Source organism: Flavobacterium sp. CECT 9288 (assembly GCF_918731615.1).
GTDB lineage: Bacteria > Bacteroidota > Bacteroidia > Flavobacteriales > Flavobacteriaceae > Flavobacterium.
This window is the reverse complement of record NZ_OU957226.1, coordinates 576,715-634,385: the sequence shown is the minus strand read 5'-3', so window position 1 is coordinate 634,385 and position 57,671 is coordinate 576,715. Positions and strand designations below refer to the sequence as shown.

The following is a 57,671-nucleotide window of genomic DNA, read 5'->3' as shown; positions in this document are numbered from 1 at the left end:
GCTTCTTCTTCTGTTTTCCCTTCTTGCATTAGTTGATTAATTTCCTCTTTGTAGGCCTTATCAAATGCCACATAAAAGTTACCAACTAACTTATCTCCTTTTAAGCCTGAAGTTTCAGGAGTTTGATTGGCACCAAATTTTTGCCAAGCCAACATGGACTTACAAATATGAATACCTCTATCATTAATGATTTGAGTTTTATATACTTTTTTACCCGAAGCTTTGATGATTTCAGCTACTGAATATCCTAGCAAATTATTACGAACGTGTCCTAAATGCAAAGGTTTATTGGTATTTGGAGAGGAATACTCAACCATAACGGCTTTTTCATCTGCCGAAGGCGTCACAAAACCGTAGGTGGCATTGTCTTTTATTCCTGCAAATTGGTTTAGGTAATATTGATCGGCAATTACAATATTCAAGAAACCCGAAACTACATTGAAACGGCTTACTTCAGCTACGTTTTCTACTAAATAATTTCCAATTTTATTTCCTAATTCTACAGGATTACTCTTTACTAGTTTCAACAATGGAAAAATAACCATGGTAATATCTCCCTCAAACTCTTTACGAGTGGTTTGAAACTCCACCTTTTCAATGGTCACGTCAAACAAGGTTTTTATTGCGTTTTCTATTGCGGGTGTAAGAACTTGTGGTAAAGTCATTTTATATTTTTTTTGAGATAGCAAATATAGTCATAATCAAGGAAATTGAAAATGGGATACTCACATAATTTACAACTCACAATCAGACCTATACACTAAAAATACAAAACAAATCAAAATTACTTAGAAATTAATGTAACAATTATACTTCAAAACAGTCTATTATTAAGGTTACTGTGTTCCAAATATTAATTAAATGTTAAATAATACATAAAACAGTATTATGTTTAACATAGTATTATTTAAAAGAATACATTTGCCTCATCAATCAAATCAATCAAATCAAATTAATTATGAAATTGAAACTATCAATTATCTGCTTTATGGTAACGCTGTTTACTGTACAAGCACAAACTTCAAGTAAAACCTCGCCACTTGAAAACTCTGGACTAATCACCGGAAAAATAATCGACAAGCAAACTAATGATCCGCTTGGATATGTAAATGTAGTTGTAAAAGAAGACGGCAAAGTGCTAACCGGCGAAATTACCTCAGAGAAAGGACTTTTTAGCATTAAAAATTTACCTCTAAAAAAGTATACCGTTGAAATTCAATTTATGGGATATAAAACTGTTTATAAACCAGTTGTACTTTCTATAGATCAAAAATCGGCCAATCTCAATACCATAATTCTAGAAGAAGACGCTATACAACTAAAAGGAGTCGAAATTATAGCAGAACGCTCAACCATTGAACAAAAAATAGATCGAAAAGTGATTAATGTGGGTAAAGACTTGACTACCGCAGGAGCCACCGCATCTGAGATTATGAGTAATATCCCCTCTGTAAATGTAGATCAAGATGGTAAAATTTCCTTGAGAGGAAATGAAAATGTGCGTGTTTTAGTTGACGGAAGACCCAGTAACATTGAGGCTTCGCAATTATTAAAACAAATCCCATCAGCCTCTATCAAAAAAATTGAACTGATTACAAACCCAAGTGCAAAATACAATCCTGAGGGAATGTCTGGGATTATCAATATTGTTTTACATAAAAATGCAAATGACGGCTTGAATGCCAGCATCAATTCTGGATTAACATTTGCCCAAACTCCAAAGATTTCCAACACCCTAAACATGAACTACAGATCAGGAAAAGTGAATTTTTTCTCTACTTATGGAAATAATTTTGGTATCCGATTTAACGAGGGTATGATATCCAGATTAGATGATAATTCCAATCAAATTTTTGATGTGGAGAATGATAACAAGTCCCACCTTGTAAAATTTGGAATGGATTATTACATCAACGATAAAAACACCTTGTCTGGCTATACAAACCAAAATATTTTTAAAAGTGACGGAATAATTGATATTAGTATCACTAATCCCAATGCTTTACAAAATATACTTCTAAATTCTAATTACCTAACTGACAACACCGATGGAACGTATAACGTAGCGTTAAAACACTTAACAAGCAAAGAAGGAGAAACACTTGACTTAGAAGTAAATCACAGTATTTTCTCTGAAGATCAAATAGCACGTTTTCGCAACACCTATACCAATCCTAGCATACCAAGTAGCGCTTATGATGATTCCCTTGGCGAAAAAAGAATTAACACCATCGTAAATCTTGATTACACGAATCCTCTTGACGAAAAAACAAATTTAGAGCTTGGTGCAGAAAGCAGAAATTTACGCACCGATAACGATTATGCTACAAACAACGCTGCTTTGACAAATTCAAAATACACGTATGATTTAGACATTTATTCGGCTTATGCAACCTATGGACAAAAATTCAAAAAAATTGGTTACCAATTGGGTGCACGTTTTGAAAGCTATCATGTAAAAGCAATGCTAAACGGCACCGTTGCTTACAAAGATGATTATTTTACGGTGTATCCATCAGCGTCTATGACGTACTCCCCATCTGAAAAAAACCAACTCCAAATTAGTTTTAGCAGACGTGTAGACAGACCTGGAATAGATCAAACAAAACCCCTGAGAGAATTTAGTTCGCCTAGATTAACCTCTATCGGAAATCCGGAATTGGACCCGCAATTTACAAACTCAATAGAATTTAATTACACGAAGACACTTTCAAAGGGATCTTTAACCACCGGATTGTTTGTAAGAAGCATTCAAAATGAAATCAACCGAATCATTTATCCAGATCCTCAAAATCAAGACCAACAAATTTTAAGTTTTGACAACTTTGACAACAACACTGCCTATGGATTTGAAGTTTCTATGAATTATAAAATTAATAGTTGGTGGGATATTCAACCTGCAATAGATTACTCAAACATCAACCAGAAAGGACTTGTATCTCAAATAAACACTGCTACAAACTCATTCGATTTGGTTACCAAAGAAGTTGCCGCAGCAGCATTTAATGCTCGTTTTAATAGTAATTTCAAAGCTAGTAAAAGTCTACGTTTTCTATTATTTGGTTTTTATAGATCTGGAGTTGATGGTGTTCAATTTAACAACAAAGAAATGTACAAAATTGACGCTGGTGGACGCTACTCTTTCTTGAAAGACAAGGCTACATTAAGCATCCGTTTCAATGATATTTTCAACACCATGAAAGCAGGTTTTGAAGGTGAAAATCCGTATCCACAAAGAGGTCAATTTAGATGGGAAAGTCAATCCGTATTTGTAGGTTTCAATTATGCTTTTGGCGGAGGTAAAACTAAAAACCTGCAGCGCAAACAAAGAGAAGACAACACCAAACAAGGAGGAGGTCTGTTCTAGAAAAAAATAGTGTTACAAAATTTTCATTTTTGATAGCATATAAAGAACATGATGAGTCAGTTGCCTATTTTATCAACTCAATTGTCTAATTTGTTTTTGAATTCAAAAATGCTTTTCAAATACTAAAAAGTTAGTTTTAATAGTTTGTTACCCAAAAATTCGGAGTATGCCACTCCGAATTTTTTATTTTCATTAAGGTTTATTATTTCAAAAAATGAGAAGCATCAATTAGGCGATTTCCTGTTGCATCATGTACCGCATAATTAAAACCACCTTGAATACAATACGATCCGTACTCCCCTTTTTTGTTCAAGGCTATAAAACCAACTTGAATGTCTTTTAGATTTTTATTTCTTTTTTGGGTCAAATTTACAATGCGCATAACTGCCTCTTCACATGCTTTTTGTGGAGATTTCCCTTGTCGCATTAGTTCTACCACTAAGTGACAACCTGTAATACGTATTACTTCTTCCCCATGACCTGTAGCAGTGGCAGCACCTATTTCGTTATCTACGTAGAGACCTGCGCCTATGATGGGCGAATCTCCTAAACGGCCATGCATTTTAAACGCCATGCCACTTGTGGTACATGCACCAGATAAATCTCCATTGGCGTCAAGCGCAATCATACCAATGGTATCGTGATTTTCAATATTAGCAATAGGTTTGTAATCACTCGTTTTAAGCCATTCTTTCCACTCCCGTTCTGAGTCAGCTACTAATAAATTTTCTTTGACAAACCCTTGCGAAACAGCAAATTGAAGAGCTCCATCTCCAACGAGCATTACGTGAGGTGTTTTTTCCATTACTGCACGTGCCACAGAAATAGGATGCTTTATAAACTCTAAACACGCCACAGATCCAATATTAGCATTTTCATCCATGATACAAGCATCCAGAGTAACTCGGCCATCGCGATCTGGTCTTCCGCCATAACCTACACTTCGCTCTTTTGGATCAGCTTCGGGAATTTTCACGCCAGCCTCAACAGCATCCAGCGCTTTCCCATTATTTTTTAAAACATCCCAAGCAGCCACATTCGCTTGCATACCGAAATTCCAAGTTGAAAGCACAATTGGTTTGTTGATTTTCTTGGGTTCTGCTGGATCTTCTGTTTCCGCTTTACCTTTGAAGGCTTGCAACGCAAAAGCTGCTGAGGCAAGAGCTGTTGTTTTTAAAAAATTTCTGCGGTTTGCCATAATTAAATAGGTTTAGTAGTTGACATAACTGGTGTATAAAAATAGCTTTTATTTTCCAAAAAAAAAGTCTGTACAAACTGCACAGACTTCTTTATCTTATTTTTGACTACCCTCATTAATCTGGGGTTTCGTTTACCATTTGATAATGGCACTAGCCCAAGTAAAACCACTACCAAAAGCAGCTAAAACTACTGTATCACCTGATTTTATTTTTCCTTTTTCCCAAGCTTCAGTTAAAGCAATTGGAATAGAAGCTGCGGTTGTATTACCGTATTTTTGAATGTTGTTGTACACTTGGTCATCCGATAGATCAAATTTCTTTTGAATGAATTGAGAGATTCTCAAATTTGCTTGATGAGGAATCAACATATCAATATCAGAAACTTGCAAGTTATTCGCTTGCAGTCCCTCATTAATCACTTCGCTAAAACGAACTACAGCATTTTTAAACACAAACTGTCCGTTCATGTAAGGGAAATAACTTTCATCATCTGGATCATTATCTGCCAAAATATCAGTCACCCAGCGGCCACCCATTCCTGGAGCTTTTACAACTAATTCCTCAGCATGTTGCCCTTCTGAATGTAAGTGTGTAGACAAAATACCTTTGGTTTCATCCTCTTCTCTACTTAATACAGCGGCACCAGCTCCGTCTCCAAAAATTACCGAAACGCCACGACCACGCGTAGTCATGTCTAATCCTGTTGAATGTACCTCTGAACCAATTACCAAAATGTTTTTATACATTCCCGTTTTAATATATTGATCTGCAACAGATAAAGCATATATAAAACCCGAACATTGATTACGAACATCCAGAGCACCAACTGTTTTTAATCCTAAATCACGCTGTACAAGAACACCTGGGCCAGGAAAATAATAATCAGGACTTAATGTTGCAAAAACTACAAAGTCAATATCATCCTTAGCAACACCAGCACGTTCAATTGCTATTTCAGCTGCTTTAACCCCCATTGATGTGGTTGTGTCCTCACCTTTTATAATGTGGCGTCTCTCTTCAATACCGGTACGCTCTTGAATCCATTCATCGTTGGTATCCATGATTTTGGATAAATCGTCATTTGTAACCACGTTTTCAGGCACATAATAACCCAATCCTGCTATTTTTGAATGATACATATTATTGTTGTTTTATTAAAATCAGATTGCAAATTTAGAACTAACTCTAAAATTCAGGGTGCTAAAATACCACTTTTTTAGCAAATTACAAGTTTTAAGCATTTTGAACCATTGCAAAATACCAACTCCCTTGATGTACGTTGAACTTAGAAAACCTTTTTTTACAATAAAATAAGAGATAGTAAAGTTTAACAAAAACAAATGTAACAACAAAGCGAGCATGCAGACTAAAAATAGATACTATTCAAGCTAATTTAAAATCATTAAAATTATGAAATTAAGAATGTCCTTACTTCTTTTCCTTGGTATGAGTTTACAGACTTTTGCACAGGAAAATTTAACCTACCAAAAACCTTCTCCATCTATCTTGACTCTTGCTGATTATGAAAGAGCTCCATCTGTGTCAATGGATACTAAAAAAGAATACCTTTTATTATCTTATCGAAACACCTACAAGTCGCTTGACGATTTGAATCAAGACGAACTTAGACTAGGAGGTTTGCGCATCAATCCTACTACAAACATTTCAAGTACGGTTACCTATGTGAACAACTTAAAAATTAGAAAAGTAAAGGATCAAAATGAAGTACAAGTTGCTGGTCTTCCTCAAAACCCACGTATCAGTAATATTTCTTGGTCACCTAATGATTCAAAAATTGCATTTACGCATACTGCCGCAACCGGTGTTGAGTTATGGACTATCGACGTGGCATTGGCTACAGCCAAAAAAGTAACCGAGGCAAACTTAAACGCTAATATTGGAAGTCCGTTTGTATGGATGAAAGATAACAATACACTTCTTGTAAAAATGCTCCCTAAAAATAGAGCAGCCTTACTAGATTCTAAAAAAGATTTACCTACAGGACCCATTATTTCTAATGCTGATGGATCTAAATCTCAAAACAGAACCTATCCTGACATGTTGAAAAACGCCAATGATGAGATCAATTTTGAGAACATCATGACCTCTGAGTTGTACAAAGTTAGTTTAGATGGAACGGCAACTTTGTTCAAAAAAGCAGCTATGTACGCCGGAGAAAGCTTTTCGCCTGATGGCAATTACTTGATGCTTACTACCATTCAAAAACCATTTTCATATATTGTTCCGTTAAGTCGTTTTCCAAGTAAATCAGTGGTGTTTGACAAGGACGGAAATGAGGTAAAAACAGTAAACGAAGTTCCGTTGACTGAAATTATCCCGAAAGGTTTTATGGCCGTACGCAAAGGAAAACGAAACATGAGCTGGAGAGCAGATAAACCTGCTACATTAGTTTATGTAGAAGCACTTGATGGTGGTGACCCAGCGAACAAAGTTGATTTTAGAGATGAAGTCCTGCTGTGGAACGCACCTTTTACCACTCCTGCAAATACGCTTGTAAAAACACCGCAACGTTTTAGCGGCATCATGTGGGGTACTGAAAATGTTGCGGTACTGATGGATGAATGGTATGATACGAGAAACACAAAAACGTACCTCATCAATCCTGCAGCTCCTGAACAAGCACCTAAAGTAATTTTTGACCGAAATTCGCAAGATGTGTATTCAGATCCTGGAAATTTTGAAACGCGCAAAAACGAATTCAACAGATATGTACTGGCTATAGAAAACAACAAAACTTTTTTAATAGGTGCTGGTTTTACAAAAAATGGACAATTCCCTTTTATTAGTGAAATGGATTTAAAAACATTGCAAACTAAGAGACTATACACCTCATCGTACACGGACAAAAAAGAAGATATTCTTGAAATTGAAAACTTAAAAGAAGGTACGGTTTTGGTCCAAATTCAGTCTAAAAACGAATATCCAAACTATTACTTGAGAAACATCAAGCAAAAAAATAAACTAACACCTATCACTACTTTCCAAAATCCTTTTGAAAGTATTAAAAACGTTAATAAAGAAGTGATTAAATACACTCGTAAAGATGGAGTTCAATTATCTGGAACCTTATATTTACCTGTAGGATATGACAAAGTTAAAAAAGAAAAAATGCCATTGTTAATTTGGGCGTATCCAGCAGAGTACAAAGACAAAAATTCAGCGGGACAAAGTACGCAAAACCCAAATGAATTCACATTTCCAAATTACGGTTCGTTTGTATACTGGGTAACCAAAGGTTATGTGGTGCTGGATGATGCTGCTTTCCCAATCATTGGTGAAGGAACTACGGAGCCAAATGATAATTTTATCACACAACTTGTTGATAATGCTGAGGCTGCTATTAATGCAGTTGATGCTTTAGGATACATTAACCGCAAAAAAGTAGCTGTGGGCGGACACTCTTACGGCGCCTTTATGACAGCTAATTTACTAACACATTCTAATCTTTTTGCATGTGGAATTGCACGTAGTGGCGCTTACAATAGAACATTAACTCCTTTTGGTTTTCAAAGTGAGCAACGCAATTACTGGGAAAGTCCAGAAGTATACACAGCGATGTCGCCTTTTATGAATGCTGGCAAAATGAAAACACCTATGTTATTGGTGCACGGTGAAGCTGATAACAATCCGGGAACGTTTACCTTGCAAACAGAACGCTACTTTCAAGCACTGAAGGGACTTGGAGCTCCAGCACGAATGGTGATTTTACCAAAAGAAAGTCATGGTTATGCAGCCAAAGAAAATATTTTGCACTTGTTGTGGGAACAAGATCAGTTTTTAGAAAAACATTTGAAAAACTAAACGCAGCTTGATGAAGCGAAGTTTTTAAACACAAAAATCCCCGAAATCAAATCTGGTTTCGGGGATTGTTTTTTTATATCAAAAGGAAAAAAATTTAGCTTTACGCTAACATCAAGTTGACTTCTTGATTAAAGTTTAATTCCGTGTCATGCTCAAAGAAAATAGCTCTTCTATCAAAAGCAGCTTTAACTAAAAAATGACCGCCTCTAAAATAACATTGCTTTACAACCGCTGTCATTTTTGCATTGTCTACTACTTTTAATTGGTGCGGATACAACAATAAATATTCGTCATCAGCCGGGTCAATATCTATAATTTGTGAAAGCATAAACTCATTGACTTCACCAAATAGAGACGCTACATATTTATTTGCTGGAAGTTCATACAAAGCTCTTGAAGCACCTTTGATCACTACTTGTCCTTGCTGCAACACAATAGTTTCATCTGCAAAAGATAAGGAATCCACACTATCATGTGTGGCTATGATGCAAGTAATTCCTTTTTTCTTTAAATAGGCAAACAAGTTGCGTCTTAAAGCATTTTTTCTAAAATTATCAATATGGCTGAAGGGCTCGTCTAGCAATAAAATTTCTGGCTCTAATGCCAAAGCTTTGGCTAAGGCTACCCTTTGTTGCTGTCCACCACTTAAATCTTTGGCTTTTACTTTGGCAAACTCCGTCATCTCCACCATTTCGAGTAACTCTTGAATTCGGAGTTTTTTTAAAGGTAAAAAAGCGCTCGACAAAAACTTACCCACATTTTCCTCAACGGTGGTATACGGCATTAAATCAAAATCTTGAGCCAGGTATTTAATATAATCAACGCCCGGAATCAAGTTGTATTTGGGACCCAGTATTGGTTTTTCGTTGTAACTAATTGACCCACTATTGAGATCCAGTAAACCATAAATCAGTTTGAGTAAGGTACTTTTTCCGCAACCACTTTCCCCAATAATAGCAATGTTTTGCCCTTTCTCAATCGTAAAGTTAATGTCAGTTATTACAGGCTTGTCACTATAAGAAAAGTGTATATTTTTTATTTCTAGCATCATCAAAAATTAAAGTGCAAATTTACAATCTTTAAATCAATTTTAAGCACAAAAAAAGCTGCTTCTAAAAAGAAACAGCTCTAGTTTTTAACGTATTTTAAGCTTATTTTTTCACTTCAGCTTCAGCATCTTTGATCATTTTTTCGTTAGCCGTAATAGCAAACTCTACACGACGGTTTTGGCTTCTACCTTCATTAGTTTCATTAGAAGCAATAGGATCAGCAATACCCATACCTGTTACTTTAAATCTAGCTGCAGAAACTCCTTTGCTTGACAAGTAATTACGCACAGATGCAGCTCTATCGCCTGAAAGTTTCAAGTTGTAATCCGCTGGACCTGTACTATCAGTGTATCCGTAGATAGTAATATTAGTATCTGGATATTCTCCAAAAACAGGAACTAATTTATCTAGATTAGCTTTTGCAGCAGCAGTCAATGTAGATTTGTTCGTATCAAAACGCACTGCATTTTCATTCAAAACCAATTTAATTCCTTCTCCTACACGTACTACTTCAGCACCTGGAAGAACAGCATCAATTTGACGTGCTTGCTTGTCCATTTTATTACCAATAGCGCCACCTGCAACACCACCAATAACTCCTCCTAGTACAGCACCCATAGCACCATTACCACCTTTTCCTAAATTGTTACCTAGAACTCCACCTAGAACAGCACCTGCAACAGCACCTATTCCTGCTCCTCTTTGAGTTTTGTTTGTGTTTTTTACAGCCTCACAGCTTGTAAAAATAGAACCTAAAACCATTATTGTTGCTATAGCAACTACTGAAATCTTTTTCATGTTATCTTATTTTTTAGTTAGTTTTTTGAAACTGATATATTACATCAGTCATTTTTCCTGCTACATCTATTTTATCTACTAGTTGAAACGAAGTTTCCGTTTGATTAGCAAGACCTAAAATATAACCATCTCTCACTTTTCTTGCTTTTTCCCCAGCGTCTAAAACTTTTAAAACAAACTGACCTTGATCGTTTACAAACCAAGTAATTGGTGAACTAAATGCAACGCAATTTGCTTTTGTCAAAGCCATAGTTCCTTTGTTATTGTTTGACACAAATTTCCAAGTACTTCCTACAAAACACTCTGAGTCTGCTAATTGAAAACTATTTACTTTCACATATTGAGATCCTGGATATGTTACTGCACTAATAACCCAGTCTCCTTTTATGGCTACTTGAGATTTTCTATCTGTTTTGGTACTCGTAGCTGATGTTGACTTACAAGCAAACATCAAAACGGCTAAGGCGCACACTAAAATAATTTTTTTCATTTTGATACATTTAATGAATTAATACTTACACAAAGGTACTACGCATTTTTGAAATTATGTTTCACAATTTTAACATTTTGTATCATAATTAACGCTTACGCCATTTTGTCACCCTTTTTACAATTGGTATTCTATTTGAAAGCTTGATTGGTAACCAATTTAATTTTAAAATTTAAAAAATATGACAACAGGTAAAATTAATGTTTCAGTAGAAAACATCTTTCCCTTAATCAAGAAATTTTTATACAGCGACCACGAAATTTTCTTGAGAGAATTGATTTCGAACGGTACCGATGCCACTTTAAAATTAAAGCATCTGATCAGCATTGGCGAAGCCAAAGTAGAATATGGCAACCCAATGATCGAGGTAAAAATTGACAAAGAAGGAAAGAAAATCCACATCATCGATCAAGGTTTAGGAATGACTGCTGATGAGGTTGAAAAATACATCAATCAAGTTGCTTTCTCAGGAGCCGAAGAGTTCTTAGACAAGTACAAAGACTCCGCTAAAGATTCTGGAATTATCGGACATTTTGGTCTTGGTTTTTACTCTGCTTTTATGGTAGCCGAGAAAGTAGAAATCATTACTAAATCATTCAAAGATGAGCCTGCTGCACACTGGACTTGTGATGGTAGCCCAGAATTCACATTAGAACCAGCTGATAAAACTACACGCGGTACTGAAATTATTTTGCACGTTGCTGAAGATTCTGTAGAATTTTTAGAAGACGCCAAAATCAAAGATTTGTTGAACAAGTACAACAAATTCATGCCTATTCCAATTAAATTTGGAACCAAAACACAAACATTGCCGAAGGCAGAAGACGCTCCAGAAGATGCCGTTGCCGAAACCATCACTGTAGACAACATCATCAACAACCCAAATCCAGCTTGGACTAAACAACCAACAGAATTGGCTGCTGAAGATTACAAAACCTTCTACCACGAGTTGTACCCAATGCAGTTTGACGAACCGTTATTCCACATTCATTTAAATGTAGATTATCCGTTCAACTTAACTGGTATTTTGTATTTCCCAAAACTAGGATCTGATTTGCAAATCCAAAAAGACAAAATTCAGTTGTACCAAAACCAAGTTTATGTTACCGATAACGTAGAAGGAATTGTACCTGAATTTTTAATGATGTTAAAAGGTGTGGTAGACTCGCCAGACATTCCGTTGAACGTATCTCGTTCAGGATTGCAAGCTGATGCTGCCGTTAAAAAAATCTCTAATTACATCACGCGCAAAGTTGCCGATAAATTAAAATCATTGTTCACAGAAAACCGTGAAGATTTTGAGCAAAAATGGAACGACATTAAAATTGTTTTGGAATACGGAATGTTATCCGAAGACAAGTTTTACGAAAAAGCAGGAGCCTTTGTACTTTACCCAACCGTAGATGGCAAATTCCACACGCTAGAAGAATTAAAAGAAAAACTAGCTGCCACACAAACCGATAAAGATGGCAAACTAGTGATCTTGTACGCAGGAAACAAAGATGCGCAGCACTCTTACATTGCTACAGCCAAAGACAAAGGATACGAAGTATTGTTGCTAGACTCTCCAATTATCTCGCACTTAATCCAGAAAATTGAAGGCGACAACAGCAACCTGACTTTTGTACGTGTAGACTCGGACCATATTGACAACTTGATCAAGAAAGACGAAACTACCATTTCAAAACTTTCAGATGAAGAACAAACCAGCCTAAAAACCGTTCTAGAAACTATTGTACCAAAACAAACGTACAGCGTACAACTAGAGGCACTAGACAGCAACTCAGCACCATTTATCATCACACAGCCAGAATTCATGCGCCGTATGAAAGAAATGAGCCAAACCGGTGGCGGCGGAATGTTCGGGATGGGCAACATGCCAGAAATGTACAATTTAGTAGTAAACACAAACTCTGAATTGGCCAGCAGCATCCTAAACAACAAAGACAAAGACGCTCAAGAAAGCCTAGTAAAACAAGCGCTAGACTTAGCCAAACTATCTCAAAACTTGCTAAAAGGCGAAGCCTTAACCGCATTTGTAAAAAGAAGTTTCGAGCTGATTAAATAAATATTATATTTTTAGATCGTAAGATTTTTAGAGTAAACCTGCAAGCGACCCCGAAGTATCGGGACTTGCAGGTTTTTTTTTGGGAGCAGATTAGCCATTTTCAGCAGGCGTATACTCCCGCTATACGCTATAATCTTTGCTTTTGGCTGCCGCCACCGCAAAGGATTTTCGCTGCTATCGGGGCTATTTGAGACAGATAATATTTACAAAGTCGTTTTTTTAAAACACAATTTGTAAGATTATTTTAATATATTTGAGAAATGAATATGGTGAGATGGGACTTCAAATTTCAGCGTGCGAAGTCACAGACATTCTCTCAGCAACTAGTTATAATAACATTTTGTGCTAAAAAGTAAGAATTCAAGGAGCCGGAAAGGAAGTTTGGATATTTTGCAGTAAAATTACCATTCACAAGAAAATACTAACCGTTCACAAATTTTAATTTTTAATTGATCCTTTAAAGTATGATTTTTGAAATGAATTTAAAATAATATCAATATGAAATCATTTCAAAAATTTTTACTTCTTGGTTTGTTGCCAGTACTAATCATTTCTATATTTGTTATATCTAGGGGCTCACTATCGGATTTATCCAATATGAGAATCAATTATTTTGTAGCTACTTTCTTTTTAAATATATCATTTAGCAGTGTTTATGTTTTTGAAAAAATTAAAGGTAGTTTCTTCAAAAAAGTCACTTCTGCAATAATTTGTTTAACTGTTTTTACTACCATTTCGGAACTATATTTTGACTATTTTTATCTCTCTAATGTAACAATAAAATTTAATTTTCTTTATCATATATTTCGTTTGTCTTTATCTATTTCGATTTTGTTATTTTATATTTTCATTCTTGAAGTCAATAAAAAAATGCTTAAAAGAAACGATTTGATTTTTGAAGAAAGTAAGACTTTTTACGTAAAATTAATTTCGGGTTTAACTTTATTTCTGACCTTTTTTCTGATATTCTTCTACATTTTTGATTATTCAAATTTGTATTCCATAACAGAGGCCTTTGGAATATTATTCTTCAAAATGTTTGGATTTTCATTATCTGTTACCACAATTTCTCATTTCTCTATTTATTTATTAAATAAAATGAAGGTTGTAAAAGGTAATTTTCTCTTAATAATATTCTTAACTTCTATAATTTCATTGCCCTCAATTGCTTTTTTGGGTTTTCCAAATTCAATGAACTTCTACTCTGGATTTATTGGCTCATTTTATGCTATACAATTATTTGTTCCTGCTTTTATTATTTTTGTACTATTTTTCAGATTGGATAAAAAAAATAAAAACAGACAAATTTGGAACCTACAAAAATTAAATTCAAAGCGAGAAGCTGAATATCTCGAACTAAAAAATCAAATAAATCCACATTTTTTATTTAACAATATGAATGTGATGATTTCATTAATAGAATTAGATCCTAAAAAAGCAGTTGCTTTTGGTCATAATTTATCAAATGTTTACAGGTATTATCTAAAAAATCAAACAGAAGATTTTGTTTCTTTAAAAGAAGAAATGGATTTCATTAACGAATATTTGGAAATTTATAAATCGAAATTTGAATCAGGATTTGAGTTTAACTTGAATTTTAGTACAGATACTGATTTCAATATTTTATCCTCTTGCTTACAAGAAATTATTGATAACTTTTTTAAACACAATATTTTAGATGAAAATATTCCATTGCTAATTAATTTTGATATTGATAATAATTATCTTGTAATTTCAAATTCTAAAAACTTGAAACAAAAAGTTCAGTCAACTTTTATAGGTTTAGAAAATATCAATAATCGATATAAAATACTAATTAACAAGGAGATAGAAGTAATAAATGGCGTTGAATTATTTATTGTAAAATTACCCATTGTTAAAATTCAGGACAAATGACCGTAATTATAATAGAAGATGAAATTCCGGCAGGAAAACGCTTAGAAAGATTATTAGTAGAAAAAAACATAACCGTTTTTACTATTTTACAATCTACGATTGAGGCTGTAAATTGGTTTCGAAATAACCATCATCCCGATTTAGTTTTTATGGATATAAAACTGAGAGATGATTTATGCTTTAAAATTTTTAAAAAAGTTGAAATTCAATCTAAAATAATATTCACAACTGCTTTTGATGAATACGCATTAAAAGCTTTTGAATACAATTCAATTGATTATTTATTGAAACCCATCGCTGCTGAAAGACTTGATAAATTATTTCTAAAGATAAAAAATAATAATTTACTGAACACCAACCAAAATGATTTAAAAACATTAGAGAATGCTTTACAAGTAGAGTTTAAAACTTCTTTTTTGGTATCTACTGGAAGTGCTTTAAAGAAAATTGTTATGGAAGAAATTGTGTATTTTAAGAGCGAAAATAATACTACTTTTTTGACTACAAAAGATTTTAAAAGCTACATAATAAGTCAATCTTTAGAACTTTTAGAAAATCAATTGAATCCAAAAATATTCTTCAGAATAAGTAGAAAAATTATCATCAATAAAAATTTCATTAAGCAGATATCTAATTTTAATTTAACCCTCACAACTATAAATATATCTGATGATTTCAAAATAAGTCGATCAAGAGTAAAGGCATTTTTGGAATTCTACAAACAATAAAGTTATAAGTACCCTGCTGTGCGAATATCTCTGACTTCCCCCGCTACCGCACGAATCCTTTCGTGTGGTGCGAAATTAAAGAATCTAATTTGATGACATAAATGATATATTTATGAGTAGAGATTATAAATTTACTTCGCCTGTTCGACTATCGTCTCGGGTCATAATCCTGAGGGATTGTATTTCATAAGTTTTGCAGTGGTAGGTTGGCTAAATGTGTTTACTAGGAACGAGTATAAAGATTTGTTTTTAGAAAGTTTGGTTTTTTGCCAAAAAAATAAAGGATTAGAAATTCATGCGTGGTGCATAATGAGTAATCATGTGCATTTAGTTTTTAGAAGTATAAACGATCAAAAATCAGAATTACTGATTGGAGATTTGAAAAGATTTACTAGTCAATCTATTGTAAAAAGTATTCAAGAAAATTCTAGGGAAAGTAGAAAAGAGTTCTTGTTAGATTTTTTTAAGAAAGAAGCTGAAAAAAGTTCTAACGTAAAGCACTATCAGTTTTGGCGACATGATAACAAACCAATCGAACTTTGGAGTAATAAAGTTATTCAACAAAAAATTGATTATGTGCATAATAACTCTGTGGAAGAAGGTTTAGTTTACAAACCAGAAGATTATGTGTATAGTAGTGCTATTGATTATGCAGTACTACAAGGGTTAGTTGATGATGTCATCGTTTTTAGGATATTTCGTGTTTAAGTAGAAAGTGCCACACGAAAGGATTCGTGCGGTAGCGTTGATTATGCAGGACTAAAAGGGTTAGTTGATGATGTCATCGTTTTTAGAATGTTTAGTGATTAAGTAGAAAGTACCACACGAAAGGATTCGTGCGGTAGCGGTGTAGCAGCTAGTTCTAATAACATTCTGTTCTAAAAAGGAAGACTTCAGTAAGCGGGCAAGTTTTGATAACATTCTGTTCTAAAAAGCAATACATCTGAGAGCAAATGCTATTTATGTATCGCTATTTCAGGACTAGACAAAAAATTTTAATAAAGCTTTCAGGTAACATTCTTGAAAGCTTTATTATTTAGAGACAATAAATTATTACTTTTACTTACAAAATATAACCTATTCTAAAAAGCAAAATAGTAACCCATGGAGAACAAACAATGCCTAAACTGTGAACAAGATGTTTCTGGTAATTATTGTCAGAATTGCGGTCAAAAAAGCAATACACATGCCATAACCTTAAAGCATTTTTTTGCCCACGATATCATACACGGTGTATTCCATTTAGAAAAAGGAATCTTATTTACTTTAAAAGAAACATTTACAAGACCTGGGCAAGCAGCTTTGGATTACATTCATGGCAAAAGAGTAAACTACTACAATGTTTTTGCACTCACTTTAATGCTAATCGCTTTGAATATTCTAACGGTGCATTATTATCTTGAACTGAATCCACCATCAGTTTCTAAAAATACAAATGAGGGCATACAATTAATGAATTTCTTATCAAATAATGTAAAAGTGATTCTATTTGGATTAGTCCCGTTATTTGCGATAAATGCTTTTCTGATTTTCAAAAGATTGAAAATCAACTTAGCGGAGCATTTCATCATTGCAGGAATAAATTTGTTGGGAATATTGGTTTTGTGCTTATTTGTCAACTTATTGTCACTTTTGAGAGTCTTTGAGGAAATTAAATCCTTTTTAGGTATTTTAACAATCATTTATTTCTTCTTGATTATTTTGTTTCCTTTTTGGGTCTATTTCAATGCGGCCTATAAAAAGTATTCCATGGCAGGGTTTATATGGAGAATAATTGTGTTTTATACGCTTCTGTTTTTTGAAATTATTGTTATAATGTCACTTATTGCAAAAATCGTTACTAATACAACTACTATAAATTTACATTTCAATGCATAAAATTATTTCTGCTATTGTCGTTGATGCTCGAAGTGTTAAAAAAACATTATTTAATTTCTGAACTGCTATACACATGTTTGTGGCCAGACTAGATGTAGTTTGGGAGGATTTGTTACGATTAATTATAATTTGCAGGCAAGGTTACCAAAAAAATCGATTTAGATGAAAAAATCATTGTTTTTTTTAATTTTAGTTATAATTAGTTGCAATGCAACAAAAATAGTATCGAATTCCGATAAAGAAAAAATAACTGCTGAACTGGATTATATATTTACTATTGACCAAAAATATAGTTATGCAACTCCTTCTGAAGAACTCCTTAAAAAATTTGGGAAAAATGAAGCGTGGAAAATTTTTGAAATGAAAAGAGATAGTGTTGGTATTGATAATCAAAAAAAAATTAAAAAAATATATTCAGAATATGGTTATTTAGGTTATGATAAGATTGGTCAAGAATACTCGAAAAAATTTTGGATTACCATCCAACACGCTGACAATGATATTAAGTTCCAACAGAAAATGCTTAAAGCACTAGCAAAAGAAATTGAGATAAATAATGCAGAAAAATCTAATTATGCAATGCTTGAGGACAGAATTTCAATTAACCTTAACCAAAAGCAGAGATTTGGTTCGCAAGTTACATATAATAAAGTAGGACAAGCAATTCCAAAAAACGGATTACTTGATTCATTAAATATTGATAATCTGAGATTAAAATATAATTTATCTTCATTTAAAGAATATTATAATGAGATGACGACAAGTCACTTTGAAATGAATAAAGATTATTATTTAAAACAAGGAATGACAGAACCAAAACTATATCAATAAAGAGCTGCTAAATGTACAAGTAACAAGCAATAAAAAAATACGATCAAATGAAAAATATTTTAATGTTATTATTCTCTTTTTTGTGTTTTTTTCAAGCGCAGTCACAGGAGTTAAGTGTAAATCAAAAACAAATTGTAGCAGTAGTCCATTCTGATCTAAATAAGTTCCAAAACTTGCGTGACTTCTGTATCGCACCCAATGAAAAAGAAGCTTTTTTTACCATACAAAGTCCTAATCAAGAGTTATCAAAAATTGTATGTGTAAAAAATAAAAAATGGGACAACCCAGTTATACTTCCGTTTTGCGATGGATATTCCTATTTAGAGCCGTTTTTATCGAGCGATGGCACAAGGCTTTATTTCGCATCAGATCGACCAAAAGATAAATCAGAAACTCTAAAAAGTGATTTTGATATTTGGTATGTAGAACGTAAAGATAAAAATAGTGAATGGTCAACACCTATAAATATTGGAAGCCCCGTAAATTCTAAAAACGACGAATTTTATCCCACCTTATCCGATAATAACAATTTGTATTTTACCATGGACTCTAAATTGGGTTTAGGGAAAGATGATATTTATTATTGCCAATGGAATGGAGCAAACTACTCAAAACCCATTTTATTAAGTAAAAATATCAACAGCGAAGGCTACGAATTTAATGCTTTTATCTCCAAAGATGAAAACTTGCTCATTTACACCAAATACAATGCGAAAGAAGGTTTTGGCAGTGGCGATTTGTACATGGCTAAAAGAGGCATTGACGGAGAATGGCAAGCTGCAGAAAATTTGAGCAATACAATCAATTCAAAGTATATGGAGTATTGCCCATATTACAACAACGAAACAAATACGCTCTATTTTACAAGTAAAAGGAGCAATTTAGCACCAAAATCTTTTCAGAATATCCAACAATACCAAGAATACATTACAGGCAGTGAAAACGGCTTAAGCAAAATTTATAAGATAAAAATCAAGCTTTAACTTTTGTTTTTAAAAAACTGATTGTAGCTATATTTATAAAAAAAGTTTTTTTTTAATAGCGTGCTGCTGTTAGCAAATGTCTCGAGACAAAGTTTAAATTACGATGCTATATGATATAATTAATGGATGATCTTCCGGGAGTTTTAAGTTCTTTTTTGTTGTAAAGGGAATGACTTTGGAAGCTTTACCAAATTTAAAAATCTTTTTTTTCATTGATAAAATAGCTACATTTATTTTTTTTATCTAGCAGTAAACTTAATTTCAACAAAAATGAACACACGTAACACCATAATTTTGATGCTGTTTTTTAATTCGATAGCATTCGGTCAAGTTTCAAATGATACCCACAAAAAACAGATTGAAAAACTAGTAATCGAATCGTTTGATGAAATATGGTCCAAATTAGAACCTAAAAACATTGAGAAATACTACACCAAAGATTTCCTGCTTTTGGAACACGGCGAAGTATGGAATAACGACACTATTGCAAAGTATTTAAAAAAAGGTAAACTTAATTTACCCATGCCAAAACGAGTAAATACTATTGAAATTATTGACATCAAAGTTACCAACAAAACGGCTTGGGTGGCCTACCACAACTATGCAACCATTTCTGTTGAGGATAAAATTATTAGAAAAGCACATTGGCTGGAAAGTGCAACGGCCATTTTAACCGATAAAGGCTGGAAGTTTGATATGTTACATTCTACTAGAGTAAAAAGTGAGTAAAAAATACAATCGTAAGTACATGTTACTATCAGCAATAGGATTTATTTGCAATTCTTATCCAAAATTTGAAATATGCCTTTTTATTTAACCTAAACTGTGTCTATACACCCCGTTTAAAAATTCCAGCTTTACAGCATAGGTCAATAATATAAACTTGATGGTATCAAAAATAAATATAGATGAATTTAGGAATCGATTAATGGCGAATACAAAAATTGGCTCTCCTAAAATCAAGATTCCGATGGGGTTTTTAGCAATTTTTAATAGTAATCAGAAATGCTTTTATGGCAATTTTGACAACTCTAATTTTGAACTTACAACCAATTCTGATTTCGCACCGGTTCTGTACTTTCTAAGAGGAAATTATAAATCTGCTGAGAACAAATTGCTTGTTAATTACAGTGTAGAACCTGTTGGAAAATTAAGAATTGCTTGGGTAAAATATTTCCCGCTAATGCTGTTAATTATGTGTAATTACTTATTTTATTATGTCGTTATTCCACCTAAAGAAGTACACATTACTTTCAACATAATCATTGTTTTAATTGCAATACTTTCAGTTTGGCTATTACAACTACAGAAAAAAAAATTACGACGAAAGTTTAATAAAATATTTGCAATAATATAATGACATTTCATCGACTCCAGGTCCAAGTACGTTAAAAAAACGTTTTTTAAACTTTTGAGTACAATTGCATGTTAAATACCTTCTTGACTAGAGATTATTCATCAAATAACTAATAAAAAAAACCAAAACAACAGTGAACTTAAAAAAATCAGCCCTACTATTTGTTTTTGCCCTTGCAAGTGGCAAAGCAGTCGCACAAAACAACAGCGGCGTTAAAACCGAAAATTTTTTAAAAGAACTCGCTACAAATGGTTGCTTGTGTATCGATTCGATTTCGACATATAACAAATCAAAAGTAGATCTCGCAAAAGATGTAAGTGTATGCATCAACAAGCAGGCTTCGGCTTTGCAAATGGGTAGCAAAATCATGAAATTAAATGACCAAGTAAAAAACGCTACCGAAGTTGATCGTAAACAAGAAGTCAATATTGAAATGAATCTCAATGAAGATTCAAAAGAATACAAAAAGTACTATTACGAGCTGGAACGCTACATGATGGTAAATTGCTCCTCACTCAAGGATAAGATTGCGAGTAATGATAAAGTCAATATCAAATCCTATTCGGATGATAAAAAAGCGGCCAGCTGGTATTCGAAAGGTTTAGACGAATCGAAAAAAGAAAATTTCAAAAAAGCCGCTGAATATTTTGAAAAAGCAGTTAAAGAAGATCCTGAATTTGCTTTTGCTTGGGACAATTTAGGCTTGAACTACAGACGACTCAATGAATTTGATAAAGCCATTGCTGCTTACAAAAAATCGATAGCCATTGATCCAAAAGGAACTATGCCTTTGCAAAATTTAGCTATTGTTTATCAATACAAAAACGAATTTCAAAACGCGATTGACACCTACCAACAATTAGCAGTAATTGACAATCAAAATCCGGAGATTTATTACGGTATCGGAAACATTTACGCCAACAATTTAAACGACCCAGAAAAAGGTTTGGAGAACATGTGCAAAGCCTACACTTTATATGTAGAACAAAAATCTCCTTATCGAACTGATGCTGAAAAAATCATCGGAATGATTTACGTAACAATGAAAAAACAAGGAAACGAAGCTAAGTTTGACGCAATTTTAAAAGCCAATAACATATCACAAAATTAAAATCTAGCGTACAAGCATCGCTCTAAATTTTCAGAAAAAAGCAATAACAGAAGTCAATTCAAACTTGGCTTCTGTTTTTTTTGGGATAAATAAAAGCACCTAATTAATTTTCACACTAGTATTATTCCCCTACGTACATATTGAATTAGTATCGCCTGATTTTAAAAATTCCACAATCACTGGCACTTCATCAAAATCCAAAATTAACAATCGGAACTTGTAACAAAACCTCAAAATAAACTACTAAATGAAGAACTAAACTCTAATAAACTATGAATTTAAAATCTTCATTATACTGTGGCTTGTTGTTGGTAGCAAGTACGGTAACATTCGCACAAGATGCCCTCTGGTTGCGCCATCCCGCGCTCTCTCCAGATGGTAAGAACATTGCTTTTGGCTACAAAGGCGATATTTATGTTGTTAATGCCCAAGGTGGTACTGCAGTTCCAATTACTATACACGAAGGACACGACATGATGCCTGTGTGGAGCAAAGATGGCAAGCAAATTGCTTTTGCTAGTGACCGTTACGGTAATTTTGATGTGTTTACGCTACCCGTAACTGGAGGCATGCCTACCCGACTAACTTTTAACTCAGCTGCTGATTATCCGTATGATTTTTCACCTGATAGCAAAAATGTATTATTTGGTTCTAGCCGTCAAACAAGCAGCAATAACATTCATTTTTACTCGCCGCGTTTGTTCCAAAACCTTTACACAGTTGCAGCAACTGGCGGTAAACCGGTGTTGGTTACTGAGGGCGGAATAGAATATGCACGCTACAATGCAGCAGGAAACCAAATTGTTTTTCAAGACCGCAAAGGCTACGAAGATGCCTTACGCAAACACCACACCAGCAGTGTGACCCGTGATATTTGGGTATTTGATGTCAACAAAAAAACATACACTCAGTTAAGCACTTACGAAGGTGAAGACCGCGAGCCGGTATACAGCAACGACAACCAAAATATTTTCTTTTTGAGCGAAGCTGACGGCAGCAATCAAAATATTTTCAAGCAAAATCTAGGCGCTAAAACAGCAACGGCCTTAACTACTTTCAAAAACAATCCGGTACGTCATTTAAGCGTAGCACAAGACAATACTTTGTGCTTTTCGCAAGACGGTGAGATTTACACTTTGAAAGAAGGCCAAAGTCCACAAAAAGTAAAAATTACAATCCAAAATGATGGTAAAGGCAATGTGGAGAAAAACGTACCTATTGCAGGTTCTATTTCAGAGTTTGTGCCAAGCCCGAACGGAAAAGAAATTGCAATTGTTTCTAGAGGTGAAATTTTTGTAACCAATGCCGACGGTGGAAGTACCAAAAGAATTACCAATACACCAGAGCAAGAGCGCCATGTGCAATGGTCACCAGACAGCAAAACTCTTATTTATGCCTCAGAGCGTGGTGACAGTTGGGATTTATTTACGGCAAAAGTAGAACGAAAAGAAGAAGCTTATTTTTATGCTGCTACTTTAATCAAGGAAGAAAAATTAATTACGTCTGACAAAGAAGAGTTCCTACCTAAATTTAGCCCAGACGGAAAAGAAATTGCTTTTATCGAAGAGCGCAACATTGTTCGTGTGTACAATTTAGCCAGCAAAACTACAAGAACCATTTTGCCAGAAGGTAGAAACCACAGTTATTCTGATGGCGATTTTGGTTTCAACTGGAGTGATGATAGCAAATGGCTTTTTGTAGATGATAGTATGGGTAATTTTAATGCTACGCACACTGCGATGATCAAAGCTGATGGTTCCGAAACTAAATACCCAATCATGAGTGGTTTTGGCGAAGACGCGGCCAAACAACAAATGAAAGGCAAAGCATTAGCGTGGCTGAGCAGCAAAGAAGGTCGTAAATCATTAGCCAATCAAGGCAGCAGAGAACTTGACGTGTACGCTGTATTTTTCGATAAAAAAGACTTTGAAAATTTTAAATTATCCAAAGAAGAAGCTGCTCTTGCAAAAGAAATAAAAGACAAGGAAAAAGAAGCGGAAGACAAAAAAACGACTGCTAGCACTGATAAAAACAAAAAAGACACTCCTAAAAAAGAGGAAGTTGTAGTTTGGAATCCTGATTTGACTGATCTTGAAACTAGAAAAGTTCGTGTTACAATTAACAGCTCTTCTATTGCGGATTTTGTATTTAATGATGACGGAAGTAAATTGTTTTATTTAGCTTCTTTTGAAAAAGGATTCGACCTTTGGGTAACCGATACCAAAACCAAAGAAACTAAGATTTTAGCCAAACTAGGATCATCTCCAAGTACTTTATTTTTGAGCAAAGACAACAAAACATTGTTTGTGCGAAACGAAGGAGGCTTATCGAAAATTGATACGGAAGGCGGAAAAATTACTGGAATCCCTGTATCGGCAGAGATGGTTTTAAATACAGAGCAAGAACGTAACTACATTTTCAATCACATGTGGAGACAAACCGCTAAGAAATTTTACGATCCAAAATTACATGGTGTAGATTGGAAAATGTACAAAGACACCTATGCTAAATTTTTACCACACATCAATAATAACTATGATTTCCAAGAATTATTGAGCGAAATTTTAGGAGAACTTAACGCCTCGCATACAGGAGGACGCTACAGCGCTAGTTTCCCTAATATGGATGTAACGGCTTGTTTGGGTTTATTGTACGATGAAAAAAATGCCGCTGACGGTTTAAAAGTTACAGAGGTTATTGTAGGAGGTCCTTTTGACAAAACGAATTCAAAACTAAAAGCAGGCGCTACTATCAACAAAATTGACAACGAAGCAATTACTGCAACAACAGATTGGGCTAAATTTTTGAACAGAAAAACAGGTAAACTAATCCTAATTTCAGGTGTGGATGCTAATGGAGTTGCCTTTCAAGAAAGTGTAAAACCGATTTCATTTGGTGAAGAATCGGGTTTAATGTACAATCGTTGGATTCGCAAGATGAATCAGATTACTGAAAAATTGAGTAATGGTAAAGTAGGCTACGTACACGTACAAGGTATGAATGACGGCAGTTTTAGAGAAGTTTTTGACCAAGTGATGGGGAAAAATTTCGAAAAAGAAGCTCTGATTGTCGACACACGTTTTAATGGTGGTGGCTGGTTACACGATGATTTGAATACTTTACTAAGTGGCAAGCGCTACCTTGAATTTGCGCCACAAGGCAACCGCTTGAAAGATGCGGAACCATTAGGAAGATGGACTAAACCTAGCTGTGTTTTAATGGGCGAAGGCAATTATTCAGATGCTTTCATTTTCCCATACGTGTACAAACAAAACGGAATCGGAAAATTAATAGGAATGGGTGTTCCAGGAACAGGAACGGCTGTTTGGTGGGAAACTCAAATTGATCCTTCTTTAGTTTTCGGAATTCCAATGGTAGCTACTATCGGAAAAGAAAACAGACCTACTGAAAACTTGCAAGTCAATCCAGATATTCCAGTTGCATTGAAATACGAAGATTATTTGAACGGACAAGACAAACAATTAGAAAGAGCTGTTGAAGAAATGCTGAAAACGATTAAATAATTATTCTGTTCTTAAAAGATTAATTTTCATCAAAAAAAGAGGTAGCCTAAAAAACTACCTCTTTTTTTTACTCAATAATCGGAGCCGAAATTAACATTGAATGATGGCAAAATATATTGGCATCCCAAAGGTGATATTAAAAGGAAATGTTACCGCTAGCGCCATAGGCAAAAAGATTCCAGGATTTGCTTTAGGAACAGCAATTTTCATAGCCGCTGGAACAGCAATATAAGAGGCACTTGCCGCTAAGACAGAAAAAATGAAACGGTTCCCGATATCCTCTGTTACAAAGTGACTTAGATAGGCAACAACACTTCCATTGATTAGTGGTATCACAACAGCAAAGGCAAAACTGAACCAGCCACTTTTAAAGAAATCACCCAATTTACGGCCACTCACAATTCCCATATCTAATAAAAATAAGGCCAGAAAACCCTTAAAAATATCAGTAGTAAAAGGTTTTATTCCCAATGCTTGTTGATCACTAGCTAGCAAACCAATGACTAAACTTCCTAAAATTAAAAGTACACTACCGTTAGTAAAAGAGTGAATAACAATGTTTGATAATTTTGTTTTAAGTACATTCTCTTTGCTAAACAATCTAATTAATATTACCCCAACAATAATAGCTGGAGCTTCCATCAAAGCCATTACGGCTACCATGTGACCACTGAAAGTGAAATTCTGCAATTCTAAAAACGAAACTGCTGTTACAAAAGTTACTGCACTTACAGATCCATAAGTGGCAGCAATGGCTCCTGCGTTTTCAATGCTATATTTTTTCTTTAAAATAAAAAAAGAATACAAGGGTATTATCAGAGCAATTGATATACCAAAAAATATAGACCATACTATATCAAGTGTAAAATGGCTGTGTGCTAGCTCTTGACCGCCTTTAAATCCAATGGCAAATAAAAGGTATAAAGAAATAAACTTAGAACTTCCCTCAGGGATTTGCAAATCACTTTTGACTAAAACAGCAATAATTCCTAAAACAAAAAAGAGTAATGCTGGATTTGTTAAATTATCTATTAATAAATTTAAATTCATGAGTTAGTTTTTTGACAATTGCATGAATGTCATACAATTCAATTAATATAATTGTTTGTTAGTGTTATAAAAATTACTTTTTGGTAGCTCGTTGTAATCTGTCGTTAATGGCTTTACCAAGTCCGCTATCTGGGAAACGCTCTGCTAGAATAACATCTAGATTTTTTTCATCCAATATATGCAGTGCAGCATATAATCCTGAAGCTGCCTCTAACATTGAACCCGAAATTGACAAAACTTCTTGGGCACAAATTGATGGGTCTTGAATCTCTTGTTTAAAAGTCAAGACTCCCACTCTTTGATTTGCAAATTTGGCAACATCCTCACTTATCGTATCTGTAAGGTACGTGGTAGTATTTGGTGCGTAATGACGTGACAACATTCCTGGAGCAGGCGGTGCTTTTTCGTCATGCGCTATTGTTTTAAGTGGACCAATGATGACTTCTAAGTCCTCTATTGCTAGTGATCCCAAACGATACAGAACGGGTTCACCATCTTGAAACCCTATAATTGTAGATTCAATTCCTCTTTCACAACTACCACCGTCTAAAATCATAGGTAATTTATTTTCAAAATAATGCGCAACATGAACCGCTTGAGTAGGACTTATAGATCCAAAAGGATTTGCGCTGGGTGCTGCCAATGGAAAATCCAGTTGCTCTAAAAGTGATAAAGTAACCTTATGATTAGGAACCCTTATCGCTACTGTATCTTTACCGGCAGTAACCGAATCTGGAACTTGAGGTTGCTTTTTTAGTACCATCGTTAGAGGTCCAGGCCAAAAAGCATTTGCTAGTAGCATCGCTTTTTCGGGAATTTCTCTAGCTATAGATGGTAAACTTTCAATAGATTTTATATGAACAATAAGCGGATTGAAAGAAGGTCTTTCTTTTATACTGAAAATAGATGCTATTGCTTTTGGACTAAAAATATTTCCTGCTAATCCGTACACCGTTTCAGTAGGAATGGCTATCACTTCATCTTGATTTAATAACGCAACAGCTTTTTGAATGGAATTGTTAATTATACTCATAATTTAGGGGTTACAGTAATCACAAAAAGTAGGATCTTCGGTCATTTTTTGATACGGAAAATTAATTTCGTGTGTGTATTGGCATTTTTTACAACAATATATGTGGCTTAAGGTAGACCGAGTAGGATTTGCACACCAAGAACATGGCAAACCTGGTTTAGCGCTGGTCACCACAAATCCAGGAGTCATGCATTCAGGACATAATGATTGAATAGACTGCAAAAGTTTATGAGCAGCTTTTTCAATAACATGCATTCGAGTGGGATTGAAATGCGCACGCATATCCGTTTCAGCATACACAGTTCCGTGTACCTCCATGATATGGTTGTAATATTTTTTTAAATTTTCTTCATTGGTTATTCCCTTAATGACTGCTTTATCATTAGTTGCACTACTTCGCAAAATAATTGCATGCGATGGAAAATGAACTTTTTGAGCAAACATTTTCAATGCCTCATAACTCGTAATGGTCTCTGCGTAAAAATTAGTATCTAAACTAAGTTCTCTAACAATGATTTCTAGATCATTTTTTTTATCGATTAAAATGAGGAATTCTTCATCTGCTTGCGCAAAAAACAAAGACGGATGAGGACCAAAAGATCCTTCACTGGCAAGACCTAAATCACAATCAAAGGCATCCATTGCTGCTAGACATTTTTCCCGAACAGTTGCCACAGCCGATTCCTTTCGCTTAATTTCTCCAGAAAATGTACCAAAAACATCCGTATCAAAATTTGAAGGTACAAAACACGTAACCCCTATTCCGTTTTCAAGAATAGGTGCTATTACCTTTTCTTTTTGATGTTTTGTGGCAATTAATAACGATCTGCCATTAAACATTTTTGTCTTCATTGGATCTTGGTCGCATTTCAATTTGGATTACACCGTTAATACGTAATTCCATATTTTTCGCATCGGCTTCTTTAATCAATTCTTTAATATAATCTGATGCTTCTTGTAATGTTTCTCTCCTTCTTTTAGAATGCAAATGATCTTGGTTAAACCTAATTTCATTACTAAATTGTTCTAAATTATGGTAATTGATTTTACTATTAATCAATGAAAACAATACTTTCCCGGCTTCTGTAGGTTCAAACTGCCCTTCCACTAATTTAAATTGATACTCTTTTTTCATGATTATTTTAAATTATTTTGTTTTGATAAAATGTAAACGCTGTACACGATTCCTAAACCTAAAATCAAAGTAAAAAGTAAATTTTGAGGTGAAACGAGGTTCAATACAAAACCTGTTAGTAACCAGAGCGCTGCAACAAGTAGACTTCCGTTAATTTTAAATTTAGTTCTCATACAAACACATTTATTTAGTGCTGCAAATGTATCATGGTTATATTATAAATTTTTATTTATATTTATAATGATATCTATAAAAAAATTTAATACTTAGCATTTGGAGCGTTCATAAAACCCCATAAGAAATTGATTCTCGGCCAAGAATAAATTATTTTAGAAAATAGGAATAGAAAAAAATTAAAATAAGAGTGTAAAAAAAATCAATAAAAAGGTGAAGAAACTTTAAAATAAGCAACAAAAAAAGAGCCCAAATAGAAATTATGGTTGCATTTTATTTAGAAAAATTAATCGTGTCCTGACAATTACAAAGAAGTATAAGACACAAAATAAAAACAGCCTTATTGATTATAGGCGTTTAAATAAGCAATAGCATCAAACTGAATAGAGCAAATTGCTTCATTAACCGAGACACGATTAGCTTCATAAAAGGACAAAATTCCTTTTTGCTGTAATCTCAAAATTTGCTGCTTTGCTTTTTTTCTGAACTGTAGCAGTTCATTTTCTATGGTAACCAGTTTTTCTTTCGAAATTTTCAAAGTACCATTTGCATGATTGGTCATGTTATAAATATCAGCTAATTCCATATCTTCAACCTGCTGAATCAACACCTTGAGATGAAAAGGATTCTCAACTAAGGGTAGTATGATTCTAATGGATCTGATCATTCGTTTGATAACCGTAGGATCTTCCTTGCCCCACTGAAAGATTTGATCATAACAAAAATCTACAAACTCTTCAAAGTTGAATTCATTTACTTGGATATGCTCGGATTTTAGTGATTTAGCATCCGTTGATGGAAATTCTTTGATGGCTAATTCTTTGGCAATTTCTCCTATTTGGTCTATACAATTGAGACAAGTAGTAGGATCATTTACGGCTGGAGAAATGGCTTTTATGGCAATATCAACGAGTTTACGAACGCCAAAATTAATATCTTGAGTGTGGCTTCTAAATTGTTCTACCTGAAAAGCATCTTTTACAATGGAGCCAACTTGATTTTGCAATTCTTGAACTTGTGCAGGAGTCAGATCTTGGTCAAAAACCAATGTCAACAATGTAGTGGTTCCCTTCATTATAAACTCTCCAACAATGGGTTTTTGGTACGCATTTTCGAAACAAAATCCTACTTCAGATCGTAAAATGTATGCTGTAACTTTCTTTAATTTAACATAATTAACGCTATCTAAATACCCTGAGTCAAATGGACTCACAACAGATACTTTGAATTTATCTGGATGAATTTCTGCTCTTTTATATGATACGTTTTTGCCTAAACTCCAATTCTCTTGGTACAAAATATTGATCTCTTCAATCATGTCTACTTTTATCCTATTTGTAATACTAGAGACATTCATATTGATACTTAAATACGTAATCATGTTAGGATAAGACCATGATAAACCATAAAAAGCAAATAATGTACCTACAGCAAGTGTTGCTAAAAACGGTCTTTCGGGCGAAAAAACAGAAGCTAATTGCGGTAAGACACACAACGAAATGCTACCTACAAAGAGCCCAATAAACTTTTGCATTTTAAAATCGTTAATTAAAAAATGCCTTAAAATACGGGGCGAAAACTGTGAGGAAGCCAACTGCATTACAACAAAAATAACCGAAAAAGTTGTGAGCGATATCCCTATAAGAATTGAAATTAAAACATTAGTCACAGAGAGCAACCTTGTGTACGTATCTACAATTGCAATTGAAAAAATGGATTCTAAATGCAACGTATATTCCAATATCATAATTGCAGATCCCAATACTACAGCATATAAAACACTTAAAAAAGTCCCTAAATCCTTAAGCTGATGTATGAAAATATTTTTTAACCTGTATTTCAATGTTTGTGGCATATCCCTATATTAAGAAAGTAAATTTAATATAAATGCAAATACAAATCCTAATGGCTTTGAATTTTTGTAATTTTACAAAACAACTATTGCTGATTTCTATCAAAAAATAATTGACCATTAACTTAGCTGCTCTACATTTTTATTTAAAACAATATCAAATGATTTTACAAATAGAAACACCTGCACTCCTTTTTGGTGCCACTTCATTAATATTACTAGCTTACACAAACCGTTTCTTAACCATTGCAACTATTGTTCGTGGATTAAAGAAAACTTATAAAGAAAAAGAAAACAACTTGATTTTACTGGAAATAAGAAACCTAAACTTGCGCCTCACTTTAATTAGAAATATGCAAATGGCGGGAGTATTAAGTCTTTTTTTGAGTGTATTTGCTATGTTACTTTTATTTTTACAACAACAAGCAGCTGGTATTTACCTATTTGGCCTTAGCTTGCTAGGTTTACTAATTTCCTTGGCTTTATCGTTTTGGGAAATTTGTATTTCGGTCAATGCTTTGCGCCTGCATTTAAGTGATTTAGTTCAAAAAGAAACGCTATAAAAAAAGCTGTACGATCATGTACAGCTTTTTAGGAAATCATTTATTGGTTGATTAAACTACCTTCTTCTTTTTTCTCGTTGTTTAATAAACTTGGGTTTTCTTTTGCCAATTTGTTTTTGGTTGGGATTTTGTAGTTCAAACTAAAACCAAATCTCTGAGTATCCTGCTTACTACGTATAAGTAACGGCGTTTCAAAGGCATTGAATGCATTTCTATTAGTATCCAAAATATCATCTGCAAAAAGCGTTACCGTTAACTGATCTTTTAAGAATTTTCTTGAAAATGTAAGATCTAATGAGTTTCTAAGTGGCTCAACGGCTACAAAGTAAAATATATTTCCTCTTGGAATAAAATAAGTATAATTGGCAACAAATTTTACTTTTTTAGGCAATACTATCTGAGACATAAAGTTAAACATCCAAAAACCGTTTGTTTCTACTTTTGGAATTTGATGGTATTGGTAACCTGCATACACATATAAAAAATTCATCGTATCAGGGTTTACATTCATTTTCATGGTTTCGGCCAGACCTTTTGTAAATAACATATATGGAATAGGCATTCCTACATTAAAATTGTGAATTTTAACCTCAGGAATATTTTCATTTGTATTGACTACACGATTATTGGTTAACAAAACCCTATTGATCACTTGGTTGTTTGCCACACTCATGTTGTAGCTTATAAACGCGTAATCAAACGCACTTAATTTAACTTCATAATTATCAAAAATAGCTGGCCGCAAGTTAGGGTTACCAGAATATTCAACATTAGGGTTTTGATAATTGGTGTTATTTGGGTTCAATGCCGATGTGCTTGGCAAGGTGATTTTTTTGTTGTAGTTCATATTAAAATTAATGGCATTACTAAAATTGTACTGCGCACTTGCATTAGGAAAAAATCTAAACTGATCAAATTCTACTAGTTTAGCAACATCTGTATTTCCTGATATGTTGTAATCTTCGGCTCGACCGCCAAGAATAAAATTAAACTTGTCAAATTTTGTTTGAAACTCTACATAAGTTGATGTCGTTTTTCGCTTATAATCTAAATTGGTTACGCCTCTATTAGAAGCATCAAACATCAGTTCTTCGTACAACGCACCAACATTTAGCTTACCTTCATCAGAGAATTTAATAGGTTGTGAAAAATCTACTTTTGCATTCAATACCTCTTGTTGTGAAGCATTGTCTAATAACGGGGTGGTTGAACCTGCTGGTTCTAATTGAAATTCATTAGAATTGCGGTTATAATTGAATCTAAACTCTAGTTTTTTTGCCGCATTGTCAAACTTTTTTTGATAGGTAACTACCGCGTCATGACGAAAACCACCGCTCATTGAAGCATCATCAGTTGTGAACCCTGGACCATTTGAAAGCGTTTGACTGTTATTATTGTTGTGCGAAAGATCATAATTAAGCAGTAATCTATCTTTTCCAATATCAAAAGTAAGCGCTGATTTTATAAAACTATTTCTCCCCACACGATCAGCTTCTGTTGCTGTTAATAAAGCGCTACCACCGTTTTCCTCATTTTTTAAGGAAGTCCATAAAGCATTTTCTCTATAATTTTGCCCCAGATTTAATTGCCATCCAAAATATTTATTTTTGGCACTCAACAGCACACTATTGTTCACTCTCCAGCGCACATCATCATAACTGGTTACACTAGTACTATTAGTGTAAGTAGCACTTAAATAATTTTTGGCGTTTTTATTGGTAATTATATTAAGGATTGCACCTCCCGAAGTTGCCGGAAACTCGGCACCTGGCTGTGTTATAATTTCAATTTTTTCAATAGCATTTGCTGGCATTCCCTCTAGAAAAGCATTGAGTTCATTAGTAGAAATATTAAGTGGTCTACCGTCCATAAACACATCCAGTTGCTTGCCTTGAAACATCATTCCAGCAATATCAGATGCTATTAAACCTGGCAATTTCTTAATTCCCTCTAGCACAGAACCTGTATTTAAGCTAGGTTGATCCGAGAAGTTAAAAATGGTTCGGTCTGCTTTTTGCTCCACTGCTTTTTTAGTTTTCACAATGGTTACTTCTTTCAACTCTGTAGTTTTTTCAGTTTCGGTTTCAGGAGTTTTCTCCGGAGTAGTTTGAGCCATACTGCCAGTTATACAAATCAAACTCAACAAAATAATAAAATGTACTTTTTTCATGTTTTTTATATCAGATACCCCATAAGACTTCTTTATAAAAGAAATGTTACAAAACTGACAATATAATTTTTCTTAGAAATAGAATAATCCATTAAGAATAAACCTTTTTTAGAACAACGAGTCCTACTATAAATAACTCTTTATGAACACACAAACACTCTGGTCCTTACGACTTGGTTTTTCGTCAAAGCAAGCTGAAAAACTACAAAATATGGGAATTAATTCATTTCTAGAGGCTTCGTTTGCAACGTTACATGATCATAAAGTTCCTGATTTTATGGTTGACAGCCCCAAATCTATCGCCGAATTACAACAATATAGAAAAAAACTCAAAGAGTATAGTCCTGAACAAATAAAAGAATTACGTAAAAAGGAAGCACAAACTGCACTCGAATTGAAGAGTTGGTGGATTGATAAAATGCAAAACGAAACCTATCCGCTACGCGAAAAAATGACCTGTTTTTGGCACAATCATTTTGTGTCATCACTACAAAAAGTAAAGGTCAATTATTGGGTTTTTCAACACAATCAAATTCTTAGAGAAAATGCATTTGGAAATTTTAAAACCTTAACAAAAAAAATAATTCAAAGCAATGCTATGGTACGCTATCTTGACAATGTAGACAATAGAAAAGGCAAAATAAATGAAAATTTAAGTCGGGAATTACTAGAATTGTTTACTCTAGGTATTGGGAATTATACTGAAACAGACATAAAAGGTGGCGCTAAAGGACTTGCAGGACTTAGTCTTGGCGAAGACCAAGCAGTATACCGAACCTTTTTTGAAGATGATGAAGCTTTTAACTATCTAGGTAAAAAAGGAAGTTTTAAAATTGATGCTATGATAGACCTTATTTTTGAACAACCACAAGTTCCTTATTTAGTGACTCGGAAAATTTTAAAATGGTTTATTTATGACATCCCAAATGAAGAATTAGTTACGTATTATGGAGACTATTTCAGAAAAAAGAATTTTGAAATAAAGCCTTTACTTTTAAAAATTTTCACCGAAGAGTATCCTAAAAAAACAGCGGGCTCCAAAATAAAAAACCCACTAGAATACAGCCTCCAAATAATTCACGAACTTGGAATCAAAACTACTAATACAAAAATGATTGCACTTTTTTGTAAGCAACAAGGAATGGATTTGATGGACCAACCCAATGTAAAAGGATGGGATGGTGGAAATTCATGGTTAACATCCCAAGTGTATTTGCAACGCAATAACGTAGCAGATTTACTTTGTAACGGAAAAAATTTAAACCGAAATTTTAATGGTGAAATGAAGGAAAATAAAAATGCAAATAAAATCGTGAATCTTCAATTAAAATGGAATAAAACGGATACCAATAAAACGATCATCAATGCATTTGAAAACCAATTGTTATTCCAAATTGACGACGTCATGAAGGCCGATTTTGAAAAAATATTGAAATATGATTTTGATGGTTCAATTGAAGGCTCACAATTTGCAGTGCTGCGATTGGTAAATTTCATGATAAAAACCCCAGAATTTCAACTTATCTAAAGCTAGCATTATGAACCGAAGAAACTTTTTAAACTTAACAGGTACTCTTACTGCAGGAACTCTGCTTTTACCAGATTTTTTATATTCTTTTGGGAAACAAAAAAGTATAATTACTGGAGAGCAATGTGTAGTTTTTATTCAACTCAACGGCGGAAATGATGGCTTAAACACCTTTATTCCGTATCAGGATATGATGTATTATGACTTTCGTCCAAAAATTGCAATTTCAAAAAATGAAGTTCTCCATTCAGCACAAGGAATGGGTTTTCACCCTGCTTTAAAAAACTTTGCACAAATGCAACAAAGTGGTGACTTAGCTGTAATCCAAAATGTTGGCTACCCAAATCCTGTAAAATCTCATTTTAGAAGTCAGGAAATTTGGCAAACAGCTCCTACAAATCAAGAGTTTTTAAATGACGGTTGGCTAGGGCGTTTCCTAGATTTACAATGTAAGGATCACCAGCCTACAGCAGGGATAAACATTGATACTATTGACAACTTAGCGCTCAAAGGTGACGAACCTAATTCGATCACGTTAAAAGATCCAAACCGATTTCTTGTTGGAAACAAAATAGAAGTCAACTCAAAACTAGCAACAAATCCGCAATTAGACTTTGTTAGAAAAATAGCAAACTCAGTAGTTGAAGGTGCTGACGAGATACAAAATGCTCTAAAAAAAGGTGCACCCGCCGAAGTGGTATACCCCAAAACAGGTTTGTCCAAAAATCTAGAATGGATGGCGCGCTTGATTAAAGGAAATCTAAACTCCAAAGTGTATTATACCTCACTGAATGGTTTTGACACGCATGATAACCAAATTATAATTCACAACAACAAACTTACAGAACTGAATGATGCGGTATTTAGTTTTTACCAAGACTTAAAGAAAGCGGAGTTGTTAGAGAACGTTACTATAGTAGTTTTTTCTGAATTTGGCCGACGCGTCAAGGACAATGGTAAAGGAACAGATCATGGAACTGCTGCGCCTCTATTTATCATTGGCGGAAGCAATAAAGGAAAAATAATCGGTAATAATCCTAATTTACAAGACTTAGATGGCGGAGATTTAAAACATGAAATCGATTTTAGGAGTGTATATGCTTCACTATTACAACAAAAAATGGAGTTTGATCCTGTTAAAATTGGAATTCGAAACCCCGAATTAAAAGGTCTTTTTTAAAAACGCTGTAAATCACTTTAAAAAACTATCTTTGCCCGCTTTTAAAAATTGAACAAAAATGATAAAAAATAGTATTTTAAAGGGAGTATTCCTTGTGGGACTTGGCGCTACTAGCTACGGAATGTTGGCTACATTTGTAAAAATTGCTTACGGTGAAGGCTTTACAACTCCAGAGGTAACCATTGCTCAATTCACTTATGGGATTTTAGGAATGCTACTAATAAATGCTTTTCAAAAATCAAAAAAAGGGTCTGAGGTTGTAAAAGCATCTACAAAAAACATTACCCAATTAATGCTGGCCGGTACCTCCCTAGGCATGACCAGTGTATTTTATTATTTAGCTGTAAAATACATACCAGTATCAATTGCTATTGTACTACTGATGCAAACCGTATGGATGGGAGTTATATTTGAAATGATTTTAGAAAAAAAAGCACCATCAACTCAAAAAATAATATCGGTTTTAATAGTTCTTGCAGGAACCGCCTTGGCTACAAATTTAATTGAAAGTTCGGTAAACCTAGACTGGCGTGGTATCGTTTTAGGCCTCTTGGCAGCCACTTCCTTCACCACAACCATGTTTACTGCAAATAGAGTAGCTACTCAAATTTCTTCAGCGCAACGCAGTCTTTATATGCTGCTTGGCGGAGCGGTAATCGTGATTGGTTTTGCAATAGCTACACAAACTGGCCCCTTTAATTTTGATATTTTTCTTAAATGGGGAATTGTACTAGCGCTTTTTGGCACTATAATTCCACCTTTATTATTCAATGCTGGTTTCCCACTTACAGGTATTGGATTAGGCAGTATTGTATCAGCATTAGAACTACCTGTCTCTGTATTAATGGCCTATTTCTTGTTGAGTGAGTCAGTAAATACCCTGCAATGGTTTGGAATTATTCTGATTATAATTGCAATTGTGATTATGAATATCAACTTCAAAAAGACTTTGTAAAGACTATTTGATTCTAAAGAGCTTTATTTGAGGTTTTTTTTCTAAATTCGTTCTAAATACTTTTACTATGAATTTACCTTGGCATTTGTACGGAATGGCTTTTATATATTTTATTGCAGGAATAAACCATTTTAGGAATCCTAGATTATACTTAAAAATTATTCCTCCCTATTTCCCAAACCCAAAAGCCCTTAATGCGATAAGTGGCGTTGCCGAGATTATTCTTGGTATAGCATTATGCATACCACAACTTTCAAACGCAGCTGCATGGGGTGTAATTGCGTTGTTAATTGCCATTTTTCCTACTCATATTTACATGTATTTTGATCCTAAAGCTAGCATGGGATTACCAAAATGGGTATTGTTCCTAAGATTACCTTTGCAGTTTGCATTGATTTTTTGGGCATATCAATATACGTAATAGTATGACATCTTTGTTTGAAAACCAGGAACAACCGGTACAATTTCAAGTTCCAGATGCTGACATCTCCTACTACCCATCCTTTTTTGATTTGGCTACAGCCAATGAAATCTTCCACAGCCTGGTTCAAGATATCCCTTGGCAACAAGATGACATTCGCGTTTTCGGAAAAGTTCACCCGCAACCACGTTTGACTGCACTTTATGGAAATGAAGGAAAGCCCTACTCCTATTCAAATATTACCATGCTGCCACACCCTTGGAATCCGCTATTGCAAAAACTAAAAAAACATGTGGAGGCGGCCGCTGATACTATTTTTACAACCGTTCTTTTAAATCAATATCGAGATGGAAAAGACAGTAACGGCTGGCATGCTGATAACGAAAAAGAACTGGGAATCAATCCTACAATTGCCTCATTGAGTTTTGGGGCTACACGTAATTTCCAAATGAAGCACAATCATTTAAAGGATCAAAAACTAAACCTTTTACTAGAAAACGGGAGTTTACTGATAATGAAAGGAAGTACACAACATTTCTGGAAACATCAAATTCCAAAAACAGCAAAACCTGTAGACCCCAGAATAAACCTTACTTTTAGGGTAATTGTGTAAATATAATTCTCTGATTTACACATTGATTTTCTTTTTAATTTCAAGAGCTTTTGACATATTTTACCTTTCATTAATCAATAAAATCACATATACTAATCTCATGTTTCTAAATAGGGTCCTCGCGACAGAATAGTACTAAATAGCAAACATCAAAAAATACTTTAAAAAAAATTCAGGCAACAATAAAAAAAATGATGTTTTGATGAAATCCAATTGATTTTTTTCTTAATATTGGTAACAAATTAGAGATTTACATTATTAACCATTTACAACTTATTTGAATTAATTTTCACGTGATGAAAAAGAGTAACCGAAAAGAATTAAACTGGGAGCAAACAGAAAAACTTGTTACAATGGCTTTAGAAGAAAAAAATCCTTTTGAAATCATTAAAAAAGAATTTGGCTTAGCAGAAAAAGAGATTCTCGAAATCATGAAAAAGAAAATGCCTGCTGAAAAATTCGAAATGTGGAAAAAGAAAGCTGTCGCAAATAAACCAAAACCAAAACCTTTGAAAATTGATGATTTCGACGAAGATTTGGATGGTAAATATTATATAAAAAACAAACTAGATTAATTTTTAAACTCCTTCTTAGGAGTTTTTTTGTTTGCTTACAATTCAAAAATAGAAACATGGTAACAGTTACAACAATCAACAAAACCATTTCATTCGAAATCATGAGTTGTCACAAAATTTGGTCGTTACAAAATAAACTAAATATCCCTAAAGATAAAATAATTAAGGTGTATCAAGACGAATCATAATTTCCATTTCGGAAAGGTATCAGAATACCCAGAACAGAAATCCCAGGATTGCTTGCAACAGGTACTTTTTACAAAAACGGAAGAATTTTTCGGGATGCATCCAATAAAAAAAATACCATCGTAATTACCCTTCGAGAGTACTATTACAAAAAACTCATCATTGAAGTGCAAAATCCACAGTTGGCACTACAAAAACTAAACAATCTTAAAATGAAATGTATCTACATCCTACTTTTTTCAGCATTATGGTCCTGCTGCTTTGCTCAAAATAAGAATTTCACAACCTCTGTTATTGACGTCAATCCTTTGATAAAAGGAACTTTATACACACCTAATGAAATTTCAAAAAGTAAAACTCTAGTTATTATTATTGCCGGGTCTGGTCCAACAGATAGAGACGGCAACCAAAGAAATCTAGTCAATAATTCCTTGAAATTTTTATGCGAAGGTGTTGCTTCAAATGCCATCCACGCGTTCAGTTATGACAAAAGGATGTTTGCCATGGCACAGGCAGGAAAAGTTGATGAAGCTTCGCTGTCGTTTAACGACTTTATTACAGATGCCAACGATGTGGTTCAGTTTTTTAAAAATGAAAAAAAATACAAAAAAATAGTAATAATAGGTCACAGTGAAGGCGCATTAATCGGGTTAGTTGCTGCAAGTCAAAACACAGACGCTTACATTTCAATAGCTGGTGCAGGACGCGGGATTGATGCTGTTATTCTAGACCAAATTGCACTACAAGCACCATTTTTAAAAGATGAAGTGCAACAAAATTTAGAAATCCTAAAAACAGGCAAAACATTTGAACTCAAAAACCAAATGCTAGCTTCCATCTTTAGATCTAGCGTTCAACCTTACATGATTTCGTGGTTAAAATACCAACCACAAGAGGAAATCAAAAAATTACAAATACCAATATTAATCATCAACGGCACCAAAGATTTACAAGTAAGCGTAGCAGACGCACAACTGCTTCAGCAAGCTAAACCAACTGCTAAACTCGTAATCATAAACAATATGAATCATGTATTTAAAGACATTTCAGGTGATGATTCAGCAAACAAAGCTTCCTATAATAATCCTGAATTACCCAACTCATCTCAACTGCTGGATGAAATAATTTCTTTTATTAAAAATTTAAATATGTAACAAATACAGCTGTAAGCCGACTTACTTTAAAATAAAATCTATTCCATGAAAAAAATACTATATTCCTTAGCAGTTGTATCAATGCTGTGGAGTTGTAAAACAACAAGCACAACAGCAACGTCTTCTGTAAAAGAAGAAGTTAATGTAACAATTGACATTAACAATGTAAAAGAGGACAAGGTGTTAGTAACTGTTGTTGCTCCAAAAATAAAAACAAACGAAATCACATACAGTGTCCCAAAAATAATTCCGGGAACGTACTCCATAGATGATTACGGAAAATACATAGAAGATTTCAAGGTATTTGATAGCAAAGGCGGTCAACTTACCGTTACCAAAACGGATGACAATACTTGGAAAATTCAAAACGCAACTACATTAAGTAAAATAACATACCTTGTTAATGATACTTTTGATACTGAAAAAGGTGGTGGTTTTGGTAAAAATGATGTTTTCTCTCCAGCAGGAACAAATATTGATGCAGATAAAAATTTCATGCTTAACATGCACGGATTTGTAGGGTATTTTGAAAATAAAAAAGACATATCATATACGGTATCAGTATCACATCCTGAATCTTTGTGGGGTGCTACATCCATGAAAGATCTTGACAACAGCACTACAAATGACGTATTTAATACCCCTAGATACTCAGAACTTGTAGAAAACCCAATCATGTATGCAAAACCTGACTATACTACATTTACTGTTGATGGGATGGAAATATTAATCAGTGTTTTTTCTCCAAATGGAAAAGTAACTGCCGAAAGCATTACTCCGGACATGAAAACCATGATGATTGCTCAAAAAACATTTTTAGGAAAAATAAATGCTACAAAAAAATACACTGTATTGCTGTATTTATCAAGCATGACTCCTACAGATGCAAAAGGCTTTGGCGCCCTAGAACATCCTACGGCAACCACCGTAGTACTGCCAGAGACCATGCCTAAGGCTGAGCTCGTAAAGGCAATGAAAGATGTAGTTTCTCATGAATTTTTTCACATTGTAACTCCGTTAACAATTCACTCTAAAGAAATTCACTATTTTGATTTTAACACCCCAAAAATGTCTGAACATTTATGGATGTATGAAGGAATTACAGAATATTTTGCAAATCTTTTCCAAATCAATCAAGGGTTGATTACTGAGGAAGAATTTTACACGCGAATGGCTGAAAAAATTGAAAATTCAAAAAAACTAAATGACACCATGCCTTTTACAACCATGAGTGCCAATGTTTTGATGGAGCCTTACAAAGCACAATACCTAAACGTATATGAAAAAGGAGCGCTTATAGGAATGTGTTTGGATATCATCATAAGAGAAAAAAGTAATGGCGAAAGAGGTATTCTAGATTTAATGCAGAAATTATCTGTAGAATATGGCGTTTCAAAACCATTTAATGACAAAGAACTTTTTGACAAAATAACTTCATTTACGTATCCTGAAGTGGGGGATTTCTTAAAGACTTATGTGGCAGGCCCTACTCCTATTCCTTATGAATCATTTCTTGCAAAAGTAGGTGTTGTAAAAACATCTGAAAAAGTTCCTGCAAATGTATTCCTTAAAGGTCAAGTTCCATACATTACCGTAGATCAAAGCACCAAAGAGATAAGTGTTATCCCAAATATTGAACTCAATGTTTTTTATAACACATTAGGTCTTGTGGGAGGTGATACCATTCTTGCAATAAATGACAAAGCTTACTCGCTTACTAATATTTATGAAATGATAACCGACAGCCAAAAATGGAAAGAGGATGATGCTGTTGCTGTAAAAATTAAACGTAACGGTGTAGAACAAGTTATCAAAGGAAAAGTAAAATTACCTTACGAAGACAAAGAAGAACTGAAAGCTACTGATGTTTCAAAAAATGCACTAAAACAAACGTGGTTAAAAGGCTAATAATTTTAACTCCATAAACAGAATCCTAATTTAGAAATAAATTAGGATTTTTTTTGTAAAATAAAAAAAACACAACAGCATTTCAACAATTTTCTTTATTTTGCGCCCCAATAACAATAAAAACAAAACTGCTGTAAACACTTATAAACAGCACTATTTAATCACAATATCAATATGAAAAAAACAATATTTGCTCTTGTTACACTTGCATTATTTTCCTCTTGTAGCAAAGAAGATCAAAAAGGTAATCTACACATCATAGGTAACATCAAAGGTTTAAAGAAAGGAACTCTATACTTACAAAGAATAGTAGATACAACACTGGTTCCATTAGACACCATAAATATTGATGGAAATGCTTCATTCGAGAGTCATATTAACCTAGAATCACCAGAGATGCTGTATTTATTCCTTGATAGAGGTGTAAGTAATTCATTAGACAACAACCTTTCCTTTTTTGCGGAACCTGGCAACATGACTATTGATACCAGTTTAGACAATTATTTAATGGATGCCAAAGTTACAGGGTCAAAAAACAATGAGGTATTTGAAGAATACAAATTAATAAAAACTCGTTTTAATGAAGAAAACTTGGAGTTAATCCAAAAGAAATTCAGAGCAATTAAAACCCAAAACAACAAAAAAATAGACAGTTTAAGTGCTAAGCAAGATTCAAATCTAAAAAGAAGGTATTTATTTGCTACAAATTTTGCTTTAAATAATAGAGATTATGAAGTTGCTCCTTACATTGCCTTATCTGAAATATACGATATCAACTTAAAATATTTAGATACTATTCAAAAATCAATGTCACCTAAAGTTGCTCAATCTCTTTATGGAAAAAAGTTAACAAAATATGTAAGTTCGTTGAAAAAACAACAATAAACACAATCTTGATTAAAACATTTTAAACTGCCCAAAAATATATTTTTTGGGCAGTTTTTTTTATGACTTTCCAGAAATGTGTTTTAAAAAAGCTGAATTAAAAACACTTAAAGCAAAAGTTCTTTAAAAAAGTGATGTCTTTTATTCAAAGATACAGCTACAGTCTTTTATCTAAAGTTAATGTACTGCGTTTAATTATAATTCACTCATAAAATACAAGCAAGCCACAATAATATAAAAGATCACTTAAAAAGACTAGAATAGCCTCGTAAACACCATTCCTATAATAAGTAGTACGTATAATGAAAAAACTACTAAGGTCATGACTCCAATATATTTATAATGTGATTTCAAATACTCAAATGAAAGGGTTAAAGCAGCCGTGTCATTATTTTTTATAGCCACTTTAGCATTTGAAGCAAACTTATTCAGGTAATAGATCGGAAAAAAATAAAGTGCTCCTATCAAAATATAAACGAATGCTACCCCTAAACCCATGGACGATTCTAAAAACCCCATTGAACTACTAGTACTTCCCACAAAAGCAAACGTTATTCCTATAATTAGAGCAATCAGGACAATAAATCCTACGCCTATAAATCCTAGAATAGACAAATAATTAGCCCATTTGGCCGTTTCAGCTAATAAATCTTTGGCAGTTGTAGTAATTTGTAAATCGAAATTTTCAACGGTAGTTTGTTCTTCCATAATTAATAGATGTTAGTGTTAGTTTTCAAATATAACAATAACAATCAATTTAAAAGAATATTATGTAAGTAATTATAGCCAATAAAAAAAACCACCTAATAAAAATTAGGTGGTTTACAAAAGAGCCGGCGGAGGGACTCGAACCCACGACCTGCTGATTACAAATCAGCTGCTCTAGCCAACTGAGCTACGCTGGCGACTCATTACGGGTGCAAATATAATACTGTTTTTTAATTAAACAAATATTTTATTTAAAGAAATTTAAAAAATATTTCATCTATCTGCACTAGAGCTATTTATTAATATTCCAAAAAAAAACCACCTAAAAGGTGGTTTTACAATGAGCCGGCGGAGGGACTCGAACCCACGACCTGCTGATTACAAATCAGCTGCTCTAGCCAACTGAGCTACGCTGGCGTCTCATTTCGAGTGCAAATATAGAGATGAATTTGACTTATCCAAAATAATTTTGCACTTTTTTGTCAATTAATTTGACTACAATTCGTTGATTTTAGTAATCAATTGATTTGCAGTTTGTTCTAATTCTACATTGATTTGCTTGAAATGTGCTTTTTTATTTTCAACATTTTTAGCATTTACTTTAGTGATCAAAACATCAAAAGCTGCAATAGCCTCATCGATTAAATTATTAGTTTCTGTAGTAGGTTTTCCTGTTGTAGAAATTTCATATAAGTAAACTGCTTCAATAATATCACCTAAAACGTAATTGATGTCTTTCTTTAAATTTTTAACGTTTGCCATTTTTATTCTTTTAAAATTTGATTTTTAATTTGCGTTTGCAAAAGTACATATAATCTTTCTATTACTGACTATTAAATGTAAATTTCTAAAATAGAAGCTTTTCCACTTAACACATAAGTACTTATCTGCGCAGGAATCAGTAGTGTATCCCCTTTTTTATATTGATATACTTTTTCGTTTAACTTTAAACTAAAATTGCCATCAACACACATATACACCGTAAAAGACTCATTAGTTTTATTCATTAAAACCTCACCATCAAGTGGTAAAAAATTGGTAGTAAAATAAGGACAATGAACTACTTCATTAGAAACGTTAACCGCTTTCAAATAGTGTCTTTGGGTATCGACTGTATTGTAATTAATGGCATCCAAAGCTAAATCAACATGCAGTTCTCTCGTATTCCCATTAGCATCTACTCTATCAAAATCATAAATGCGATATGTTATATCAGATGTTTGTTGAATTTCTGCAACAACCATTCCAGCTCCTATAGCATGTACAGTCCCAGTTTCTAAAAAGAATACATCTCCTGCAGCTACTTTTTTCTGATCTAAAATTGACAATAAACTTTTCTCTTTCAAGCAAGAGACATATTCCGCTGCATTCGATTTATTTTTGAAACCAACAATAATTTCGGCATCGGCATCTGCTTGCATGATATACCACATCTCTGTTTTTCCAAATGATTTATGCCTAGCTTTCGCCAATGCGTCATTAGGATGAACCTGAATGGACAAATCCTCTCGAGCATCTAAATATTTAAAAAGGAGCGGGAATTGGCATCCAAATTTTCTGTAGACGTTTGTTCCTAATATTTCTTCAGGGAATTCCTCAAGTAATGAGGTTAATGATTTTCCTTTCCAATCACCATTTGCCACCACACTTATATCACCTGCAACTGCTGATAGTTCCCAACTTTCACCTGTTATAGCAGATGTAATAGATTTCCCCAAAACTTTTTTTAGTTTTTCACCACCCCAAATTCTTTCTTTTAGAATGGGCTCAAATTGTAATGGATAAAATTTCATGTGAAATGGTTTTAATTGAAATTAAAATTTGATACTAAAAATAGATTTATAAATTGTTTGTGAAATCTATTCCTTAGTAAAAATAAGGAACGAAACTTTATAAAACTAGTTTTTTTATAGCTTGTAATGCTTTAGGTATGTGTTTTGTTGCCAATACGCTATCAAAAACCATCTGCACAACACCTTGTTTATCTGTTACATAAGTCACTCTTCCTGGTACTAAACCAAAAAGACCCGTAGGTACACCAAAACTTTTACGTATAGTTTTATCACTATCTGATAGTAATATAAAAGGCAATCTATACTGCTTTGAAAATTTTTGATGTGAGGCTAAGCTATCACTACTTATCCCTATTACTTCTGCACCCAAATCTTTAAAATCCTCATATTGATCTCTAAAGCTACACGCTTGCGCAGTACAACCTGGCGTATTATCTTTAGGGTAAAAATAAATAACTAATGGTTTTGAACCCACTACGCTAGTACTATCAAAAGTGTTTCCTTCAGTATCAATGGCTGTAAAATGCGGTATTACATCACCAACTTTTAATTCTTTCATAGTCCTTTATAAGTTACAAAATTACGCGGCGTTTCATACAATACCACTTCTAAATCAAATTCAGGTTTGATTTTCTTTTTGATTTTATTCCAAATTACAACAACAATATTTTCAGCAGTAGGGTTAAGATCTTTAAAATCTGGAACGTCTAAATTTAAATTCTTGTGGTCAAATTGATTTTCAACTTCCTCTTTAATAATATCACTTAAGAATTTTACATCCATAACATAGCCTGTTTCTGGATCAATTTCACCAGTGACACTTACTATCAAATCGTAATTATGTCCGTGGAAATTGGGATTATTACACTTCCCAAACACGGCGTCATTCTGTTCGAAAGTCCAATCCTTTCTATACAATCTATGTGCTGCATTAAAATGAGCCTTTCTTGAAATAGTAACTTTCATCTTATATAGAAATTAATTGTTTTTTAAATAATTTGGTGTCAACGGGCTTTTATGCTCCTCTAGATAATGATAAAACTCTTCAAAAATAATTTTGAACCACACAGTATATAATTCAGGATGAACTATCATATCATTTTTTACATCTTCAATTTTCATCCATTTCCAGCTCTCTACCTCATCTTTGTTAATTACTGGAGCCTCATTATAATACCCTATCATCACGTGATCAAGTTCATGCTCTGTCAATCCGTTATCAAATGGCGCTTTGTAAATGAAATGAAACAGCTCTTTCAATTCGGTTACAAAACCCATTTCTTCATGCAATCTTCTTGTTCCGGCTTGAATATTAGTCTCACCTTCCCTTTGATGACTACAACAGGTATTGGTCCACAATAAAGGAGAATGGTATTTTTGATGTGCTCGTTGTTGAAGCATGATTTCATTTTGACTGTTCAAAACAAAAACAGAAAAAGCGCGATGTAAAACTGCTTTTTGATGCGCTTCTAGTTTTGGCATAAGCCCAATTTGCTCGTCATGTATATTGACTAAGATTACATTTTCTTCTGGCATATTTATATATTATGATTTCAAAAGTACGAAAAAATATAATGGAATCTGGGGTTTAACATTCTGTTTCGAATTGTTGAATCACAATTAAAGCATATTCAAAAAATGAATGTCAAAAAAAAATATGGCGTTATACAAAAACGACTTTCTATTTTTTCTATTCATAATCAAAACCTTATAAACAGCTCTTTTTAAAACAGTTTCAACGTAAATCTATAATTTTTTATTGATCCACTTTTCTCGAACTAAACTTTTACTTTCTACAAATCTAATTCTTGATTTTTAACGTAAATAACGATAGTTAAATCAAGGCTCTAAATTGTTAATTCATTAAAAATAAGAAGGCCTGAAACTAAAATGAATTTATATTTGTAAAAAAGAAATCATGAAAACTAAAATCACTTTTTTTTGCGCTTTGTTCGCAATTCCGCTTTTTATGTTTACTGCCTGTGCACAAAACACCACAAAAAAACAAACTGCAACTGCAGGATCAGTTATAACAAAACCTGAAAATCCTTATTATTCTAATACTGACACAGCTAAACTTAAAGTGAATGACGCCGAGTGGAAAAAAGTATTACCCGAAGATGTCTATGAAGTAACCCGAAATGCAGATACAGAAAGACCCTTTACAGGTAAATACTGGAACACAGACGATAAAGGAACATACTACTGTGCTGCTTGTGGAAATAAACTTTTTCGATCAGGCGCCAAGTTTGCAAGCAATTGCGGATGGCCAAGCTTTTTTGAACAAGACAATAAAAACAGTGTCGTTTATAAAAATGATAATTCACTAGGAATGGAACGCATAGAAGCACTTTGCGGAAGATGTGACGGGCATCTTGGTCACTTATTTGATGACGGACCGGAGCCTACTGGAAAAAGATATTGCATGAATTCTATTGCCTTAGACTTTATTCCGGATACTAAGTAAAAGGAATAACGAAATCACAAAATTTCAGTAATAACTAAAATCAGTTTGGAGTATATTCAAGCTGATTTTTTTGTTAGAAACAACATAAAATAAATCAAACTAGAACAAAAATATTCCTTACTTTTGAAAAAGACCTTTATTTTCTAAATGTCAATTTATTTGCAAAAAGCAATTTACACTAATTCATCACACTCCATGAATACTTATTATTTACTACCTTTTTTACTGCTGTTTTCAATTGGAATACAAGCTCAAAACAATGCCTTAAAAAGTAAAATCACCACTAAAGCAGCCTCTTTGGAATCTAAAGTAGTAAGCTGGAGACGTGATTTTCATCAAAATCCTGAATTAGGAAATAGAGAGTTTAAAACTGCCGAAAAAATAGCTGCCCATTTGCAAAGTTTAGGCATTGAAGTTAAAACAGGAGTTGCAAAAACAGGAGTTGTAGGTGTTTTAAAAGGTGGAAAACCAGGTCCTGTTGTAGCATTAAGAGCAGATATGGATGCTTTGCCTGTGATGGAACGTGTAAATTTACCATTTGCTTCAAAAGTTACCGGAGAATATAACGGCACAACCGTAAGTGTAATGCATGCATGCGGACATGACACTCATGTAGCGATGTTGATGGGTACAGCCGAAATTTTAGCTTCTGTAAAAAACGAAATAAAAGGAACTGTAGTATTTATTTTTCAACCCGCAGAAGAAGGACCGCCTGAAGGTGAAGAAGGCGGAGCTGAGTTGATGGTCAAGGAAGGTGTATTAAATAATCCAAAAGTAGATGTCATTTTTGGACTTCATATTAATGCACAAACCGAAGTAGGCCAAATTAAATACCGACCAAGAGGAACTATGGCTTCCTCAGACTGGTTTACCATAAAAGTTAATGGCAAGCAATCACATGGAGCCTATCCGTGGCAGTCTGTTGATCCTATTGTTACTGCATCGCAAATTGTTATGGGCTTACAAACTATAGTTAGTAGAAATGTAAACCTCACTCAAAATGCCGCTGTGGTAAGTGTTGGCCAAATTAATGCCGGAGTAAGAAGCAATATTATCCCAGAGTCTCTAACGATGACTGGAACCATTAGAACATTAGATGCAGAAACGCAAGATTTCATTCATGGCAAAATAAAAACTATTGCTACTAATATTGCAACAAGTGCAGGTGGCTCGGCTGAAGTTGCAATTTACAAAAAAACATTAATTACCTATAACGAACCTTCACTTACAGAGCAAATGCTGCCTACACTGCAAGCTGCCGCTGGAAAAGACAACGTGCTACTGACCGAAGCAGTAACTGGAGCGGAAGATTTCTCTTTTTACCAAGCAAAAATTCCAGGTTTGTTTTACTTTATAGGAGGAATGCCTAAAGGTAAAAAGCCAAGTGACATGCCCTCACACCACACACCTGATTTTTATATTGATGAAGGAAGCTTTGTATTAGGAATGACTTCTATGGCACATCTTACAATAGATTATATGGAAATGAAATCTAAAAAATAGTTCAACAATCTAAGTAAGTTTCATTCTAAAATAATTTTGATGCGTTTATCTAGAACTATAATCAAACTTTACTTTTCAAAACCTGAGCAATCATCTGTGCGCATTTTTCACCATCAATTGCAGCCGAAATAATTCCTCCCGCATATCCCGCTCCTTCTCCACATGGGTACAAACCTTTTATTTGTAGATGTTCATAAGTAATAGGATCTCTTGGTATGCGAACTGGTGATGAAGTTCGTGACTCTGGTGCGTGAAGAATAGCCTCATTAGTTAAATAACCTCGCATTGATTTACCAAACTCAGAAAAACCTTCACGCAAAATGTGCGTTAAATTACTTGGAAATACCTGACCCAACTCTACAGACGTCGTTCCAGGTACATACGATGTTTTTGGAATATCTGATGATACTCTTTTTTGTGTAAAATCAATCATACGTTGCGCTGGCACTTTTTGACTTTCCCCTGCAAGATGCCATGCACGTTGTTCTATACTTTTTTGAAACTCCATTCCAGCCAGCGCTCCAAACTTAGCAAAAGGTTTGAAATCGGCCAACTGCAACTCAATTACAATTCCAGAATTGGCGGTAGCCTGATCCCTTTTAGATGGTGACCAACCATTTGTTACCACCTCGCCGGGACTAGTTGCGCAAGGAGCAATTACACCTCCTGGACACATACAAAAAGAATACATACCACGGCCTGCAACTTGCTTGACAATACTGTAAGGTGCTGGAGGTAAATGTTCTCCTCTATAATCACAACTGTACTGAATACTATCAATTAAAGTTTGAGGATGTTCTGCGCGAACACCTAAAGCAAAAGGTTTAGCTTCTATAAAAATCTTTTTTCGATCTAATAGTTCAAAAATATCACGAGCGGAATGTCCCGTGGCTAAGATTAATTTATTAGCAAGAATAGTATCTCCTTTATGCGTAACAATCCCTTGAACTTCATTGTTTTTTACCAAAATATCAGCAACTCTTGTTTCAAACAAAACTTGACCTCCACATTCAATAATTTTTTCACGAATATCCTGAATAATTTGAGGCAATTTATTGGTACCAATGTGTGGGTGTGCATCTACAAGTATGTCATGAGAAGCCCCGAAAGCAACAAACAGTTCTAATATTCTATTGACATCACCTCTCTTTTTAGATCTGGTATACAATTTCCCATCAGAATAGGTTCCTGCGCCACCTTCGCCAAAACAATAATTAGAATCTTCATCAACAATATGGTCTCGATTTATCGCTTTTAAATCTCTTCTTCTGCCGCGAACGTCTTTCCCTCTTTCAACAACAATAGGCTTTAGTCCTAATTCTACTAAGTGTAAAGCTGCAAAAAGTCCTGCTGGTCCAGCTCCTACTACCAATACTTCCTGTGCATTTGCTACATTAGGAAAATCAGGCATGGTGAATCTTCTTTCGTCAATTACTTCTCCTTTTGTAAAAATTTCTACTTTGAGATTAATTTTTATTGCTTTTTGTCGGGCATCAATAGATCTTTTTAAAATAGAAACATGTTGCACATCTTCAGCTGCAACTTTAATTTGCTTTGCCAAATGATTTTTGAGCAAATCATTATTTGCAGCTATTTCTGGAGTTACTTGTAGTGAAAATTCTTGAGGCATTTTTATAAAATCAACATTGGATGTTACATAGAAGCAGCATCCAAAATATTAGGGTACAAAAGTAACATTTTTTTACAGTCAAAAGGATAAGGAAGTATCACTATCCACGATTTAGAAACTAAAAAATAAATTCATTTTAGAAATAGACTTCGTAACTTTGACATCAAAACAAGTTCAAAAAAAAGAATACATGTCTCGTAAAATAAAATTAATTTGGGATTTTCGTGGTCCTAGTGCTGCAAAAACTGCAGAACACCATGAAATTCATCTCAAGGAATACATTGCAATTGAAAAATTACCTTTGCAAATCACAGGATTCGAAATTCAGGGTGAAATGCAAGCTATAGCCTTTATGGTGGTTACTGATGCACATATGATTCAAGTGCGTGATGCATTAAAACCACATCGCGGAGAATTATATGCCGAATAATACTAGACAATACTATGAATGGTTTCAAAGAACAACTGACTCAATTTTTCATCTGATGTACCAGCTATTGCAATAATTTCGGCAATATCAACTGGTTTTAAATGATCAGGGTCGCATTCATCTGTAATTACACTTACGGCAGCACATGGTAATTTTAATTGATTGGCTACAATAACCTCAGGCGTAGTACTCATTCCTACCATATCTGCCCCAATTCTACCAAGATAACGATACTCTGCCCTAGTTTCTAATTGTGGCCCATAAACTGAAGCATACACCCCTTTTTTTAGTGATAATTCCATTTTACTAGCTTCGGTTAGTAAGATATTATTTAGCGTTTCATCATAAGGCGCACTCATATCTGGAAAAATACCACCGTATTCAAAACTATTCAAGCCAGAAAGGGGACTGCCTCCTTGCAAATTAATGTGATCGTCAAGTAAAATTAAATCTCCTTTTTTGAAGTCTTTATTGATTCCGCCTGCAGCATTGCTCAACAACAAATGCTTAATACCTAATTTTTGCAGAACTCTAATAGGAAAAGTAACTTGCTGTAAAGTGTATCCTTCGTATAAATGAAAACGGCCTTGCATAGCAATCACTTTTTTAGACCCAATAGATCCAAAGAGCAACTTCCCTTTATGAAACTCAACAGTAGAGACCGGAAAATGCGGAATATCAGCATAATCTATTTCTTGTTCTACTACCAAATAATCTAAAAATTTTCCTAAGCCTGTTCCAAGTACTACGCCTACCTCTGGATTTAAAATTCCTTTAGAAATTAAAAAATCAGCTGATTGTGAAATTTGTGCTAAATATGTCATGTTAAAAAAAACTATTGTTGGTAAATTTCGTAAATAATAATAAATTTACAAAAAGCCACGCTATGAAAAACCTACTAATATTACTTTGTTTTACCCAAATACTTATAGCACAACCCAAAGATTACGTAAAAATATCACAAGACTTTATTGAAGCAGCAAAATTTGGAGAAGGCAATACCGAAGAATTTGTTACGCTAATTGCAAATGCAAACGAAACGGACTTAATTAATCAACTTACAAATGACGATCTTAAAAAAGCATTCTTCATAAATCTTTACAATGGATTTACTAATTATGCTTTGAAAAAAGATCCCGAAAAATACAAGAGTCGAAGTGCTTTTTTCACATCAAAACAATTTGTACTTGCGGGCCACGAATTGAGCCTTGACGATATAGAACATGTTTTTTTAAGAAGATCAAGTGTTAAGTACAGTGTGGGGAAATTGAATAAAGTTTTTCCACCAAAACTTGAAAAAAAATTCCGTGTTGACAAATTAGATTACCGCATCCATTTCAGTTTGAATTGCGGTGCCAAAAGCTGTCCACCTATCTTTTTTTATGATCCAAAAAAAATCAATCAGCAACTTGACGTTGCCACAAAAAGTTATTTAACGGGTGACGCAAGTTTTGATAAAGAGAAAAACATCTTGCGAGTTCCTGTTTTGATGAGCTGGTTTCGAGGAGATTTTGGAGACAAAAAAGGAATTTTAAAAATTTGCCAAGATTTAAAAATCATACCCGAAAATGTAAATCCTAAATTAGAGTACAACGAATACGATTGGAGTTTATTTCTAGAAAACTTTAAAAACTAAAAAACACAAATGGACAAAAATTATTACAACTCAGACGATTTAAAAAAATTTGGTAACATAGTCGAATTTCAAAAAGAAATGGGCGAAAAATTCTTTGGCTATTACGGAGAAGTTTTCAAAGAAGGTGAATTGACAGCTAGAGAAAAATCTCTAATTGCACTTGCTGTAGCGCATGCCGTTCAATGTCCGTATTGCATTGATGCTTATAGTTTTGATGCCTATGAAAAAGGGTATAGCGAAGGACAAATGATGGAGGCTGTACATGTTGCAGCAGCCATTCGAGGTGGAGCTAGTTTAGTACACGGAGTTCAAATGATGAATAAAGTCAAGAAAATTAGTTTATGAGTGAATTTGTAAAAATTAAATTAAAGTCTCTCAAAGCAAATGAAAACATACTTTCTAAAGCAGCACATCAAATAGCCGTTTTAGAACAAAATCCAGATTTGTTTACCCCGTTTAAAACGCAATTACAAACCATTGGCCTAAGCCCACTTCAACCTACAAGTTTGGAAATTTTTCAAATTAATTTGGGCAAAATGTGCAACCAAGTCTGCACGCATTGTCACGTAGATGCAGGTCCTGATCGGAAAGAAATCATGACCAAAGAAACGATGGAAGTTATTCTGAAAGTTTTAAAAGTCAATCCTAACTTTAAAATAGTAGACATGACTGGTGGCGCACCAGAAATGAATCCTAATTTTAGATGGTTTATAGAAGAAGTGAGTAAACTTGGAATTCAAATGTATGTGCGTTGTAACTTGACTATCATTACTGCTAACAAAAAGTACAACGACCTACCAGAATTCTTTAAACAACACCAAATAGAAGTTATCTCATCATTACCGTTTTATTCTAAAAATAGAACCGACAAACAAAGAGGTGATGGCGTTTTTGAAAGCTCCATAAAAGCTTTAAAAATGCTCAATGCGGTGGGTTACGGCAAAGCTGATTCAGGTTTAAAACTGAATTTGGTGTACAATCCGGCAGGAGCATTTTTACCACCTGACCAAAATGCATTGGAAAAAGAATACAAAACAGCTTTACAAAAGGATTTTGGAATTGAATTTAACAATCTATTTGCCATAACTAATCTGCCTGTGAGCAGATACTTAGATTATTTGATTTCGTCAGGTAATTATGAAGATTACATGACTAAACTCATTGATGCTTTTAACCCTTTGGCTGCTCAAAATGTGATGTGTAGAAATACCATCTCTATAGGTTGGGACGGTTATATTTATGATTGCGATTTCAACCAAATGCTAGAGTTAAAAGTTACTTGCAAAGATGCGCAGCACATTAGTAATTTTGATTCAAATGCCCTTTTAAACAGGAAGATTATTGTAAACAATCATTGTTATGGCTGTACCGCAGGTTCTGGTAGCAGTTGTGGTGGTGCTGTTGCCTAAAACAAAACTATGAGAGAAAATATTTCTGAATTTTTATGTACCTACATACTTGTATTTTGCGGTACTGGTGCTATTATTATCAATCAAGAAACAAATGGTAGCGTTACTCATGTGGGTATTTGCATCACTTTTGGGTTAATTGTAATGGGGTTAATTTATGGTTTCGGACAAATATCTGGAGCACACATGAATCCAGCCGTAAGTATTGCATTCGCTTTTTTGAAAATTCTTCCTATAAAAAAATTGCCTTTTTATATAATTTCTCAAATTTTAGGCGGATTAGCAGCCAGTACAACACTCAAATTATTATTCCCAAAAAATAGTGGGTTGGGAGGAACAATTCCATCTGGTACTGATGGTCAATCATTTGTATTAGAATTCATTCTGACTTTTATTTTAATGCTTGTCATTTTAACAGTAGCCTTAGGAAACAAAGAACATGCTACTTTTGCTGGCATTGCCATTGGAGGGGTTGTATTACTCGAAGCCATGTTTGCAGGGCCTATATCTGGCGCCTCTATGAATCCCATTAGATCTCTTGCGCCTGCGCTAGTTTCTGGTAATTTGAATTCACAATGGCTGTATATTGTAGCTCCTATTGCAGCAACTATTCTTGCCTCAATAACATGGAAAACCATTTTAAAAGAAAAAAACTTATAGTAACAAATATGGAAAATTATTTAGACGCAACAGTAAATTTATACCGAGATGCGGCTCTTACACCCGATGTAGGACTTTGCTGTACAACGACACCAATATGGAAATTCCCTGGCTTAGAAATTCCAAAAATAATGCAAGAAATGAATTACGGTTGTGGTAGTACCATTTCGGCTCAAGACTTAATCAACAATCCAAAAATATTATATGTAGGCGTAGGTGGCGGTATGGAATTGCTTCAATTCTCTTATTTTTCGCGTCAAAAAGGAGGCGTGATTGGTGTTGATGTTGTTGATGAAATGCTGGAAGCATCCAAACAAAATTTTAAAATTGCAGAACAGGAAAACGACTGGTTCAAAAGTGAATTTGTCGAATTGAAAAAAGGAGATGCATTAAACCTACCTATCGAAAACGAAAGTATTGATATTGCTGCTCAAAATTGCTTGTTCAATATTTTTAAAACTGATGACTTAAGAAAAGCACTTGAAGAAATGTATCGAGTACTCAAACCTCACGGAAGATTGGTAATGAGTGATCCAACCTGTGAACAAGAAATGAACGAAACTCTTAAAAATGATGACCATTTAAGAGCACTTTGTTTGAGCGGAAGCATCCCAATCAAGGAGTATATTAAAATGTTGACAGATGTAGGTTTTGGAACTATAGAAATTAGAGGTCGAAGACCATATCGTATTTTAGATCCTGAAAATTATGCTACCGATGAATTAATTTTCATTGAGAGTATTGAAGTTTGTGCTATAAAAGATCCTATGCCTAGCGATGGACCGTGTGTATTTACAGGAAAAGCAGCTATTTTTTATGGCAAAGACGACTATTTTGATGATAAAAAAGGACATGTCTTGATGAAAAATCAGCCTCTAGCAGTCTGTGACAAAACAGCACAAGCACTAGCCGATTTAAACAGAAGTGATATTTTTATAAGCGAATCAACGTTTCACTACAACGGAGGCGGATGTTGCTAAACACTATAAAGCTGCAGGATTCTTAGTGCTGCAGCTTTAATTATTACATTTTTATGCAAAACAAAAAAGCTATCATTCTTTTTACTAAAAATCCTGAACTAGGAAAAGTCAAAACACGACTTGCCAAGACTATTGGTAACGAAAAAGCACTTGAGATTTACAAAAAATTATTAGTGCACACCCAAGAAATTGTTACTCCTGTTAATGCGGACAAATTTGTATTCTATTCAGACTCAATTACGGAAGAGGACCAATGGAATGCGGGTTCGTTTTACAAAAAAGTACAACATGGTGATGACTTAGGCAAACGTATGGCACATGCTTTTCAAGAGATTTTTCACTTAGGTTATGAATCGGTTTGTATTATTGGGAGTGATTGTTATGAACTCACCTCTGCCATTATTGAAAAAGCGTTTTTAGCATTAGAAACGAATGAAACCGTTATAGGCCCAACATTTGATGGTGGGTATTATCTATTAGGAATGAACCAATTTCATGAAACAGTCTTCAATAATAAAACCTGGAGCACTGATTCTGTTTATATCGATACGATAACAGATTTTAAAAATCTAAACCTATCTTTCTCTACTTTGAATAAATTATCTGACATTGATGAAGAAAAAGATTTACCCGAACATTGGAAATAAAGCAATTTACATACCCTCTTTAAAATAGAAATAACTTTAACATTAAAATTATATTACAAAAAAGCTGTAGCCCATTTTCATGGATACAGAGGTAAAAATAACAATATCAACATCATAAATACAGATAAGCCAGAGAAATATCTTATGAAATTAATTAGCTACTTCACTAATAAATTGGATGCGCATTAATCTCAATTCATCTAAATCATAATCCCCATCAAATTCTTTTAGAGCTGCCTCAATATTATCTGACTCTGATTCCATAAAATAATCGTGAATCTCCTCTTGTTGATCCTCATCAAGCATTTCATCAATCCAATACTTGATATTCAATTTAGTTCCTGAGTACACAATCTGCTCCATTTCTTTTAATAAAGCATCCATATTTATCCCCTTGGCAGAGGCAATATCATCTAAGGATAATTTTCTATCTATGTTTTGAATAATGTATAACTTATTTACAGAGTTTACTCCGGTTGATTTAACTACTAAATCTTCTGGTCTTACAATGTCGTTGTCTTCAACATAGCGACTTATCAATTCTAAGAAATCTTTTCCGTATTTTTTAGCTTTACCCTCACCCACTCCATGAATGTTTATCATCTCATCTTGTGTAATAGGATACTTTAAAGCCATGTCCTCAAGTGATGGGTCTTGGAAAACTACAAATGGAGGAACTCCTATTTTCTTAGCCACTTTTTTACGTAAATCTCGTAACATCCCCATTAAAACCTCATCGGCAACACCTGTTGATTTGGCTGCTGTTACTATAGCTTCATCAACCGTTTCATTGTATTCATGATCTTCAGACATCATGAAAGAGTGCGGATTTTCAAGGTAGCTCAATCCATTATTGGTGACTTTTACAATACCGTAGGTCTCAATATCTTTAGACAAAAATCCTGCTACTAAAACCTGTCTTAACAATGCCATCCAATATTTCTCATCGTGATTTGCACCACAACCAAAAAAAGATTGCGTATCGGTTCTATGTGCTTTAATTACGGCGTTGACACGTCCTATTAATGTAAAAACAACTTCTTTTGATTTATACAAATGTTTGGTGTCCCGCACTACTTGCAAGAGCTGTACAACTTGATCTTTGGCTTCAACTTTTGTTTTAGGATTACGTACATTATCATCCATATCAGCGCCTTCGCCGGTTACTTCATCAAACTCTTCCCCAAAATAATGCAATAAAAACCTTCGTCTAGACATAGATGTTTCGGCGTAAGCCACGACTTCTTGTAGCAATGCAAAACCAATTTCTTGTTCGGCAACTGGTTTGCCAGACATGAATTTCTCAAGTTTTTCTACATCTTTAT

Annotated in this window: 55 protein-coding genes and 2 tRNA genes (2 of these 57 only partly in view); 33 read left to right on the top strand and 24 right to left on the bottom strand. The window is 33.9% G+C overall.

What is annotated here, in order from left to right:
- A protein-coding gene (gene argS, locus LQ189_RS02885; RefSeq protein ID WP_230154179.1) for an arginine--tRNA ligase crosses the window boundary here: on the bottom strand, window positions 1-665 show its 5' portion. The gene continues 1,114 nt to the left of window position 1, outside the view; 665 of the gene's 1,779 nt are visible here — the first part of the coding sequence; it begins with the start codon at window positions 663-665; the stop codon falls past the left edge of the window.
- A 293-nt stretch (window positions 666-958) separates the two neighbouring features.
- Here argS and LQ189_RS02880 point away from each other — a divergent pair, with 293 nt between their 5' ends.
- On the top strand, window positions 959-3,367 hold the full coding sequence (locus LQ189_RS02880; protein ID WP_230154177.1) for a TonB-dependent receptor domain-containing protein: 2,409 nt from the start codon (window positions 959-961) through the stop codon (window positions 3,365-3,367).
- A 202-nt stretch (window positions 3,368-3,569) separates the two neighbouring features.
- Here LQ189_RS02880 and LQ189_RS02875 read toward each other — a convergent pair whose 3' ends face one another.
- Both LQ189_RS02875 and LQ189_RS02870 read right to left on the bottom strand, forming a co-directional pair.
- Entirely contained in the window at window positions 3,570-4,565 is a 996-nt protein-coding gene (locus LQ189_RS02875) for an isoaspartyl peptidase/L-asparaginase family protein (protein WP_230154175.1), read from the bottom strand.
- Between the two features lie 132 nt (window positions 4,566-4,697).
- Window positions 4,698-5,705: a 3-oxoacyl-ACP synthase III family protein gene (locus tag LQ189_RS02870; protein ID WP_230154174.1), complete on the bottom strand. Its 1,008-nt coding sequence runs from the start codon at window positions 5,703-5,705 to the stop codon at window positions 4,698-4,700.
- Between the two features lie 271 nt (window positions 5,706-5,976).
- Between LQ189_RS02870 and LQ189_RS02865 the strand changes: the two genes are divergently transcribed.
- Window positions 5,977-8,388 carry a S9 family peptidase gene (locus LQ189_RS02865; protein WP_230154173.1) on the top strand — a complete coding sequence of 804 codons (2,412 nt, stop codon included), beginning with the start codon at window positions 5,977-5,979 and terminating at the stop codon, window positions 8,386-8,388.
- A 100-nt stretch (window positions 8,389-8,488) separates the two neighbouring features.
- Here LQ189_RS02865 and LQ189_RS02860 read toward each other — a convergent pair whose 3' ends face one another.
- From LQ189_RS02860 to LQ189_RS02850, 3 genes are all read right to left on the bottom strand, one after another.
- On the bottom strand, window positions 8,489-9,436 hold the full coding sequence (locus tag LQ189_RS02860) for an ABC transporter ATP-binding protein (RefSeq protein WP_230158615.1): 948 nt from the start codon (window positions 9,434-9,436) through the stop codon (window positions 8,489-8,491).
- A 103-nt stretch (window positions 9,437-9,539) separates the two neighbouring features.
- Entirely contained in the window at window positions 9,540-10,235 is a 696-nt protein-coding gene (locus LQ189_RS02855) for an OmpA family protein (protein WP_086454065.1), read from the bottom strand.
- Window positions 10,236-10,248: 13 nt separating this feature from the next.
- On the bottom strand, window positions 10,249-10,725 hold the full coding sequence (locus LQ189_RS02850; protein ID WP_230154171.1) for a lipocalin family protein: 477 nt from the start codon (window positions 10,723-10,725) through the stop codon (window positions 10,249-10,251).
- Window positions 10,726-10,906: 181 nt separating this feature from the next.
- On the opposite strand from LQ189_RS02850, the gene htpG reads away from it, so the two are divergent.
- The 11 genes from htpG (at window position 10,907) to LQ189_RS02795 (ending at window position 25,101) form a co-directional block, all read left to right on the top strand.
- Window positions 10,907-12,793, top strand: coding sequence for a molecular chaperone HtpG (gene htpG, locus LQ189_RS02845; RefSeq protein WP_230154169.1), 1,887 nt, complete (start codon window positions 10,907-10,909; stop codon window positions 12,791-12,793).
- 870 nt (window positions 12,794-13,663) lie between these two features.
- The gene (locus tag LQ189_RS02840; RefSeq protein WP_230154167.1) at window positions 13,664-14,689 is read left to right on the top strand and encodes a sensor histidine kinase; all 1,026 of its coding nucleotides are present in this window, start codon (window positions 13,664-13,666) and stop codon (window positions 14,687-14,689) included.
- Window positions 14,686-15,417 (top strand): LytTR family DNA-binding domain-containing protein, encoded by a 732-nt coding sequence (locus tag LQ189_RS02835; RefSeq protein ID WP_230154166.1) that lies wholly within the window; start codon window positions 14,686-14,688, stop codon window positions 15,415-15,417. Before LQ189_RS02840 ends, LQ189_RS02835 begins: the two co-directional genes overlap by 4 nt.
- Window positions 15,418-15,594: 177 nt before the next feature.
- On the top strand, window positions 15,595-16,125 hold the full coding sequence (locus tag LQ189_RS02830) for a transposase (RefSeq protein WP_230154165.1): 531 nt from the start codon (window positions 15,595-15,597) through the stop codon (window positions 16,123-16,125).
- Between the two features lie 396 nt (window positions 16,126-16,521).
- Window positions 16,522-17,295, top strand: coding sequence for a DUF3667 domain-containing protein (locus LQ189_RS02825; RefSeq protein WP_230154162.1), 774 nt, complete (start codon window positions 16,522-16,524; stop codon window positions 17,293-17,295).
- Window positions 17,296-17,457: 162 nt separating this feature from the next.
- Window positions 17,458-18,126, top strand: coding sequence for a DUF6624 domain-containing protein (locus tag LQ189_RS02820; RefSeq protein WP_230154161.1), 669 nt, complete (start codon window positions 17,458-17,460; stop codon window positions 18,124-18,126).
- 47 nt (window positions 18,127-18,173) lie between these two features.
- A complete protein-coding gene (locus LQ189_RS02815; protein ID WP_230154160.1) occupies window positions 18,174-19,109 on the top strand; it encodes a hypothetical protein in 936 nt (311 codons plus the stop codon).
- A 270-nt stretch (window positions 19,110-19,379) separates the two neighbouring features.
- Window positions 19,380-19,838 carry a DUF4440 domain-containing protein gene (locus LQ189_RS02810; protein WP_230154159.1) on the top strand — a complete coding sequence of 153 codons (459 nt, stop codon included), beginning with the start codon at window positions 19,380-19,382 and terminating at the stop codon, window positions 19,836-19,838.
- A gap of 157 nt (window positions 19,839-19,995) precedes the next feature.
- A complete protein-coding gene (locus tag LQ189_RS02805; protein WP_230154158.1) occupies window positions 19,996-20,466 on the top strand; it encodes a hypothetical protein in 471 nt (156 codons plus the stop codon).
- Window positions 20,467-20,599: 133 nt separating this feature from the next.
- Complete coding sequence (locus tag LQ189_RS02800; protein WP_230154157.1) at window positions 20,600-21,577, top strand: tetratricopeptide repeat protein; 978 nt, start codon at window positions 20,600-20,602, stop codon at window positions 21,575-21,577.
- A gap of 272 nt (window positions 21,578-21,849) precedes the next feature.
- The gene (locus tag LQ189_RS02795; RefSeq protein WP_230154156.1) at window positions 21,850-25,101 is read left to right on the top strand and encodes a S41 family peptidase; all 3,252 of its coding nucleotides are present in this window, start codon (window positions 21,850-21,852) and stop codon (window positions 25,099-25,101) included.
- A gap of 90 nt (window positions 25,102-25,191) precedes the next feature.
- Here LQ189_RS02795 and LQ189_RS02790 read toward each other — a convergent pair whose 3' ends face one another.
- The 6 genes from LQ189_RS02790 to LQ189_RS02765 all read right to left on the bottom strand — a co-directional run bounded on the left by LQ189_RS02790 (window position 25,192) and on the right by LQ189_RS02765 (window position 30,348).
- Window positions 25,192-26,151: a sodium-dependent bicarbonate transport family permease gene (locus LQ189_RS02790; RefSeq protein ID WP_230154155.1), complete on the bottom strand. Its 960-nt coding sequence runs from the start codon at window positions 26,149-26,151 to the stop codon at window positions 25,192-25,194.
- 73 nt (window positions 26,152-26,224) lie between these two features.
- A complete protein-coding gene (locus LQ189_RS02785; RefSeq protein ID WP_230154154.1) occupies window positions 26,225-27,184 on the bottom strand; it encodes an L-threonylcarbamoyladenylate synthase in 960 nt (319 codons plus the stop codon).
- A 3-nt stretch (window positions 27,185-27,187) separates the two neighbouring features.
- Window positions 27,188-28,036: a DUF6671 family protein gene (locus LQ189_RS02780; protein WP_230154153.1), complete on the bottom strand. Its 849-nt coding sequence runs from the start codon at window positions 28,034-28,036 to the stop codon at window positions 27,188-27,190.
- A complete protein-coding gene (locus LQ189_RS02775) occupies window positions 28,017-28,319 on the bottom strand; it encodes a hypothetical protein (RefSeq protein ID WP_086454653.1) in 303 nt (100 codons plus the stop codon). Before LQ189_RS02775 ends, LQ189_RS02780 begins: the two co-directional genes overlap by 20 nt.
- Window positions 28,320-28,321: 2 nt before the next feature.
- A complete protein-coding gene (locus LQ189_RS02770) occupies window positions 28,322-28,492 on the bottom strand; it encodes a hypothetical protein (protein ID WP_176330737.1) in 171 nt (56 codons plus the stop codon).
- 341 nt (window positions 28,493-28,833) lie between these two features.
- Entirely contained in the window at window positions 28,834-30,348 is a 1,515-nt protein-coding gene (locus tag LQ189_RS02765) for a DUF2254 family protein (protein WP_230154152.1), read from the bottom strand.
- A 158-nt stretch (window positions 30,349-30,506) separates the two neighbouring features.
- Between LQ189_RS02765 and LQ189_RS02760 the strand changes: the two genes are divergently transcribed.
- Window positions 30,507-30,908 (top strand): DUF2721 domain-containing protein, encoded by a 402-nt coding sequence (locus tag LQ189_RS02760; RefSeq protein WP_230154151.1) that lies wholly within the window; start codon window positions 30,507-30,509, stop codon window positions 30,906-30,908.
- 40 nt (window positions 30,909-30,948) lie between these two features.
- Here LQ189_RS02760 and LQ189_RS02755 read toward each other — a convergent pair whose 3' ends face one another.
- Window positions 30,949-33,078 carry an outer membrane beta-barrel protein gene (locus tag LQ189_RS02755; RefSeq protein ID WP_230154150.1) on the bottom strand — a complete coding sequence of 710 codons (2,130 nt, stop codon included), beginning with the start codon at window positions 33,076-33,078 and terminating at the stop codon, window positions 30,949-30,951.
- 142 nt (window positions 33,079-33,220) lie between these two features.
- Between LQ189_RS02755 and LQ189_RS02750 the strand changes: the two genes are divergently transcribed.
- From LQ189_RS02750 to LQ189_RS02710, 10 genes are all read left to right on the top strand, one after another.
- Window positions 33,221-34,606, top strand: a complete 1,386-nt coding sequence (locus tag LQ189_RS02750; protein ID WP_230154149.1) for a DUF1800 domain-containing protein — start codon at window positions 33,221-33,223, stop codon at window positions 34,604-34,606.
- 10 nt (window positions 34,607-34,616) lie between these two features.
- A complete protein-coding gene (locus LQ189_RS02745) occupies window positions 34,617-35,786 on the top strand; it encodes a DUF1501 domain-containing protein (RefSeq protein ID WP_230154148.1) in 1,170 nt (389 codons plus the stop codon).
- 58 nt (window positions 35,787-35,844) lie between these two features.
- Entirely contained in the window at window positions 35,845-36,741 is an 897-nt protein-coding gene (locus tag LQ189_RS02740; RefSeq protein WP_230154147.1) for a DMT family transporter, read from the top strand.
- Window positions 36,742-36,808: 67 nt separating this feature from the next.
- A complete protein-coding gene (locus LQ189_RS02735) occupies window positions 36,809-37,162 on the top strand; it encodes a DoxX family protein (protein WP_221916472.1) in 354 nt (117 codons plus the stop codon).
- Window positions 37,163-37,166: 4 nt separating this feature from the next.
- A complete protein-coding gene (locus tag LQ189_RS02730; RefSeq protein WP_230154146.1) occupies window positions 37,167-37,775 on the top strand; it encodes an alpha-ketoglutarate-dependent dioxygenase AlkB in 609 nt (202 codons plus the stop codon).
- A 296-nt stretch (window positions 37,776-38,071) separates the two neighbouring features.
- Window positions 38,072-38,350 carry a DUF2805 domain-containing protein gene (locus tag LQ189_RS02725; RefSeq protein ID WP_086455130.1) on the top strand — a complete coding sequence of 93 codons (279 nt, stop codon included), beginning with the start codon at window positions 38,072-38,074 and terminating at the stop codon, window positions 38,348-38,350.
- Window positions 38,351-38,406: 56 nt separating this feature from the next.
- On the top strand, window positions 38,407-38,538 hold the full coding sequence (locus tag LQ189_RS16240) for a hypothetical protein (RefSeq protein ID WP_255667784.1): 132 nt from the start codon (window positions 38,407-38,409) through the stop codon (window positions 38,536-38,538).
- A 48-nt stretch (window positions 38,539-38,586) separates the two neighbouring features.
- Window positions 38,587-39,690, top strand: a complete 1,104-nt coding sequence (locus tag LQ189_RS02720) for an alpha/beta hydrolase (protein ID WP_230154145.1) — start codon at window positions 38,587-38,589, stop codon at window positions 39,688-39,690.
- 45 nt (window positions 39,691-39,735) lie between these two features.
- Complete coding sequence (locus tag LQ189_RS02715) at window positions 39,736-41,598, top strand: peptidase M61 (RefSeq protein ID WP_230154144.1); 1,863 nt, start codon at window positions 39,736-39,738, stop codon at window positions 41,596-41,598.
- Between the two features lie 174 nt (window positions 41,599-41,772).
- A complete protein-coding gene (locus LQ189_RS02710) occupies window positions 41,773-42,483 on the top strand; it encodes a DUF4369 domain-containing protein (RefSeq protein WP_230154143.1) in 711 nt (236 codons plus the stop codon).
- Window positions 42,484-42,738: 255 nt separating this feature from the next.
- Here the strand turns inward: LQ189_RS02710 and LQ189_RS02705 are convergent, their stop codons facing one another.
- The 8 genes from LQ189_RS02705 to idi form a co-directional block, all read right to left on the bottom strand.
- Window positions 42,739-43,191 (bottom strand): hypothetical protein, encoded by a 453-nt coding sequence (locus LQ189_RS02705; RefSeq protein WP_230154142.1) that lies wholly within the window; start codon window positions 43,189-43,191, stop codon window positions 42,739-42,741.
- 123 nt (window positions 43,192-43,314) lie between these two features.
- Window positions 43,315-43,388: transfer RNA gene (locus LQ189_RS02700), tRNA-Thr, on the bottom strand.
- A gap of 146 nt (window positions 43,389-43,534) precedes the next feature.
- Window positions 43,535-43,608: transfer RNA gene (locus LQ189_RS02695), tRNA-Thr, on the bottom strand.
- Between the two features lie 78 nt (window positions 43,609-43,686).
- A complete protein-coding gene (locus tag LQ189_RS02690; RefSeq protein ID WP_144893109.1) occupies window positions 43,687-43,953 on the bottom strand; it encodes a hypothetical protein in 267 nt (88 codons plus the stop codon).
- Between the two features lie 71 nt (window positions 43,954-44,024).
- On the bottom strand, window positions 44,025-44,984 hold the full coding sequence (locus tag LQ189_RS02685) for a type I phosphomannose isomerase catalytic subunit (RefSeq protein ID WP_230154141.1): 960 nt from the start codon (window positions 44,982-44,984) through the stop codon (window positions 44,025-44,027).
- 97 nt (window positions 44,985-45,081) lie between these two features.
- A complete protein-coding gene (locus LQ189_RS02680; protein ID WP_230154140.1) occupies window positions 45,082-45,543 on the bottom strand; it encodes a peroxiredoxin in 462 nt (153 codons plus the stop codon).
- Window positions 45,540-45,950 carry a 6-carboxytetrahydropterin synthase gene (locus tag LQ189_RS02675; RefSeq protein ID WP_086455048.1) on the bottom strand — a complete coding sequence of 137 codons (411 nt, stop codon included), beginning with the start codon at window positions 45,948-45,950 and terminating at the stop codon, window positions 45,540-45,542. Before LQ189_RS02675 ends, LQ189_RS02680 begins: the two co-directional genes overlap by 4 nt.
- A 12-nt stretch (window positions 45,951-45,962) precedes the next feature.
- Complete coding sequence (idi, locus tag LQ189_RS02670) at window positions 45,963-46,520, bottom strand: isopentenyl-diphosphate Delta-isomerase (protein WP_086455047.1); 558 nt, start codon at window positions 46,518-46,520, stop codon at window positions 45,963-45,965.
- A 382-nt stretch (window positions 46,521-46,902) separates the two neighbouring features.
- Here idi and msrB point away from each other — a divergent pair, with 382 nt between their 5' ends.
- A complete protein-coding gene (gene msrB, locus LQ189_RS02665; protein ID WP_230154139.1) occupies window positions 46,903-47,451 on the top strand; it encodes a peptide-methionine (R)-S-oxide reductase MsrB in 549 nt (182 codons plus the stop codon).
- 195 nt (window positions 47,452-47,646) lie between these two features.
- Window positions 47,647-48,954 (top strand): amidohydrolase, encoded by a 1,308-nt coding sequence (locus LQ189_RS02660; protein ID WP_370634886.1) that lies wholly within the window; start codon window positions 47,647-47,649, stop codon window positions 48,952-48,954.
- Between the two features lie 61 nt (window positions 48,955-49,015).
- Here the strand turns inward: LQ189_RS02660 and LQ189_RS02655 are convergent, their stop codons facing one another.
- The gene (locus tag LQ189_RS02655; protein WP_230154137.1) at window positions 49,016-50,584 is read right to left on the bottom strand and encodes an NAD(P)/FAD-dependent oxidoreductase; all 1,569 of its coding nucleotides are present in this window, start codon (window positions 50,582-50,584) and stop codon (window positions 49,016-49,018) included.
- A 190-nt stretch (window positions 50,585-50,774) separates the two neighbouring features.
- Between LQ189_RS02655 and LQ189_RS02650 the strand changes: the two genes are divergently transcribed.
- Window positions 50,775-51,014 carry a hypothetical protein gene (locus LQ189_RS02650; protein ID WP_230154136.1) on the top strand — a complete coding sequence of 80 codons (240 nt, stop codon included), beginning with the start codon at window positions 50,775-50,777 and terminating at the stop codon, window positions 51,012-51,014.
- A 2-nt stretch (window positions 51,015-51,016) separates the two neighbouring features.
- Here LQ189_RS02650 and LQ189_RS02645 read toward each other — a convergent pair whose 3' ends face one another.
- Window positions 51,017-51,838: a purine-nucleoside phosphorylase gene (locus LQ189_RS02645; protein ID WP_230154135.1), complete on the bottom strand. Its 822-nt coding sequence runs from the start codon at window positions 51,836-51,838 to the stop codon at window positions 51,017-51,019.
- 62 nt (window positions 51,839-51,900) lie between these two features.
- Here LQ189_RS02645 and LQ189_RS02640 point away from each other — a divergent pair, with 62 nt between their 5' ends.
- From LQ189_RS02640 to LQ189_RS02615, 6 genes are read left to right on the top strand one after another with little or no spacing between them, the layout of a single operon-like run.
- The gene (locus tag LQ189_RS02640; RefSeq protein WP_230154134.1) at window positions 51,901-52,650 is read left to right on the top strand and encodes a DUF547 domain-containing protein; all 750 of its coding nucleotides are present in this window, start codon (window positions 51,901-51,903) and stop codon (window positions 52,648-52,650) included.
- 9 nt (window positions 52,651-52,659) lie between these two features.
- Window positions 52,660-52,995: an arsenosugar biosynthesis-associated peroxidase-like protein gene (locus tag LQ189_RS02635; protein WP_230154133.1), complete on the top strand. Its 336-nt coding sequence runs from the start codon at window positions 52,660-52,662 to the stop codon at window positions 52,993-52,995.
- Window positions 52,992-54,059, top strand: a complete 1,068-nt coding sequence (gene arsS / locus LQ189_RS02630) for an arsenosugar biosynthesis radical SAM (seleno)protein ArsS (RefSeq protein ID WP_230154132.1) — start codon at window positions 52,992-52,994, stop codon at window positions 54,057-54,059. Before LQ189_RS02635 ends, arsS begins: the two co-directional genes overlap by 4 nt.
- Window positions 54,060-54,068: 9 nt before the next feature.
- Window positions 54,069-54,719 carry an aquaporin gene (locus LQ189_RS02625; protein ID WP_230154131.1) on the top strand — a complete coding sequence of 217 codons (651 nt, stop codon included), beginning with the start codon at window positions 54,069-54,071 and terminating at the stop codon, window positions 54,717-54,719.
- 8 nt (window positions 54,720-54,727) lie between these two features.
- Entirely contained in the window at window positions 54,728-55,699 is a 972-nt protein-coding gene (gene arsM / locus LQ189_RS02620; protein ID WP_230154130.1) for an arsenosugar biosynthesis arsenite methyltransferase ArsM, read from the top strand.
- A gap of 53 nt (window positions 55,700-55,752) precedes the next feature.
- Window positions 55,753-56,346 (top strand): TIGR04282 family arsenosugar biosynthesis glycosyltransferase, encoded by a 594-nt coding sequence (locus LQ189_RS02615; RefSeq protein ID WP_230154129.1) that lies wholly within the window; start codon window positions 55,753-55,755, stop codon window positions 56,344-56,346.
- 150 nt (window positions 56,347-56,496) lie between these two features.
- Here LQ189_RS02615 and recQ read toward each other — a convergent pair whose 3' ends face one another.
- Window positions 56,497-57,671, bottom strand: the 3' portion of a protein-coding gene (gene recQ, locus LQ189_RS02610) for a DNA helicase RecQ (protein ID WP_230154128.1). It continues 1,021 nt past the right edge of the window; only the last 1,175 of its 2,196 coding nucleotides appear in the window; the start codon falls outside the window, past its right edge; its stop codon occupies window positions 56,497-56,499.

What these genes read in the sequence shown, in the direction of transcription:
- LQ189_RS02880 (WP_230154177.1), top strand. Translation starts at nt 959, where the DNA reads ATGAAATTGAAACTATCAATTATCTGCTTTATGGTAACGCTGTTTACT.
- LQ189_RS02875 (WP_230154175.1), bottom strand. Translation starts at nt 4,565, where the DNA reads ATGGCAAACCGCAGAAATTTTTTAAAAACAACAGCTCTTGCCTCAGCA.
- LQ189_RS02870 (WP_230154174.1), bottom strand. Translation starts at nt 5,705, where the DNA reads ATGTATCATTCAAAAATAGCAGGATTGGGTTATTATGTGCCTGAAAAC.
- LQ189_RS02865 (WP_230154173.1), top strand. Translation starts at nt 5,977, where the DNA reads ATGAAATTAAGAATGTCCTTACTTCTTTTCCTTGGTATGAGTTTACAG.
- LQ189_RS02860 (WP_230158615.1), bottom strand. Translation starts at nt 9,436, where the DNA reads ATGCTAGAAATAAAAAATATACACTTTTCTTATAGTGACAAGCCTGTA.
- LQ189_RS02855 (WP_086454065.1), bottom strand. Translation starts at nt 10,235, where the DNA reads ATGAAAAAGATTTCAGTAGTTGCTATAGCAACAATAATGGTTTTAGGT.
- LQ189_RS02850 (WP_230154171.1), bottom strand. Translation starts at nt 10,725, where the DNA reads ATGAAAAAAATTATTTTAGTGTGCGCCTTAGCCGTTTTGATGTTTGCT.
- htpG (WP_230154169.1), top strand. Translation starts at nt 10,907, where the DNA reads ATGACAACAGGTAAAATTAATGTTTCAGTAGAAAACATCTTTCCCTTA.
- LQ189_RS02840 (WP_230154167.1), top strand. Translation starts at nt 13,664, where the DNA reads ATGCTTAAAAGAAACGATTTGATTTTTGAAGAAAGTAAGACTTTTTAC.
- LQ189_RS02835 (WP_230154166.1), top strand. Translation starts at nt 14,686, where the DNA reads ATGACCGTAATTATAATAGAAGATGAAATTCCGGCAGGAAAACGCTTA.
- LQ189_RS02825 (WP_230154162.1), top strand. Translation starts at nt 16,522, where the DNA reads ATGGAGAACAAACAATGCCTAAACTGTGAACAAGATGTTTCTGGTAAT.
- LQ189_RS02820 (WP_230154161.1), top strand. Translation starts at nt 17,458, where the DNA reads ATGAAAAAATCATTGTTTTTTTTAATTTTAGTTATAATTAGTTGCAAT.
- LQ189_RS02815 (WP_230154160.1), top strand. Translation starts at nt 18,174, where the DNA reads ATGAAAAATATTTTAATGTTATTATTCTCTTTTTTGTGTTTTTTTCAA.
- LQ189_RS02810 (WP_230154159.1), top strand. Translation starts at nt 19,380, where the DNA reads ATGAACACACGTAACACCATAATTTTGATGCTGTTTTTTAATTCGATA.
- LQ189_RS02805 (WP_230154158.1), top strand. Translation starts at nt 19,996, where the DNA reads ATGGTATCAAAAATAAATATAGATGAATTTAGGAATCGATTAATGGCG.
- LQ189_RS02795 (WP_230154156.1), top strand. Translation starts at nt 21,850, where the DNA reads ATGAATTTAAAATCTTCATTATACTGTGGCTTGTTGTTGGTAGCAAGT.
- LQ189_RS02790 (WP_230154155.1), bottom strand. Translation starts at nt 26,151, where the DNA reads ATGAATTTAAATTTATTAATAGATAATTTAACAAATCCAGCATTACTC.
- LQ189_RS02785 (WP_230154154.1), bottom strand. Translation starts at nt 27,184, where the DNA reads ATGAGTATAATTAACAATTCCATTCAAAAAGCTGTTGCGTTATTAAAT.
- LQ189_RS02780 (WP_230154153.1), bottom strand. Translation starts at nt 28,036, where the DNA reads ATGAAGACAAAAATGTTTAATGGCAGATCGTTATTAATTGCCACAAAA.
- LQ189_RS02775 (WP_086454653.1), bottom strand. Translation starts at nt 28,319, where the DNA reads ATGAAAAAAGAGTATCAATTTAAATTAGTGGAAGGGCAGTTTGAACCT.
- LQ189_RS02770 (WP_176330737.1), bottom strand. Translation starts at nt 28,492, where the DNA reads ATGAGAACTAAATTTAAAATTAACGGAAGTCTACTTGTTGCAGCGCTC.
- LQ189_RS02765 (WP_230154152.1), bottom strand. Translation starts at nt 30,348, where the DNA reads ATGCCACAAACATTGAAATACAGGTTAAAAAATATTTTCATACATCAG.
- LQ189_RS02760 (WP_230154151.1), top strand. Translation starts at nt 30,507, where the DNA reads ATGATTTTACAAATAGAAACACCTGCACTCCTTTTTGGTGCCACTTCA.
- LQ189_RS02755 (WP_230154150.1), bottom strand. Translation starts at nt 33,078, where the DNA reads ATGAAAAAAGTACATTTTATTATTTTGTTGAGTTTGATTTGTATAACT.
- LQ189_RS02750 (WP_230154149.1), top strand. Translation starts at nt 33,221, where the DNA reads ATGAACACACAAACACTCTGGTCCTTACGACTTGGTTTTTCGTCAAAG.
- LQ189_RS02745 (WP_230154148.1), top strand. Translation starts at nt 34,617, where the DNA reads ATGAACCGAAGAAACTTTTTAAACTTAACAGGTACTCTTACTGCAGGA.
- LQ189_RS02740 (WP_230154147.1), top strand. Translation starts at nt 35,845, where the DNA reads ATGATAAAAAATAGTATTTTAAAGGGAGTATTCCTTGTGGGACTTGGC.
- LQ189_RS02735 (WP_221916472.1), top strand. Translation starts at nt 36,809, where the DNA reads ATGAATTTACCTTGGCATTTGTACGGAATGGCTTTTATATATTTTATT.
- LQ189_RS02730 (WP_230154146.1), top strand. Translation starts at nt 37,167, where the DNA reads ATGACATCTTTGTTTGAAAACCAGGAACAACCGGTACAATTTCAAGTT.
- LQ189_RS02725 (WP_086455130.1), top strand. Translation starts at nt 38,072, where the DNA reads ATGAAAAAGAGTAACCGAAAAGAATTAAACTGGGAGCAAACAGAAAAA.
- LQ189_RS16240 (WP_255667784.1), top strand. Translation starts at nt 38,407, where the DNA reads ATGGTAACAGTTACAACAATCAACAAAACCATTTCATTCGAAATCATG.
- LQ189_RS02715 (WP_230154144.1), top strand. Translation starts at nt 39,736, where the DNA reads ATGAAAAAAATACTATATTCCTTAGCAGTTGTATCAATGCTGTGGAGT.
- LQ189_RS02710 (WP_230154143.1), top strand. Translation starts at nt 41,773, where the DNA reads ATGAAAAAAACAATATTTGCTCTTGTTACACTTGCATTATTTTCCTCT.
- LQ189_RS02705 (WP_230154142.1), bottom strand. Translation starts at nt 43,191, where the DNA reads ATGGAAGAACAAACTACCGTTGAAAATTTCGATTTACAAATTACTACA.
- LQ189_RS02690 (WP_144893109.1), bottom strand. Translation starts at nt 43,953, where the DNA reads ATGGCAAACGTTAAAAATTTAAAGAAAGACATCAATTACGTTTTAGGT.
- LQ189_RS02685 (WP_230154141.1), bottom strand. Translation starts at nt 44,984, where the DNA reads ATGAAATTTTATCCATTACAATTTGAGCCCATTCTAAAAGAAAGAATT.
- LQ189_RS02680 (WP_230154140.1), bottom strand. Translation starts at nt 45,543, where the DNA reads ATGAAAGAATTAAAAGTTGGTGATGTAATACCGCATTTTACAGCCATT.
- LQ189_RS02675 (WP_086455048.1), bottom strand. Translation starts at nt 45,950, where the DNA reads ATGAAAGTTACTATTTCAAGAAAGGCTCATTTTAATGCAGCACATAGA.
- idi (WP_086455047.1), bottom strand. Translation starts at nt 46,520, where the DNA reads ATGCCAGAAGAAAATGTAATCTTAGTCAATATACATGACGAGCAAATT.
- msrB (WP_230154139.1), top strand. Translation starts at nt 46,903, where the DNA reads ATGAAAACTAAAATCACTTTTTTTTGCGCTTTGTTCGCAATTCCGCTT.
- LQ189_RS02660 (WP_370634886.1), top strand. Translation starts at nt 47,647, where the DNA reads ATGAATACTTATTATTTACTACCTTTTTTACTGCTGTTTTCAATTGGA.
- LQ189_RS02655 (WP_230154137.1), bottom strand. Translation starts at nt 50,584, where the DNA reads ATGCCTCAAGAATTTTCACTACAAGTAACTCCAGAAATAGCTGCAAAT.
- LQ189_RS02650 (WP_230154136.1), top strand. Translation starts at nt 50,775, where the DNA reads ATGTCTCGTAAAATAAAATTAATTTGGGATTTTCGTGGTCCTAGTGCT.
- LQ189_RS02645 (WP_230154135.1), bottom strand. Translation starts at nt 51,838, where the DNA reads ATGACATATTTAGCACAAATTTCACAATCAGCTGATTTTTTAATTTCT.
- LQ189_RS02640 (WP_230154134.1), top strand. Translation starts at nt 51,901, where the DNA reads ATGAAAAACCTACTAATATTACTTTGTTTTACCCAAATACTTATAGCA.
- LQ189_RS02635 (WP_230154133.1), top strand. Translation starts at nt 52,660, where the DNA reads ATGGACAAAAATTATTACAACTCAGACGATTTAAAAAAATTTGGTAAC.
- arsS (WP_230154132.1), top strand. Translation starts at nt 52,992, where the DNA reads ATGAGTGAATTTGTAAAAATTAAATTAAAGTCTCTCAAAGCAAATGAA.
- LQ189_RS02625 (WP_230154131.1), top strand. Translation starts at nt 54,069, where the DNA reads ATGAGAGAAAATATTTCTGAATTTTTATGTACCTACATACTTGTATTT.
- arsM (WP_230154130.1), top strand. Translation starts at nt 54,728, where the DNA reads ATGGAAAATTATTTAGACGCAACAGTAAATTTATACCGAGATGCGGCT.
- LQ189_RS02615 (WP_230154129.1), top strand. Translation starts at nt 55,753, where the DNA reads ATGCAAAACAAAAAAGCTATCATTCTTTTTACTAAAAATCCTGAACTA.